The sequence below is a fragment of the Alteromonas sp. BZK5 genome (assembly GCF_014349115.1).
Lineage (GTDB): Bacteria > Pseudomonadota > Gammaproteobacteria > Enterobacterales > Alteromonadaceae > Alteromonas > Alteromonas macleodii.
On sequence record NZ_JACSOE010000030.1, the window covers coordinates 1 to 46,455 of the forward strand.

Sequence of the window (46,455 nt, forward strand, 5' to 3'; positions counted from 1 at the left end):
ACGCGAAAATGCTGTTTTACCAAGACGACGCGCGAACCTTCGAGCGTGTCATCACTTATTATCAATACGTGGCAAAAGCGCGCCAAAAAGAGATTGAGAGCTTTAGGGGAAATGTTGCTAGGCTTGAAGAAGTTAACGCAGAGCTTAGCGAAAAAGCCTTGTCACTTGCCGCTTTGAAAGATGAGCAAGAAGGTCAGCGAGCAGTACTTATAACCCGTCAGGATGATAGAAAAGCAACGCTTAAGAAAATAAACAAAACCATAGCCTCTGAAAACCAGCGTATTGCGTCGCTACAAGCTGATGAAAAAGCGCTGAAAGACGCCATTGAAGCGGCCCGGATTGCCGCAGAACGGGCTGCTCGTGAAGCCGAAGTGAGTATGGATGGACTTGCCAAATTAAAAGGTAAGCTGGCAGCGCCTGTAAAAGGCAGAATACGAAACTTATTCGGTAGTCGCCGCCAAGGGCAAGTGTCTTGGAAAGGCATTGTGATAGATGGTGCCGAGGGCGACCCTGTAAACAGCATTGCGCCTGGAAAAGTGTTGTACGCCGATTGGTTGCGCGGATTTGGTCTGGTCGCTATTGTCGATCATGGCGAAGGGTATATGAGTGTTTACGGTCACAACCAAGCGTTACTCAAGCAAGCTGGCGATGATGTCAGGCAAGGTGAACGCATAGCCCTTGTGGGCCGAAGTGGTGGTCAGGAATATCCTAACCTTTACTTTGAAATTCGTCATAAAGGCAAGGCACTAAATCCAAGCTCTTGGCTAGACTAGGCAGGTTAATTTTAGATTTTCAGAAACTAAGTTGAAACTGAATCAGTTGTTGGTATTCTAGAAAAAACACAGCATTGTGTAGTGTGCGCTTAATAATAATGATGAAAAACGGATGTGACTTAGATGCTTTTGCGTCTGCTAATGCCTTGTATAATCTTTGTTTTATGCGGGCTAACTAGCCTTCAAGTAAAAGCAAAGTCAGACATAATTATAATATTAGATGACCTGGGATACAGGCCGTCCGATGTCGCTGCTTTTTCTCTCCCTAAAGAAATTACCTTTTCTATACTTCCGCAAACGCCGCTGGCTTCTGAAATTGCGTTCCGCGCTGAGCAAGAAGGCAGGGCCGTTATGCTGCATATGCCTATGCAGGCGCAAAGTGGAAAGGACATGGGGCCCCTTGGGTTAACCACTGACATGTTCGCAGGTGCCATTACTTACAATTTGCGAAAGGCAATGAAGAGCGTGCCGAACGCGGTTGGTGTGAATAATCATATGGGAAGTGCGTTCACGGGTCAGCAAAAAGGAATGGAAGCGCTCCTACAAGAAGTGAAACGGCAAGGCTTGTTTTTTGTGGATAGCCGAACCACGGTACTCACAAAAGGTGAAGAAATTGCGCAGCGGTTAGGTGTGCCTAGCGCAAGCAGGCAGGTGTTTCTGGACCATAAGCTTGAGCCTGCATTCTTACTTAAGCAGTTCAACCACATGAAACGTATTGCTAAAAAGAATGGTCACGTTGTGGTGATTGGTCATCCCCACCCAGAAACCGTCGATTTCTTGAAAACTCATTTACCCTCACTTGAAAAAGAAGGTTTAACCCTTACCTCAGTAGCCGACTATTTTTCGCATGCGCCGAAAGTGGCAAAGCAGTTTGGCAAAGAGCGCAATCAAACGGCTTCGCTTAATAACGCCGATGTGAAGGATAGCAAGGTAAGCATGACCGAAGAAGATGCCTTACACAGCAGTGGGCTAATGCACAGCTCCGCAGGAAAAGGCGTTGCTGAGCGTTTGGACACAGCGCCAAACGAATAGCTTTTTTGCCCCATTTTATACGTAGTTAGTTCATTTTCATCTCGTTAAGATCAAAATTTAATGTGGGAACGTTTCTCATTTCTGTGAGTCTGTTATAATATAACGTCTCTGGCGAATAGTTCGCGAACTCATTTTTTCACGGTGGTAATTAGGGTAATGACTCCAATTGACGAGAATCCAACAAAACTAGACAAACTTGGCATTTGGGTGTCGAGCTTGTGTGCGTTGCATTGCCTCGCGCTACCTGTTTTGGTGCCTCTGCTGCCGCTGATCGGTTCTAGCTTTTTTGCACAAGTGTGGTTTGAAAGAACGATATTAACTTTTTCGTTAATTGTAGGTGCGGTCGCCTTGGTTAGCGGTGCAATTCGCTATCATGGCAAATACTACCCGCTGGCACTGCTGTTTACGGGTGGCGCTATCTATTGGCACAAAGATATTTTTGGGCATCACTACGAACCCTTCACCATCGCGATAGGTGCAGCGCTAATTGTGGCCGGCCACTGGGTGAATATGCGATTGTGTAGACAATGTAAGTGCTGCAAAAATACGGTGTTTTCAGACCACCTTTCAACTGAATTTAAGTAGTCAACTAAGCTGCATTTCAAGAAAAGCATTCCAAAAAAAACGAGCCAATGGCTCGTTTTTTTATAGTGTGAGTCTGTATCAGATACGCGCTCTACAGACTTTTCGCACTGAAAAAGTAGGGTTTAATGCGACAACACATTAAGCGCTACATCGGGCACGTTAGTGAATATGCCCGTCACTCCCCACTCTTTAAGCATAAGCATGTCTCTCGGCTCATCTACGGTATAAACGAATACGTCAAATCCGTCTTGCTGCGCCGTTTGCACAAACTGCTTATCAACGGCGTCTAATGCAATGTTTACGGAATAAGCGTTCAGAGCCCGGGCGCTTGCCGTACAGTCGAGTTCGTAGCTTGCAGATAAGGCGCCGATCTTCACTTCGGGCCACTTAAGCGCAATAGCTTGAAGCCAGTGATGGTTAAATGAAGAGATAAGTAGCTTGTCAGCATTAATACCGCTTTGCAGTACCGCCGCTTTAACGTCTTTAATCCAGCTGTCTACGTCGCGTAAGTGTTTTATCTCAATATTGCACCACTTGTCTTTTGGAACACAATTCAGTGTTTCGGTCAGGGTCGGTATGCGCTCTCCATCCCCAATGTCCATTTCTGTAAGGGATTGCCACGGTACGTCAAGTAAATAGCCGGATTCCCGTGCTCTGCGCGTAAGTGTTCTATCGTGAAAAACAATAATGCTGCTTTCGTGCTGATAGGTATCAAACTCAATGCCATCGGCACGTTGTTCGAAAGCCAGTTTAAATGCCTTTACTGTGTTTTCTGGGGCGGCTTTACTGGCACCTCGGTGAGCAAAAATGAGCATAGACATTTCTTCCTTAAAGATCACAACACGGCTTAATCATCTTTTGCATTATGCAACTTATGCGTGTTGAGCGTTTCATAAACTGATGCTGACGTAATAAGAATTCCACCTAACAACGCACTTAAACCAGGTTTTTCGTTAAGCAGAATAATAGCAAGGAAAACGCCATAAAGAGGCTGCATGCAGGCTATGAGCGAAAACGTTTTTGCCCTAAGGTGACGTAGGCTCGCAGCAATAAGTGCATGAGGAAGCGCAGTAAATACGGTACCTAAAAGCAATAGCATTAGCCAAGAACTAGTAGACGCTGAGGTTATTGCTGCACTGCCTACCGGCAACATTAGAATGCTGATAACCAAGGTCTGCCACGCCATGGCTTGCGCACCGCTGTAGTGCTTAAAGTGCTTACGATGAATAAGGTTTCTAAACGAATACAAGATGGCGGAAGCAATACCGATAAGAACGCCAAGGGTAATGTCATTTTCCAGTGATGTCTCTGGCACTATTAAATAAACGCCAACGACCACCGTAACGGTAGATACGATATCCTGCCAGACCAGCCTTACCCGCTCAAAGAAAGGCTCGATAAGTACCGTGATTACAGGAAAGGTAAAAAGGGCAATCATGCCAACAGACACCCCAGCATATTGCATGGCGGCAAAATAGGTGACCCAGTGCAATGCCATCAGCACGCCTAAACCGAGGGCAACGCCGTAGTCTTTTTTTGAATTCAGCTTTATTTTGTTCTTCGCCAATTTCAAAAAGGCAAACAACGCTATGCAGGCAAATACTGAACGAACAAGAGTGATATCACTGGCGCTAAGTGGTACAAGCCGAGAGAAAAGGGCTGTACCACCAAGTAAAATTACCGTGAAATGAAGTGAGATCAGGCTTTTTTTAACAGCATCCATAAATTAGCTGTCAGCGCCCTCTGACGAAGCCTCGCTCTTTTCGTCACTGGCTGATTCATCGCTAACGTGCGTATCTTTAGCCGTAGCCTGTGCGGTTGATTTAAGCGCCATAGGCTCACCAAGGCGTGTAACCATACCAGGGGCGAGGTCTTCAAAATCAATCATGTCTTTTTCGAAACACACCACAATGGTCGAACCTAGCTTAAAGCGGCCTAGCTCAGCACCTTTTTCAAGGAAAACTGCTGCTTCACTGTCTTTTTCATATGACCAGTGCTGAACATTTTTACCCGCAGGTGGCGTAACTGTGCCAGCCCAGACAGTTTCAATGCTTGCCACTATGGTAGCGCCCACAAGCACCATCGCCATTTTGCCTACAGGCGTGTCGAACAGCGCCACGACGCGTTCATTACGTGCAAACAGACCTGGAATATTTTGTGCTGTAAGAGGATTTACCGAAAAAAGTTCGCCCGGCACATACAGCATATCAGTAAGCGTGCCCTCAACAGGCATGTGAATTCTGTGATAATCACGAGGGGCAAGGTAAATGGTAGCAAACTTACCATTTTTAAATGGCGCAGCTACATCAGGCTTGCCACCTAATAATGTAGTTAGGCTAAAGTCATGGCCTTTCGCCTGAAAAATACTGTCGCTATGGATATCGCCAAACTGACTTACCGTACCGTCAACAGCATGGATAAGTACGTCATCGTTTTCGTCAATGGTGCGCGCTTCAGGTTTAAGCGGGCGGGTGAAGAACTTATTAAAGCTTCTATAATGCTCTGGTTCCTCATGCAGCGCTTCTGACATATCAACGTTGTATTGCTTAATAAACGCCTTGATGAAAAATGTCGTAACACTACCCATTTCTGCTTCTGCAAGTTTGCCTACAAGGCGTGAAAGCAGGTGCTTTGGTGTAACGTATTGTAAATTAACTTTGAGCCAATCTAACACAAAATATCTCCGTTTCTTTTATGCAAGTAATAACGCATTGCATAGATAGCGTTATTGTATCGTAAGTCGTGGTATTAAGAGCAACTTTAGGGTTATGAGTGCTTACACAAAAGCATAAGCACGTGGTTCACACCAAAAGAATAAATCGCCGACTAAGAGACAGCTATTACACGTAAGCAGTGCGTGTACTTCTTCGGTCGCTCCAACGAGTTTAGCGCTCCAGTGAGGTTGAAACCTAGTGGCAGTTGTTATGCCCCGGGAGGCTGGCTGTGACTAGGGCGCTGCTCTTCCATGGTGGTTAATATTCTATGGTAGCTGTCGAAGCGTTCTGCGCTAATTTTTCCTTCTTCTACAGCTTCTCTTAGTAAGCACCCCGGATCATTTAAGTGCTTGCAGTCTCTGAATTTGCAGCCGCCCAAATAATCTCTGAACTCAATAAAGCCCCATGTAATACGTTCGGTAGGAATGTGCCACAAGCCAAATTCACGTACTCCTGGGGAATCAATCAAATCACCGCCGGCTGGCAAGTGAAGCAATTTGGCCGCCGTCGTTGTATGTTGACCTAGTCCCGAGTTATCTGAAATATCGCCGGTTAATTCATCGGCGTCTGGCAGAACTTGGTTTATAAGGCTCGATTTACCTACGCCGGACTGCCCTACGAAAACGCTGATGTTATCGTTAAGGTATTCATTGAGTTTGCTAATGCCTTCACCGGTTTTGCAACTGGTGAAAAGCACTTCGTAGCCTAAGTTTTCGTACGTCTTAAGCTGCTCTGTAACGGTTGTGCGTTCCTCTTCACTGAGCAATTCTACTTTATTAAGGACAATCAGCGGCGTGATGCCTATGTCTTCACAGGCAACGAGATAACGGTCGATAATATTCAGTGAAAGGGTAGGTAATATGGCGCTAACCACAATAATACGGTCGATATTCGCGGCGATGGGCTTAATACCGTCGTAATAATCTGGGCGAGTCAGGACGGAGTGCCTGTCTTTTACAATTTCAATAACCCCACTTACACCTGACTCAGCGTCATCCCCTTTACTGAAAAACACCTTGTCACCACACACTACTGAGTCTACTGTGCGGCGAATGTGGCAGCGAGATACTGCGCCGTTTGCGTCTTCAACGTCGGCGTGTTTACCAAAGCGACCAATCACAGTACCGCTTTCTAGCGTGCTTTCATCAAGGTTCGCCGCGCCCTTTGACGCGTGCTTTTCACGCAAGCGCTTGCTTCTATTTGCTGCAACTTGTCGTTTCTGTCGTTGTGTAAGTTTTGGTTTTTTCGCCACGATTCTTTTCTAGTTTCACGTATACTATGTCAATAATACCGTTTGTAGGGCATGGTTGCCATGTCTGTAGCGCAAAGAGGAAAGTAATGAGTAAACACGACAGTAACCTTGTTTGGATAGACATGGAAATGACAGGGTTAGATCCTGAAACCTGTGTAGTAATGGAAATAGCGACCATTGTTACCGACGCACAGCTGAATATTTTGGCGGAAGGCCCTGTAATAGCGGTACATCAAAGTGATGACGTGTTAAACAATATGGACGAGTGGTGTACACGAGTTCACGGTGAAAGTGGATTAACTGCACGTTGCCGAGAAAGTAAAATAAGTGTTGAAGAAGCATCAGCGCAAACTATTGCCTTTTTAGAGCAATGGGTAGATGCAGGCAAGTCACCGCTATGTGGAAACACCATAGGGCAAGATAGACGCTTCATGGTTAAGTACATGCCCGAGCTTGAAGCTTACTTCCACTATAGAAATATTGATGTAAGTACAATAAAAGAACTAACGCGCCGCTGGAAGCCTGAAATTTTAGGCGGTTTCGAAAAGAAAGGCGTACACCTAGCGCTTGATGATATTCGCGAGTCTATTGAAGAAATGCGCTATTATCGTGAGAAAGTGTTTACGATTTAGGCATTCAAGCATTGAGGTGCAAAAAAAGTAGAATTAAAGGTTGCGTTACCCCAAAATTTTTGTAAAATGCGCACCACTTCAAACGAAGTACCTCTTTTGTTGCGGGAATAGCTCAGTTGGTAGAGCACGACCTTGCCAAGGTCGGGGTCGCGAGTTCGAATCTCGTTTCCCGCTCCAAACTTAAATCTGAATCTAATCAGATACTAAAAGATGCACAGCATCGACTCTATGCGGGAATAGCTCAGTTGGTAGAGCACGACCTTGCCAAGGTCGGGGTCGCGAGTTCGAATCTCGTTTCCCGCTCCAAATTTTCAAACATCACCAAAATCTAAACATTTGCAGAAGTATTGATGCGACCCCTTGATGGGCCCGCGACCGAGTGTCGGCCAGTTGGCAAATCTCGTTTCCCGCTCCAAATTTTTCAGACACCTCAAATAACTAAAACTTATCTAGTTTTTAAGTGCGACCCCTTGATGGGCCCGTGACCGAGTGTCGGCCATCGCTTCACAACGAGAACAAATCTGTTTCTCGCTCCAAATTCACTTGCATCGAACGGTGTTCCTCTTAGCTTTCCTTTTCCACAATACCCTGCACTGATTCTGGGTATAAATTCGATTTCCTACGCACCAAAGTCGTGCGACTTTAATATAGTTATGTGCCTATTTCTATAAGGCTATGATATTTCAGTTAAAAGTAATTATTTTATGAGCTCTCATAAAGTGCGGCCGCCCCAATGCGCAACGTGTTGTGGGATTATTTGCACTTTAAATGAATAAATACCCTGTTTTGCTCTGGCTTTTGACGTTTTTTATATTAGAATGCGCGCAAATTCCGGCACGTATTCTGCTGAGTCTTGGGTTCTAGGCCCTTTTCACTGAGTAGCAATGAATAATAATAAGAACGCTACAAAGAACGAGCCGGTACACATTTTTACCCAATTCACGCTAAAACGCTTAATTAGAAGGACTCTGTTTTTTCCTATGGAATGGGCTAGTGGTTTTTAGCAATGTCCATTTTAAGAGAGAGAACATGCATAGTAAGAGTGCTCCTTTCCATATTTCCGCTGTAGCAGGCGCCGTGTTAGCCGCTTGCTCAAGCCCAAGCGTATATGCCCAAACGGTTACAGTAGACGAAAAACAAATTGAAAAAGTAGAAGTAACCGCAACGCGCAGAAGCGGCACCCTACAAGAAGTGCCTATTAATATCTCAGCGCTAACCTCTGACGTTTTAGACCAACAGAATATTGAAGATCTTGACGGCGTAGCGCGTTGGGTACCTGGTCTTACGGTGACAGATCAAGGTGGACGAAACGACTCTCCAATTATCGTACGTGGTCTAAATACTAATTCATCAGGCCCTGGTTCAAATGGCGGCACGGTAGCCACCTACTTTGGTGATATCCCTCTTTTCCTGAATATGCGTCTTGTAGACGTAGATCGCGTTGAAGTTCTTATTGGTCCGCAGGGTACGCTTTACGGAGCAGGAACCTTGGGCGGTGCTATTCGTTATCTTCCTAAGAAAGTCGATTTAGAGTTTATGTCTGGGGAAGTAACGGGTGATGTGTTCAGCATTAGCGAGAGCGATTCACTAGGTGGAGAAAGCAGTATTGTCTTCAACGCACCTATTATTGATGGTGAATTAGCCGTACGCGCGTCATTGAACTATTTCAATAACCCAGGCTTCCTTGACTACAACTATGTGGTAAAAGAGGGCGGTGTGTCACTGCCAGACCCAGACTGGTCTAATGAAGAAGAGGTGAATAGCAACCTACGTCGTGTTGAAGATGCTAACGGTGAAGATACGCTAACAGGCCGTATTGCAGTACGCTGGGCGCCGAACGACTGGTTTGACAGCACATTGACTTACTTTTACCAAAAGCAGGACGTTGAAGGTCGCTCTATCACACATTACGACGCGCTTTCGGACGAAAATCCTTTAAGCGATGTTATCGGCAAGTACGAATCAGCCTATCGCTACGAAGAGCCGCGTGAAAAAGAAGACGAGCTATTAAGCTTAGAAGTAAGTGCTGACCTGGGCTTTGCAGAATTAGTATCTGCAACCGGTCTATCTAACTTTGACGCGAACGGCCAACGTGACCAAACTGATCTTTTAATTCGTTTAGACTACAGCTATGAAGAATTTCCAGCGTTCTCTGCTTACACGGAAGAAGTGGAAGAACGGGAAGTGTTCACGCAAGAACTGCGCTTAGTTTCTCAAACCAGTGGGCCTTTATCATGGATCATTGGCGGCTTTTATTACGACTTAGACAGTGAAGGCAGCAGTAAAGAATTTACACCTAACTTCGATGTTTATGCCATTGACGTGTGGGGTGTAGACGGTAACTATCGTCCAGATGCACTTGAATACTTCTCAGTTGACGAAAGCGAGGTTACTGAAAAAGCGTTATTCGGAGAACTTACTTACGAACTAACAAGCGACTGGGACGTTACATTAGGTTTACGTGCATACCAATATGATGTGCATTCACGTTCGGCTGTCGACTTACCGCTTTACAACTCAGTATTTGAAAGCAGAGCGTCTGACTCTATCGTACTAGATTATGGTGAGACAGAAGCTGACGATAGCGGCACGTTATTCAAATTCAACACTAGCTATCAGTTTACGAACAGCACAATGGGTTATTTGACCATCAGTGAAGGCTTCAGAATTGGTGGCGCGAACAGCGTTGGTGCTTGCCCAGATAATGTCGATGATCTGAATAACCAAATTGTTTGTGCTACTCCTGAAGAACAACTCTTTGAGGCGGATACCACAACTAACTATGAGCTAGGCGTTAAAACCAGTTTCTTCAGAAACAAACTTCAGCTGAATACGGCGCTATTCTACGTTGACTGGCAAGACCCTCAGGTGTCGGGTGCCACAATCAATGGTCAGCAGCCGATTATCGTTAATGCTGAAGGTGCGGAGTCGAAGGGAGCGGAATTCTCGGTTCGCGGCATTATTGGCGACAATATCACGACTTATGCAACATACGCCTACACACAAGCTGAGTTAACTGCAGACGCACCATTCTTATTTGGTGTGTTTGATGAGCAACGCACAGAGCTTCAAGACTTTTACGATGGTAAAGATGGTGACCGTTTACCGGGAACTGCAGAGCATCAGTTCTCATTCGGTATCACATACAGCCAAGAAGTATTTGACGATAAAATGTTGAATGTGAATTACGGTATCACTGCGCAAAGCGATGTGTATACCACGGTTGGCCTTCGTCAAGATGGTGAGGCGCTGCCTGGCTACGCAGTAAGTAATTTGAACGCGACAATTTCAGATGAAGATTGGTCGGTAACCCTCTACATCGACAACTTATTCGATAAGTATGCGTTTACTTCAACTCGTCGTAACGTAGGCGATATTGGTTTAGGTCAGTTTAACGACACCCTAGAGCCAAATGGCATCGAGTTGCAGCGAAACTATGGCCATTATGTGCTAACACCGCGTACTGTGGGATTGATGTTTAAGTATCAATTCGGCATGTAGTATAGTTATCGCTATAAGATACAATAAAAAGGCGCTTACGCTTAACGTGTAAGCGCCTTTTTCGTATTAAAACGGTTTTGAAAAAAGATAAAAATGAATACAAGTAACACTCGCTTAGACGACGCCGTAAGGTTTTTATCACAACGTGATTATCAGCAAGCACACCGCTGTTGTGTAGAAGTGATTCAACAATTCGGGCCGCATGCTCACGCCTATTTTTTACTTGGCATTATTCATGTTGAAATCGGACAGATAGAAAAGGCGATTGCCTTGTTAACTAAGTCTAACGAAATAGAAAACCGTTCAATTACCTTTGCCTATCTGGCCAAATGCTTTGCGTTAAAAGGCGACATGCAGCAAGCGCTAGACTGTGTGGCTCGTTCGCCAGTAAAGAGCCTTACCCGTGCTCTCGACTTAGATACGGTTGGCGTTTCATTATCGAGAGTAGGCCTACATGAGGATGCTATCGCCTATTTTGAAAAGGCCCTTGCTTTGGCGCCATCAAATCCGCAATACCACTACAACTATGCAGTCAGCTGCAAGTTTGCGGGAAAATTTGAGCTAGCCAGAAAGCATTTTGAACAAGCCATCGATAACGAGCCTAATTTCTTTCAGGCGCATTTTGCCCTGTCTGATCTCGGCGGCATTTCGCGTGAAAATAATCATTTAGCGCGACTTGAGCCCTTAGTGGAAAAAGTAAAGGCAAACCCCGATGCACGACTTCACATAGGGCATGCTCTCGCGAAAGAGTATGAAGCACTAGGTGATTACACTCGTGCTTTTGAATCCCTGCAGCACGCGAAAGCGCCCCAGAAGGCACGTAGCGAAAATACGCTGAAAGATTATCAGGCAATATTTAATACTCTTCATGCTAATTTACAACCACAGGTACGCTCGAACTCTTTTTCCACTAATGTTTCTCAAAGCGACGCCCCCATTTTTGTAGTGGGTATGCCGCGCAGTGGCACAACACTGGTTGAGCGTATTTTAAGTCATCATTCGTTAGTTGCCTCTGGAGGAGAGCTACAAGACTTTGGCGTTGCTGTTAAACAGGTAACCCAAACTAGCAGCCAACTAGTGCTTGATACGCCTACCATTGAAAGTGCATATCAGAGTGACTTGGCCAAAATTGGAGAGCTTTATCTTCAGCGTACGGCTTTCTTGCGACAAGAGGCAAAGCACTTAGTCGACAAACTGCCATTCAATTTTTTCTATATCGACCTAATTCGACAGGCACTACCTAATGCAAAAATTGTTTGTTTGCTGCGTAATCCAATGGATACCTGCGTAGGTAACTTCAGACAGTTGTTTTCTATCCACAGCCCTTACTACGCTTACGCTTACGACCTTGAGGTGATTGGACAGCTTTATCAAAGCTTCGAACAGTGGGTGAGGAAATTTGCTGATACATATCCGAATGCTACTCGCCTGCAATCATACGAGCAACTTGCTCAGAATCCGCAAGCTGAAGTCAAAGATCTATTGGCATTCTGTAACTTGCCTTGGGAAGCGCAATGTCTACAAGTTGAAAACAATACGCTCCCTGTTTCGACCGCCAGTAAAGTGCAGGTTCGAGAGCCAATTAATACAAAGTCTATTGGACGCTGGAAACGATATGAACCGCAATTGGATGTACTTAAGGCAGTGATTTCGCAATAAAGGCACTGCATACGTATTCATTTGTTCTTACATACGTATGCATATTTAACAAATTTGAAACGTCTGGCTTACTTAGTGTTCACAAAATAAGCAGGAACACACCCATGAAAATCTCTTCTACTGCTGCCGCTTTGGCACTCTCGTCTACGTTGTCAATAAGTACCAGTGCCATTGCTTCTCCCACTACTTTTGTACATTTATTTGAATGGAAATGGGAAGATATCGCTACTGAATGTGAAACATTTCTAGGACCTGAGGGTTATGCCGCGGTACAAGTGTCTCCGCCTAACGAGCACATTACGGTGTCTCAATGGTGGGCACGTTATCAACCGGTAAGTTATGAGCTTACCAGTCGCGGAGGTAACAGAGCTCAGTTTGCTGATATGGTGCAACGGTGCAAAGCGTCCGGTGTTGATGTTTACGTTGATGCGGTAATAAACCACATGGCAGCTGGAAGTGGAACGGGAACGGCGGGTAACACATTCGGAGCTAAACAATATCCTATTTACTCGCCGAACGACTTTCACCCGACATGTGCCATAAGTAACTATAACAATCGTTACGAAGTGCAGCACTGCGAGTTAGTGGGTTTAGCTGATTTAGATACTGACAGCACTTATGTACAGGACACCATCGTAAATTACTTAAACGACTTAATTAGTTTAGGTGTTGCAGGCTTTCGGTTTGATGCAAGTAAACACATGCCAAGTGGAGATATCAATAGCATTGTCGCGCGTTTGAATAACACACAACTGGTTTTTCAAGAAGTCATTGACCAAGGCGGTGAAGCAATTAGTGCCAACGAATACTTTGGAAATGGTTTGGTTACTGAGTTCAAGTATAGCGTTGAAATAGGCAACACTTTCCGTAATGGCAAGCTAGCATGGCTGAGCAACTTTGGGGAAGGTTGGGGCTTTATGCCTAGCTCGAAAGCTGTGGTTTTTATAGACAATCACGATAATCAGCGCGGCCACGGTGGTGGCGGTAACGTTATTACGTTTGAAGATGGCAGGCTGTACGATTTAGCCAACGTATTTATGCTTGCTTATCCCTATGGTTATCCAAAGGTAATGTCGAGCTACGACTTTGGCGGTGATACTGAAAGGGGGGGCCAAACGTCCCCGTTCATAACAATGGCACATTGGAGTGCTTTGGCAATAACTGGAAGTGTGAACATCGTTGGTCATACATAGCTGGTGCCATGGCGTTTAGAAACGCTACTGCATCAAATTTTTCGCTAACTAATTGGTGGTCGAATAACAACAACCAGATTGCCTTTGGCCGCGGAGATAAAGGATTTGTTGCCATTAATAAAGAAGACAGCGTGCTATACACGTCGCTCGCCTCAAGCATGCAACCCGGCACCTATTGTAATGTATTAAAAGGTAACCTCAGAGCTGATGGCAGCTCGTGCACTGGAGAAACCGTTACAGTAAATGCCGATGGTACGGTTAACGTTGACCTTGCACCATGGGATGCTCTTGCTATTCATCATGAAAACCGGGTTAATCCAACAGATAATACTGGTGCAGATTGGCAGCGCACCGTGATCTTTATTGAAGCAGAAACCCAAAGTGGACAAGATATGTTTGTTCGCGGTGGGATCGATCATGGCTATGCAGCATCAGTGTTCGGTACGACCTGCACAGATAGTAATTATTTATGTGCCATTCCTGTAAGGCACAACAACCTGCGCAATGCGACAACTTCGCCATGGAAGCAGGGCGATAACTTCCTTGATTGGTATGGTATTGAGTCTGCACAAAGTACTGAAGCAGAAGGAAGTGCAATGGATTGGACAACGAATAACTGGCCTGCGCAGTGGGGCGAGACAAAAGCCGTGGCGTCTGACGGTTTTGGACTTGAACCACTCAATGTTTGGGGACCACACCATTGGATGCTAGACGTTGAAATGGATTGTAGTAAAACAGTAAACGGCTGGTTTGAACTTAAAGCATTTATCAAAAACGGTCAGGGGTGGGAAGCTGACGTAAACCAGTCCAATACACCTTACTCATCAGGTAATCACTTTGCCCAATGTGGCAAGGTAAATCGTTTCGTTTTTGGTGATAGCGCCTATACAATGCAGAATTTTTAGTTGGTCATTTTTCTAAAAATTGGCAAGTAATTAACGCTTACTTACTTGCACTGCAGAAAAACATAGTTAAGCAGCACTGTGTGCTGCTTTTTGCGTTTACCGCTATTCAAAAGTTGCAACCCATTCACACAACGATTATGTTTATAGGTATGTAACTGGTCAAACCAGATTGGCGACACACGTAATCTACGTTGTGTAAAGGCGAACTTTTGTAAGGCTTAATTGAAGCTAGCGTGGACACTATGTCAAAGAACTATATATTAAATACCTATAATAAATTCATGAAACTTCCGTTTGGCAAGAAGCTATTTAGCTGGTACTCAGCGCGCAGGGCACCTTATTTTTCTACCGTTTCGCCACTTATCTCAGACATTAAACCAAACTACTGTGAAGTGCTTATTAGTAAACGTAAAGCGGTAGAAAATCACATTGGAACGGTTCACGTTATTGCTATTTGCAATGGTCTGGAAATGGCCATGGGGTTTATGTGTGAAGCATCCATACCTAAAAACCTCAGGTGGATCCCAAAAGGTATGGAAGTAAAGTATCCGGCGAAAGCAGACTCAGATATTCGTTGTGTAGCAGAAGTGCCAGCTGACGCATGGAAGCCAGGTGATTTACCTATTTCTGTTAAGGCGTATAACGCTGAAGGCACCGTGGTCGTCGACGGAACCATTACGGTTTGGGTAAGCGAAAAGCGCTGATATCCCGCTTATAATAAAAGGCCGCGCTTGCGGCCTTTTTTATGCTCTTTTAAAACATTCAATATTAAGTTTTCACTACAGCTACTTTTCTGTTTGACAGAAAATAAAAATCCAACTAAGAATAACCTTGAAAGCGATTAAGGCGCTATATCAGTAGTCTATTTCATTCAACAGTTGGTGTTGCAATTTTGTCTGTGTTTACAACGCAGGTATTAGCGGTGGAAGAGGTTAAGATGTCTGTAATCACAAAAGAGCAAGTCGCAAGAAAACCCTTTATAGATAAGAAAAATTACCCGTACGGCTTTGCCCGTTCAGGAGATTTTTCAATTAATGAAAGTAAGCTTCTTCAGGCTCATGGTAGTTTGTTCGCTGCACTAGTGGACGGGAAAATTACGCCAGAGAATGATGAAGAACAAGCCTATTTGGAATCGGCTCTTGGTCATCGAGACCCTGCAACACCGCAAGAGAAAGCGTGGTTGAAATACCAAGCCAGAATAAACCGTCCAAAAACAGCAAGTATTTATGGCTCTAAGCGTGCTGCTGAACAAGATGTTGACGATGACGACGATATGAGCGATAACAGTGATCTTGATATCGACCTCGATGATTAAGCTTATGCCTTTATGCATCTAAAACGTGTAAAGGCGCCTCTCTTAAAGCAATCATGTTTATTGTTTACGCTGTTAATATTGTGTAAATAAATATCCTATTTTCTGTCAAAATTGCACTTAAGTCGAAATATTTATCCTAATTATTGCGAATATTGGGATATATATCTCACTTTTGCGCAATTTGGTGTTTTATCTTCCTATTACCTTAGATATAGTCGGGGCATCGTCAACGTACGCTGACAAACCCCCCAACCCATTACAGGAGAAAGCACTGTGAAAATGATGTCGGGCGCAGCCATGGTGGTTGAAGCGCTAAAAGATGTAGGAGTGACACACGTGTTCGGTTACCCAGGTGGTGCCGTATTAGACATTTATGATGCGTTATTTGCGCAAGATGATGTCAAACACGTCCTCGTACGTCATGAACAGGCAGCCGCCCACATGGCGGATGGTTATGCACGTTCAACTGGCAAAACCGGCACAGTGCTCGTCACATCAGGTCCTGGCGCTACGAATACTATTACAGGTATTGCTACTGCATATATGGACTCTATTCCGATGGTTATTTTATCGGGACAGGTGCCGTCGAAGCATATTGGTGAAGACGCATTCCAAGAAACTGACATGGTGGGGTGCTCACGCCCTATCGTTAAGCACAGCTTTTTGGTAAAGCGCGCGGTTGATATCCCAGAAGCGATTGCTAAAGCCTATTATATTGCTAACACTGGCCGTCCTGGTCCGGTGGTTGTAGATTTACCAAAGGATATTGTTAACGTAGCGGAAGAGCACCCTTATGTGTATCCAACTGACGTTACCATGCGCTCTTATAACCCTACCGAAAAGGGCCACCCCAAGCAGGTTAAGAAAGCAGTTGAGTCGCTACTTAAAGCAGAACGTCCGGTATTATATGTAGGTGGTGGTGCAGTAGCGTGCGACGCATCAGAAAAAGTTATTGAGTTAGCTGAAAAGCTAAATGCTCCGGTAACTTGTACGCTAATGGGTCTTGGTGCTATGCCGGGAACACACAAGCAATTCATTGGTATGCTTGGTATGCACGGTACGCTTGAAGCGAACAAAACCATGCATAATGCCGACTGCATCATTGCACTAGGTGCACGTTTTGATGACCGTGTTACCAACAACGTTGATAAATTCTGCCCTCATGCAGACATTATCCATGTTGATATCGACCCAGCATCAATTTCTAAGACCGTCAATGCGCATATTCCTGTGGTAGGTTCGGTAGATAAAGTACTTGATCAAATTTTAAGTCAGGTAAATAAGAAAGATTTATCTGGGCAAAGCGAAAAGCTAGCCGATTGGTGGCAGCAGATAGAAACATGGCGTGCTCGTGAGTGTTTAAACTACACACAGGGCGAAGAGGTAATTAAGCCTCAGCGCGTTATCGAAGCCTTGTACAAACACACAGACGGTAAAGCTTACGTAAGTTCTGACGTGGGCCAGCATCAAATGTTTGCTGCGCTTTATTACCCTTATGATAAACCGCGTCAGTGGATCAACTCAGGTGGTCTTGGCACCATGGGCTTTGGTTTACCGGCTGCAATGGGTGTGCAGTTTGCGCACCCAGGTTCAACCTCTGTGGTAGTAACAGGTGACGGCAGTATTCAAATGAATATTCAAGAGCTATCTACTTGTTTGCAGTACAACCTGCCTATCAAGATTATCTCATTGAATAACCGTGCCCTAGGTATGGTTCGTCAGTGGCAGGATATGATTTATAAAGGACGTCACTCACACTCTTACATGGATTCAATGCCTGACTTTGTGAAATTGGCAGAAGCTTACGGACACGTGGGCATTAAAGTAGACAAGCTTGACGAGCTAGACGCAGCAATGGAGAAATGTTTCAGTTATACAGATCGCTTAGTGTTTATGGACATAGCAGTAGACCAAAACGAACACGTATATCCAATGCAAATTAAGTTTGGCGCAATGGATGACATGCGCTTAAGCAAGACGGAGCGAACCTGATGAAACGTATTATCTCTGTATTAATGGAAAACGCCCCTGGCGCACTATCTCGTATCGTTGGTGTATTCTCACAACGTGGTTACAACGTCGATTCACTGTGTGTGGCACCAACCGACGACGCGAGCCTTTCGCGTCTAACGATTATCACGCACGGCGACGACAAAGTCATAGAGCAAATTACTAAGCAAGTGAATAAGCTTATTGATGTGCTAAAAGTGGTAGACCTTACTGAAGGTACGCACATTGAACGCGAACTTATGCTGATTAAAGTCGCGACTCGCACAGAGTCGGTACGTGCTGAAGTGAAGCGGAACTCTGATATCTTCCGTGCGCGTATTGTGGATGTGAACGTAAACAACTACACCATTGAAATTACGGGCACCACAGACAAGCTAGATGCATTTGCCACGACTATGGGGCAGTGTGCTGAAATTATCGAATCATCGCGCACCGGTGTGTGTGGGCTTGCTCGAGGTGATAGGGCGCTTCGTCCTTAAATTTTTTCCCGAGTTTTCGCGCAAAGCGTTTTTTCGGAAGGCTGTCAGTAGACAGCCTTTTTTCATTCTAGGGAATTACCCTAAGTATCGCGCCCATAATAGGCTTCTACGCGCAGGGCTACGCCGTATGAGGTTTTGAAGTCCTCATCACGCAGCCATAATACAAAAGGCTCTACTTCAAAGAAAAGCCAATCACGCAACATGTTGTTACGCCACCTAAACCCTCCATAGACTTCTTCTACGCGAAAGTTGGGTTGGCTAAGTCCTTCCACCATAAAGTGAGGAATAACGGCGTTATGTTGATCTACCGAAAACAAATGGTGGACCTCGTGACGCCATAGCCAGTCGTTGGTATCGTCGCGGTAGTAGTAGCGATTATTTTGTCGAACCAGGTGCTTTTTATTGATTTCATATTGAAAAGCGACGCCCACCTCCGCACCCAAACGGTCACGGGTGTAATAGTAAAGTTCGGCGTCGTATAGCATGGCCCATTGTTTAGAAAAGGCAAAAGCATCTCTGTATCGGGTCATCGCATAGAGTTGGTCGCGGCGACCAGCGCCAATTCTAAATGAGTAGTGAGAGTCTTGCTCAGGACGAAAGCGAAGCGCAATGGTCGTTCGATCGCGGTTGTTATTGCCGGTATCCCTCGCGGCTCGTATTGTGTTGTTCTGTGTCTCGTCTTCGTTATCGCTTAATAGTAAATCAACGCGTTCTTTTAAAGCCGGTAGGCGAACTCTTACCCTGAAGCGCAAATCCGTATCCGAGAGCATGCCACTTCTTGGCTCCCATGCAAGTTGAACACGGCCTTCGGCTCTGGCTTCCTTCTGTCCTGAAGTACCTATATCATCTGAACTTTCAAACAAACCATCAAGCTGTTTTACGGTGAAGTCCATGGTGTCGGTGAAGCTACGCTGCCAAATATCAAACCATTGCTCATTAGGTATTGAAGGAGGCAAGGAGTGTGTACTTTCTTTTGTCGAGTTAGCGCGGTTAGAAAGCGTATTTTCTGGCCGAGCAATATCCCGATAGGTTATACCTACACTGGTCGCATTTACGGGGGAGTTCAACGTGTCAGCAGCTGAGTCAGGTGCAACAGGTAAAGCGAGCAATAAATGGCAATAGACCACGGTAAGGCATAGCATTGCTCACTAACTCCTTGTAAAAATTAGCATAGTTGAATGTTTCGACCATTCGAATTGGGGATATACAGAGCATGGATTGTCCCAACCAAAACGTCAATCTTTATTCATTGAAGTAAATATTCAGGTGAAAGCATCAGCAGGCAATGGCATACTGTGCCAATCGATGTAAGGGAGATTATTTTTATGGGTGGTATTAGTGTTTGGCAGTTGCTGATCATACTGGTTATTGTGGTGCTTTTGTTTGGTACGAAGCGCCTTAAAGGTATAGGTACTGATTTAGGCGGCGCAATCAAAGGCTTCAAAAAAGCTGTCACCGAAGAAGACAAAGACGCAGACTTTGAACAAAAGAAGCAAGTTGAAGAAAAGTCAGCAGCAGAGCCTGTTTCAACTAAGACGCAGAGCGACGTTAAAGAAAAATCCTAATGTTCGATATCGGCTTTTGGGAGCTATTGGTTATCGGTGTACTGGCGCTGCTTATTTTAGGGCCAGAAAGATTACCGGGTGCCATGCGCTCAACTATAAATACAATTCGTAGCGTGCGTAATGTAGCAACGGGCTTTAAGCAAGAAGTTGAGCATCAGTTGCGCGTGCACGAATTGCATGAAAATTTGAAAAAAGCAGAGCAGCAAGGGCTTAAAGATCTTTCACCTGAACTTGAACAAAGCGTCGATGAGCTAAAAAAAGCTGCAGAGTCGGTTCAAGAACCTTATAAAAAGCAATAGATGTCTGACGCTAATAACCTTATTTCTCATTTAATTGAATTGCGTAGCCGTATTCTCAAAGCCCTTTTGAGCGTACTTATCGTCTTCATTTGTCTTGCGGCGTTTGCGCAAGACCTTTATAAGCTATTGGCGATGCCATTGCTTGAAGCCTTACCTGAAAATGCGAGCATGATTGCAACCGACGTTGCATCACCTTTCTTTGCTCCGTTTAAACTTACACTGGTGTTATCGTTTTTTATTGCTATTCCCTATGTGCTCTATCAAGTATGGGGGTTTGTGGCTCCGGGTTTGTACAGAAATGAAAAGCGCCTGGTAGCGCCTTTACTACTTTCCAGTACGCTGCTGTTTTACGCAGGAATGGCGTTTGCCTACTTTGTGGTATTTCCAATAGCGTTCGCGTTTTTTACAAGCGTAGCACCTGAAGGTGTAACGGTAAGTACAGATATATCCAGTTATTTGAACTTCGTCTTGAAACTGTTCTTTGCATTTGGGGTCTCATTCGAGATACCGATAGCCATTATCTTAATGTGCTGGACTGGGGTAACGGATGCTAAGTCTTTACGAGCCAAGCGCCCGTACGTGGTTGTTGGTGCATTCGTGGTTGGCATGTTGCTAACACCGCCAGATGTTATCTCTCAAACATTATTAGCTATTCCAATGTGGTTGCTGTTTGAAGTAGGGGTTATTGTTGGAGGATTTTACGCGGGTAAAACACCAAAAGACGATACATCTACTGAAACAACAGACAACACATAGATGTCAAAAAAAGAAAGGAATAAAAATGAAAACCCGACTGCTATCTCTTGCCACTATTCTGTGCGCGTTTGGGGCGTTTAATGTACAAGCTGAGACAGTTGCTGATGCATTGGAGAAATGTCGCAACACGGATAATAGTTTAAAGCGACTTATGTGCTATGACAGCGTCGCGAAATCACTCAACAAGTACGAAGGTTCAGACGCTCAGATTGAGCAACTACAGGCCTACAAGAGCAACAATGGTAATCAGATGAAGCTTCGCCCAGCGCCTGTCGCTCAGGGACAAGTTCAAGCCTCAGAACCTAAGAATGACTTTGGACTTGAACATAAGCGAGATTTGTCTGACGAAGCTTCTGAGATTGCGGTCACTATCGCTTCGATCAAGAAGAATGTGCGTGATAAGCATGTTATAACTTTCAGCGATGGTTCTGTATGGCAGCAAACTGATGGAACCTATATGAAGCTTAAGGAAGGTCAGTCGGTAGCCGTAGAAAGGGGCTTATTGGGTGCATTTTTCTTAAGTGTAGAAGGGCTTAACAAGCGCATGAAAGTGAAACGCGTAAAATAAATGCCTTGGTTTGATGCTGGCGCCAACTTGCTTGATAAGCGATTTGACGCCGATGAAGTTATACAACGAGCAAAAGATGCAGGGGTAGAAAAACTCTGCATTATCACCACGCACCCCAGTGAATGGGACGCCGCAGTAGCGCTATATAATAAGTATCCAACCCAATGCTGTTACACTATCGGTGTCCATCCTCACAATGCAAAAGATGTCACGCCAAGTGATTACAAGCGGTTACGCGAACTTGCACAACAGAATGGGTGTGTTGCAATTGGTGAATGTGGTCTGGATTTTAATCGCAATTTCTCACCACAGCCCGTTCAATTGGCAGTGTTCGAAGCCCAGTTAGACATTGCGGCTGCATTAGGCTTACCCGTGTATCTACATGAAAGGGATGCGTTTGACGAACAAGTCGCGTTATTAACCGAGTATATGCCTCGTATAAAAGGTGGTATTGCCCACTGTTTTACTGGGAATGCAGAGCAGGTTCAGCACTACCTTGCGCTGGGGCTTTATATTGGTATTACTGGCTGGGTATGTGATGAGAAGCGAGGCGAAGCACTACGCGAAGCCGTGAAGTCTATACCTTTAAACCGTCTTATTCTTGAAACAGATGCGCCTTATCTGTTTCCCAAAACCCTTCGACCGAGAAAACGTAATAACGAACCTGCTTTTCTACCCCATATCGCTAAACAATTAGGCGAATATCTGCAAGTTGAGACTGATAAATTACGTATTAGCAGTTATGCTAATAGCTGTGAGTTGTTTTCTCTCAGCTAAACATAGGTTTATATGCAGACAAATCTGAAAGCGATGCGCAAGTATGATGCGGGTCTTATTCTTATCACCCTAGTGGCCGTCGTTGCATTTGTGTCTGTGTTGTTTAGTTTGTCTCCTAACACCAGTGCAACACCACGTTTCTCGCAGCTTACTTATCTCAATGTAGATAATGGCAATGCGCTCGATTTTACTACCATTACTCAAACGCCGCTTACCGACTGGACACCAATATCTTCACCCATTAACTTGGGTATGAACACAAACGTACATTGGTTTTCAATGGTCATTGCGCCAACCCAAAGCAATGAAAGTCGATTTCTATTGCACATCGACTATCCCCTTTTAGATAGTTTAGACGTTGCGATTTACAGCCAAATAGGCAGCACGCCTATTGCTACTTATTCAGGTGGCGATGGCCTGCACTTTGACAACCGGCCCGTTTCTCATATGAAGCCACTATTCCCCCTACCAGTAAGCGCTCAGTCGCAGCGGGTGATTATTCGAGTACAAACCTCTGGCAGCGTCCGCCTTCCCATTCGTATATGGGAAGAAACAGAGTTTATTGCCTATACATCAAGCCGTAACCTGGCATTGGGGATATTTTTTGGCATCTTAGTAGCAATGGGCGTGAGTAACGCATTTTTAACGGTAACGACAAGTAACGTGTCGTTCCTTTATTACTCTGGCTATGTAATGAGTTTGGCGCTTATATTGGCGACGTTACACGGCTACGGCTTCTCCTATATGTGGCCGGGAAGCACATGGTTTCAAGGTAAAGCAATTCTTGTGTTTGCTAACGCGACTATTATGTTTGCGGCGATGTTTACGCGAAGCCTACTACCTATTAGAGCCCACAGCGTAAAGCTAGATAAAATCACACAGGCAATCAGTTGGGTGTGCGGGTTAAGTATAATCCTCGGCCTTATCTTGCCTTACTCGTTCATGATAAAGGCGTTCCTGTTACTGCTTAGCCTCATCGTTATTTTTACTCTTGGGTTAGGTATTTGGCTAACGCTCAAAGGAGTGGTCGTAGCACGTTATTTTACCATCGCTTGGGGTTTTCTATTAATTAGTGGACTAAGTGCGAGCCTTGATAACGTTAATATTATTCAATTGCCTATTTCGTCAAATAACCTGCTGTTCATTGGTGGCGCGGTTGAAACGCTCATCTTGGCACTTATCTTAGCGATTAATTATAGCCACAGTCGCGATGATCTCATTGAGGCGCAGCAGTTCGCGCTAGAGCAGGAAAAACAGGCAAATACGGCCAAAGAGAATTTACTTGAAGTACAAAAGCGTTATCAAGATGACCTGGAGTATAAAGTACAAGAACGCACGTTAGAGCTAGAAATTACGTTACGCGAGTTGTCTGAAGTTAACCAAGAATTGGAAAGGTTAAATGCAATAGATCCGCTCACGGGAGCGCACAACCGTCGACATTTCGATAAGCGTCTGCGTTCTGAAGGGCGACGCAGTAGACGTGAGCAAACACCATTATCTCTCATCATTGTTGACGTGGATCACTTTAAGCAAATTAATGATCAACACGGACATGATGGTGGTGACGCGTGCTTAATTCACGTCACCAATGTCTTTCAGAAGCACATCCATCGCCCTACAGATGACTTGTGTCGCATAGGTGGTGAAGAGTTTGCCATTATATTGCCTAATACCGATCTTGAAGGCGCTTTTCACGTTGCCGAAAATATGCGAGATAGCCTTGAGTCGACCCCACTTGATTACGAAGGGGAAATCATTAAGCTAACTGCAAGCGCGGGCGTTTCTACAACCATTATTATTGATGAAGAGCACGCGCAAAATCTTTTCAAGTTCGCCGACGAATGCCTTTACGAAGCCAAGGCTGCGGGCCGCAATACAGTAATACATAAACATTTACAGGAAAAACTATGACATCTTCACCTTTCCCTCAAAGAAGAATGCGCAGACTACGCGCCAAAGATGCTTTAAGAGGGCTTGTGGCAGAGCACCGTTTAACCACTGACGATCTCATTTACCCTGTTTTTGTACTACCCGGTGAGAACGCACGAGAAGCCGTACCTTCTATGCCTGGTGTGGAAAGACTTTCTATCGATTTGCTAGTGCAAGAAACGGCGAAATGGGTAGAGCTGGGCATTAGAACGATTGCGCTTTTCCCTGTGACACCAATGTCTCTTAAAACCGAGTGTGCAAGCGAAGCGTTCAATCCTGAAGGGCTTGCTCAGCAAGCTATGAGAGCGCTTAAAAAGGCGTTTCCTGAAGTAATGCTGATGTCAGATATCGCATTAGATCCATTTACGTCTCATGGACAAGATGGCCTCTTAGACGAAACTGGTTATGTGATGAACGACGAAACAGTCGAGGTGCTCATTAAGCAAGCGTTATCGCATGCTGAAGCTGGCGCTGATATTGTTGCGCCTTCTGACATGATGGATGGGCGCATTGGCAGTATCCGAAAAGCACTTGAAGAAGCAGGTCACATCAATACGTGTATTATGGCTTATTCTGCTAAATACGCGTCTGCGTACTACGGTCCATTTCGTGATGCCGTCGGCTCCGCTGCAAATATAAAGGGCGGCAACAAGAAAACCTATCAAATGGATCCTGCCAACACCGATGAAGCACTCCACGAAATTGCGCTTGATATAGAAGAGGGCGCTGACATGGTAATGGTGAAGCCAGGTATGCCGTATTTAGATGTTGTGCGTCGTTGTAAAGACGAATTTAAAGTACCGACATTCGCCTATCAAGTAAGTGGCGAGTACGCTATGCATCAAGCTGCTTTTGCTAATGGTTGGCTAAATGAAGACGCGGTAATCCTAGAATCGTTATTAGCGTTTAAGCGCGCTGGCGCAGACGGGATTCTGACTTATTTCGCTCCGCAAGCTGCTGCGCTTTTAGCGAAGCAAAACGACAAGTAATACCAACAACCAAAGGTTTGACAACAAAAAGCCGTGCAATGCACGGCTTTTTTTATGTTTCTTTTCTATTTATCGTAATACATTTAACGCATCCTATCTGTATGTAAGTGGTTACTTACAAACGAGTTCGCAGCCAGCTTTATGCTGAAGCCAGCATTCATTTGCTAACTCTGCGTTGATCAAAGGATGCGATTTCAACCAGCCTTCAGGAAAAGTAAGTGTCCACTTACTTTCTTCGCACTGCAACGTTACCTCTGGTATATGTTTATTCTGACGACGCAGACATAACACCACTGCTATACGTAAAATTCGCAATAAGCCTTTTAGCATTGGACGGTAGTCTTCGTGGTACTTTTCAAATACGTCTGGCTTTATGTTTAACCTATGCTGAGCAACTAAATCGCGGATGGCGGCGCGCTGAAGGCGCGTGAAGCCGGGCAAATCAATGTGACTTAATATGTACTCACCATGCTCATGATGGCGCTTATATTCAATGTGAAGACCTATTTCATGAAGCTGTGCGGCTGCACCTAAAATGGTTTCGGTATCTAAATGACAAATGTTCTGTTGTGCACAAAGTTGATGGCATAAAGTAAGCGCTACGTGACTAACCGAGTTCGCGTGACTAGCATCTACATGATAACGATGTTTTGCCTGATTAAGGGTCTGCTGGCGACGATCATTCTCGGTAACGTTATCTAACATTCCGTAGATAAGTCCTTCTCGAAGCGCACCACCAGAAATATTCATGTGCTTGATATTTAGCGCTTCAAATAAGCTGATGAGGATCGCTAAACCAGACGGGAAAATAGCTTTTCTGTTATCTTCCAATCCGTCGATATCAAGGGTTTTAATGCTGCCGCATTCAATACATTGCTTTTCTAAATGATACAAATAGTCTAAGCGGATAGCATCACTAATGCCCTGTGCTACAAGAATCTCAGTAATGGCTTGCGGCGTGCCAGATGCACCTAAACAATTCTCCCAATCAAAACACAAAAACGCGCTAGACACATCGGCAATAAGCGCGTGTGCGGCTTGTTTGGCATTGTCGAAATTGTCTTCGGTGATAGTGCCGCCGGTGAAATAGCGTTCCATAAACGTTACACAGCCCATATCCAAACTCTTAAGATGGATAGGCTGCATGTCGTTACCGATAATGATTTCTGTGCTGGCGCCACCAATATCTATGACTAAGCTATTGCCTTGGTTGGCAGATGTGTAGGCTACGCCAAGATAAATTTGTCGCGCTTCTTCTTCACCGCTAATCACTTCAAGTTTGTGATTGAGAATCTCTTCTGCCTTGCGAATGAATACATGCGCATTGGTTGCCAGTCGCAATGTAGCGGTCGCTACAATTTTAATATTAGAAGGGGGGATATCCTGCAGGCGTTCCGAGAATACTTGCAGGCATTGCCAGCCGCGTTCCATGCTTACGTCATCAAGTGCTAGATCATCATCTAAACCTGCTGCTAGGCGCACTTTCTGTTTAATTTTCCCTATTATTTGCACACTGCCGTTAACAACGTGAACAATCACCATGTGAAAGCTGTTAGAGCCTAAATCTACGGCGGCGTAATACTCGCCGTAGGTTTGTGCGTCGTGCTGGAGTTCTGCCTGCATAAAACCTCGATTCTTATTGAGTACCTTTACGCCTCACTGTTGCGCTCTGTTGTTTCGGTTTTGAGGCTTTCCACGGCCTCTTCCGTTTCCACGACGTGAAGAATTGCGGTTGTTAGGCGTACGTCTTCTACGTGGTTTTGGAGGCGTTACATCATCAAGTAGGGCACTGCGGTCGTAATCGGTAACCGGTATTGCCTTTTGAATGTATTGCTCAATAGCAGGTAAGTTTAGTGCGTATTTTTCGCACGCGAAACTAATTGCAACACCACTTTGTCCTGCACGGCCAGTACGACCAATACGGTGTACATAGTCTTCGGCGTCGTCAGGTAAGTCGTAGTTAAATACGTGCGTTACCGCGTCGATATGAAGACCGCGCGCTGCAACGTCGGTTGCGACTAAAATATCAAGATTGCCTTTGGTGAAATCTTCTAAGATCCCAAGGCGTTTCTTCTGTGGTACATCGCCGCTAAGCAAGCCCACGCGATGGCCATCTGCGGTAAGCCAGTCGGTAACTTTCTCACAGCTATTTTTAGTGTTGGCAAAAACAATTGCCTTTTCTGGCCATTCTTCTTCAAGCAGCGTAAGAAGAAGCAGCATCTTGTCGTCATCAGACGGATAAAATAGCTCTTGAGAAACGCGAGTTGCAGTTGTTTGTTCTGGCGCTACCTGTACGTGGGTAGGGTTGTTCATGTGCTCGTAAGCAAGCTCTTGCACGCGGTAGCTAAGTGTAGCTGAAAATAGCATGCTCAAACGTTCGCTTGCCGGTGGCATGCGGCGGAATAAAAAGCGGATATCTTTTATAAAGCCTAAATCGAACATGCGGTCGGCTTCATCAAGTACGGCAACCTGAATATTCTTCAGTGTGAACACATTCTGTTTGTAGTAATCCAGTATGCGTCCTGTCGTACCAATTATAATATCTACCCCTTCTTCCAAAGTTTCACGTTGACTTTGGTAACCTTCGCCCCCATAAATCAAACCAAGCGACAATCCAGTATGCTCACTAAGCAGTTTGGCGTCGTTATAAATTTGAACGGCGAGCTCTCTGGTCGGCGCCATGATAATTGCGCGAGGGCCATTTGATTTGCTGTTATCTGCATTTTCTGCTTTGCTTAGCAAATAGTGAAATGTAGCTACCAAAAAGGCAATGGTTTTACCGGTTCCGGTTTGAGCCTGACCTGCAATATCGTGACCTTCCAATAAAGGAGGCAGTGCAAGTGCTTGAATTGGTGTACAATGTGAAAAATTAGCTGCCGCCAAGGCGTCAACAACCTTGCCGTTAATCGGCAGGTCAGAAAAGTGAGTATCAGTTAAGTGAGTAGGCATAGCTTATAGCTTATCAGTGCTTGCATTAAAAAACAGTTTCTATATAACACTTATGGTCAGGCTGAGACAAATCAGCGACAGACCAATAATGGAGAAAAGAATGAGCGACAAAATTATCCAGTTATCTGACGATAAATTCGAAGCAGATGTTATCAATGCTGAAGGTCCTGTACTGGTTGACTTCTGGGCTGAATGGTGTGGCCCGTGTAAAATGATCGCACCAATCTTGGAAGAAGTTGCGACCGAGTTTGATGGCAAGTTAACAGTTGGCAAGTTGAATGTCGATGAAAATAACGAAACTCCACCTAAATATGGTATTCGTGGTATTCCTACATTGCTACTTTTCAAAAACGGTAACGTTGCTGCAACTAAAGTAGGCGCGCTATCTAAAGCTCAATTAACAGAGTTTCTTAACGAAAACCTTTAATTGATTTCAAATTGAAAACCGGTGCTAACGAAGCACCGGTTTTTATTTACGCCACAGGGACTAACGTTTCATTCTAGAAGAGCAAGCCACAAATTATTTAACATTTCGGCGGTAAAACGCTGGACGTTGATTAAATATAGTGCTAACTTTTCTTCAGCGCTCATCCGAGCAGCGTTCTGCTTACGCCCACATCAGGGTGATATCAAATCTAAACTAGAACAGAGTGACTTTAAGTCCTGTAAGCGAAGTTCAAGCACAAAGACCCACCAGTATGAATTTAACTGAATTAAAGAACAAACCAATAAGCGAGTTGGTTAACCTGGCCGAGGAGATGGGCCTGGAAAACATGGCGCGCGCCAGAAAACAAGACATCATTTTCTCAATCCTAAAGACACACGCAAAAAGCGGTGAAGACATCTTTGGTGATGGGGTACTAGAAATTTTACAGGACGGTTTCGGCTTCTTACGCTCAGCTGACTCTTCGTATCTTGCAGGACCAGACGATATTTATGTATCGCCAAGCCAAATTCGACGCTTTAACTTGCGTACCGGTGATACGATTGCCGGGAAAATTCGTCCACCGAAAGACAGTGAACGATACTTCGCCCTGCTAAAAATCCGCGAAGTTAACTTCGACAAGCCTGAAAATTCACGTAATAAAATCCTTTTTGAAAACCTTACACCGCTTCACGCAGCAGATCGCTTGCGCATGGAACGTGGTAATGGCTCAACAGAAGACATTACGGCTCGTGTACTAGATTTGGCGTCGCCAATCGGTAAAGGCCAGCGTGGTCTTATCGTAGCGCCACCTAAGGCCGGTAAAACGCTTCTTCTTCAGAATATTGCTCAGTCAATTGCTGCTAACCACCCAGATTGTGAGTTAATGGTATTGCTTATTGATGAGCGTCCGGAAGAAGTAACCGAGATGCATCGTCTTGTTCAAGGTGAAGTCGTTGCTTCAACCTTCGATGAGCCAGCAAGTCGTCACGTACAAGTTGCTGAAATGGTTATCGAGAAAGCCAAGCGTCTTGTTGAACACAAAAAAGACGTGGTTATCCTGCTTGACTCGATTACTCGTCTTGCTCGCGCTTACAACACGGTTATCCCATCATCAGGTAAAGTACTTACCGGTGGTGTTGATGCGAATGCTCTTCACAAGCCTAAGCGCTTCTTTGGTGCTGCCCGTAATGTTGAAGAAGGCGGAAGCTTAACGATTATCGCAACAGCGCTTATCGATACCGGCTCTAAAATGGACGAAGTTATCTACGAAGAGTTTAAAGGTACAGGTAACATGGAATTACACCTTAATCGCAAAATCGCGGAAAAACGTGTATTCCCGGCTATCGACTTCAACCGCTCTGGTACCCGTCGTGAAGAACTGCTTACAGCGCAAGATGAACTACAGAAAATGTGGATCCTTCGCAAAATCGTTCACGAAATGTCAGAAATTGACGCAATGGACTTCCTTATCAGTAAGTTGTCGATGACCAAGACAAACGATGAGTTCTTTGACGCAATGCGTAGACAAAAGAGTTAATAGAAACTTAGTAATAAGTTGATATTTAAAGAAAAGGCGCCACTCGGCGCCTTTTTTATTCCCTGCATCGATAAAGCACTTTTCTTATACTTCCGTCTAATACCCTCAGTCTTGTGAATGGGGTATTTTCGTCTGCTTATTGATTTTTAACAGCAATCGTTAGTTCAGTGGTGTGTTCTCCCTTGAGATGATTTACTCTGTCTAAAAAACACCAAAGGAAATAATAGTTATGTACCAGAAATTGCTGTCACTTGCATTTGCAGGATTGGCCTCTGTGTCAGCTGCTAATGCCGCTCAGATCAATGTTGATGAATTAGCGAATAAAGTCGAGCCTGATGTAATTAAATGGCGTCATCACTTTCATGAATTTCCTGAATTATCGAATCGCGAGTTTAAAACCGCTAAATATGTTGCTGACTACCTTGAAAGCCTAGGTTTAGAAGTGCAGACCGGTGTGGCAAAAACGGGTGTGGTAGGTATTTTAGACTCGGGCAAGCCAGGTCCTGTGGTTGCATTACGTGCAGACATGGACGGACTTCCTGTAAAAGAGCAAAACGATTTGTCCTACCGCTCAAAGCAGATGGGCGAATACAACGGAAAAGAAGTGCCGGTTATGCACGCCTGTGGTCACGATACTCACATGGCAATGCTCATGGGCGCGGCAAAAATTCTTACCGAAATTAAAGGCGACCTGAAAGGTAAAGTGAAGTTTATCTTTCAGCCAGCAGAAGAGGGCGCACCCGCTGGAGAAAAAGGCGGTGCGGAAGTTATGGTTGCTGAAGGTGTACTTAAGAACCCTGATGTAGACGCTATTTTTGGCCTGCATATCAATGCTAACACCGATGTGGGTAAAGTGCGTTATAACGCGGGTGGCACCATGGCCGCGGTAGACCCATTTAAAATTGTTATTCACGGTAAGCAAGCCCACGGCGCTTATCCTTGGAAGAGTGTTGATCCAGTGGTTACCGCTGCGCAAATGATCATGTCAATTCAGACTATAGTAAGTCGTGAGTTGAAATTGATTGACGATGCAGCGGTGGTGTCTATTGGCTCTATTCACGGCGGTAACCGTTCAAACATCATTCCAAATGAAGTAGAAATGGTTGGCACAATTCGTACACTCAATGAAGCCGCTCGCGATCACATTTACGAGTCGCTTCCGCGCAAAGTAAAGGCTATTGCTGAAAGTATGGGCGCAGAAGCTGAACTTACGCTACCGCTAGATTACTATTACCCCATTACGTACAACGACCCAGAGCTTACAAAAGCCATGCTGCCTACTATGCAGCGTACCGCAGGCGTTGAAAACACGCTGCTTTCTAAGCCGGTCACGGGTGCGGAAGACTTTTCATTTTTCCAAGAGCAAATTCCAGGTTTATATGTTTGGGTAGGCGGTAAGCCATTAGACGTCTCTGAAGAAGATAGCCCTGCTCATCACACACCGGAATTTTATGTTGATGATGAAGGCATGAAATTAGGCGTGAAGCTTCTAACGAACTTTACCCTAGATTACATGGCTCAACACTAAATCTATTCGCCGGAGACATGCGTTGAAAATTGGCAGTATTTCATTTTCTTTTTCATGGTCTCTGGCCCTTCAAGCACTACTTGTATGTGTGTTAGGTGCGGGTCTTAATGCTCTCAACCCACCCTTTGATAGTACAGGGATAGCTACATTTGGTATAGGTGCGGCAGTCTACGCTTCACTTCGGTTTTCTCCTTTTATTTCCATTCCTATTGCACTTGTTGTCAGCCTTCCCTTATGGCTTAACGACGGGAGCATAGTTGGAAAGGAAAGCCTTACTCTACTGCCCATCGTGCTTAGCTTTTTTGGCTATAACAAGTCGCTTAAACAGGTGATAAAAGTAGGCGCAGGCTTTTGGTCTATTGTCTTTCTGCCCATTCTTGTTTTAGAGCATTCTCTTTATGATGGCGATAACGCAAATATGCTGTTTTCGGGTGTGCTGGTCACCTGGGTAAGCGGTGTATTTGGTCTTGTAACCGGACACTTTTCGTATTTGGCAGTCCACGGGCTTAAGCGACAAACATCAAGTAAGTCCGAGCGGGTTACGCTGCATTTTCTTTTTGGGTACTTCTTTTCCGGTTGCTTCTTCGTTGCTTCCATGGCAGTAATTTATTTGTCGGTAAGTCTGTTTCAAAAACAGCAAGAAAGACAAATTCACAGTTACATGTCGCAGCGGGTGAATGTGCTGGAGTTCCAACTTTCGAATTTTATTCAGCAACACCAAAGTGCCATTATTAGTGCAGCGCAAGTGTTGTCTAGCGAGGTATCAAACAGCGATTTCGATAATGCAGCGGTGACAAATTTGCGGGTGTTGGCATCGCACAATCCAGAATTTTTGACCTTCCTCATTGCAGATGACAATGGCGATCTTACCCACGCTTACCCGCCTAGCCTGTTGGATAAGGCAAGACAAAGCGGCTTGTCAAATGTGGCTTACAGGCCGTATTTCTTTGAAGTCATGCAGACAGGTAAACCATTCCTTTCAAATGTATTTCAAGGCCGAGGTTTTGGTAACGATCCAATTGTAGCCTTGTCAGCCCCTATTACAGATGCAGATGGCACTCCAAAAGGTATTGTAGAGGGCTCTTTATCGTTAAAGAGCTTTTCTGCTATTGATAACCTAAGCTTGGGTGGTTTTTTGATGCTCATTGAGGATCAAAAAGGCGAAGTTATCTATGCATCTAAAGGCCTGAAGATGAAGCCACTCACTAAAGCACCTTTTTATATTTGTGAACCTGATTGTGCTGTTGAGGTGGAGAACGGGCCTCAGGGGAAAACATGGTTGAGGTTAGCGAAAGATATGCCTTTTGCTAGCTGGAAAGTTAGCTATTACTTCGACAAACGACTGCTAATGGCATCAATGAGTAATTATTTGCTAAAAGACTTGCTGCTGCTATTGGCATTATCTGCATTTGGAACATTCACCGGGTACGTAGTTGCAAAAATGGTCGGCGCGCCTATTCGTCGCCTTGTTCGCTATATTTCCGAATTCGACCCCACACAAAAAGAAGGTGTTAAAGCACCACAAAGGGCACTGCACATTCAAGAGCTCTCGTCGCTAAGCGATGAGTTCGTGAGTTTAGAAGCCCGATTGCTCGATGCATTTGAAGAGCTAAAGGTTGCAAGAGAAGTAGAGCAAAGCCTGAATGTCGAGCTAGGGGAATTGAATCAGTCTTTGGAAAAGCGCATAGAAGAGAAAACCGAGCACCTTGCGTTAGCGCTTAAAGAAGCGGAAGCCGCGAATGTGGCGAAAACGCAGTTTCTCGCCAACATGAGTCACGAGATTAGAACGCCAATGAATGGCATTATTGGCTCATGTGAATTGATGCTCGAGAACGAGTTGCCGGAAAATGTTTCGGCTAGAGCCAAAACAATTTCACGCTCTGCTAGCAATTTACTTATCATCCTGGACAGTATCTTAGATTGGTCGAAGATTGAATCGGGTAAAATGCTTACCGATATTCAAAGCTGTGCCATTCGCGAGTTACTTGAAGCTTCTTGTGACCTCTACCGTCACGCTGCGCAAGTAAAAGGGTACGATATTGCTTTGTATATTAATCAGGGCGTACCTAACGCACTGAACATTGATGCAGGGAAGGTGAGTCAAATCATCAATAACTTACTTAGTAACGCGATTAAGTTCACCAGTGATGGTGTCGTGACGGTTAACGTCAGCTATGCCCACCAAGGACTTAAAATTTCGGTTAGCGATACGGGAATAGGCATTGCTCCCAACAAACTACGCCTTATTTTTGATAAGTTTGAGCAAGCCGATCCGTCCACCACTCGAAATTTTGGTGGCACAGGATTAGGTTTGGCCATTTCTAAAGGTTTGGTTGAGCTTCTTGGTGGAGAGCTTTATGTTGAAAGTGAACTGGGTAAAGGAACAAGCTTCACCTTCCACATTCCTGCCACAGTAAGTGAAGAAAAAGAGCATGCAGAAAATGAGGTGATTCCGTCATTACCTGATGGATTACGGGTTTTATTGGCTGAAGACAACGACATTAATGCTGAAATCGTCATGGACATGCTCAAATCGTCCAACATCAAATGTATTAGAACGAAAAACGGGCAAGATGCTGTTAAGGCCGAGAAGAGGCACGATTTCGACGTAATTTTAATGGATTGCCAAATGCCGATCATGGATGGTCATACAGCATCGAAACTTATTCGAAGTGAAGGCAGGAATAAGGACACGGTCAGGATCATCGCCTTAACCGCCAATGCGTTTATCGAAGACAAAAATGCCTGCTTAGAAGCAGGCATGAATGCGCATTTAAGTAAGCCTATTCGCAAGCAGGTTCTATTTGACTGTATTGCCCGTGAACTTGCTCGCGTTTGAGGCTACATCAGTGTTATCGCTCGGCGCTTCGCTAACGAATCGCAGTACAATATACCCTAAGCACGCCGAGACGAGAGAGCCGGTTAAAATGCCCACACGCTCGTCAAAAATTTGATTGATACCTGTCTGTGCAAAGGCCAGTCCCCCAATGAATAAGCTCATTGTAAAGCCAACGCCGCAAAGTAGCGCACAGCCATAGATATGCTTGAAGTTAAGATCCTCTGGTAACTTAGCCAGCTTTAACTTCACCATTAAGTAGCAAAAACCGAATACGCCAATTTGTTTACCCACAACCAAGCCAAGAAAGATCCCAAAGGTAACAGGATGGAAAATACCCTCCGGACTGATGTTACCAAAACTTATGCCGGCGTTAGCGAAGGCGAATAAAGGTAGGATCGCGAAACTCACCGAGCCATTCAAACCGTGCTCTAGTCGCGTTACCGGAGAATAAGATTCGTCTTTCTCATCCCGCATAGGAATAAAGCCAGCAAGTACGACACCTGCCAGTGTGGCGTGAACGCCTGACTTCAACATGGCTACCCACAGAATGATTCCCACAAAAACATAAGGCGGAATATCTACCACATTGCGTTTATTCATTTGCCACAACAGCAATAAACAACCTGCAGCAATATACAGCGCACCCGCGGTAATGTGCTCGGTGTAAAACAGGGCAATAATTACGATAGCACCGATATCGTCAATAATAGCCAGGGTGACTAAGAAAACTTTCAGGCTCGTAGGTACTCGACTACCTAGTAGCGCCAAAATACCTAACGCAAACGCGATGTCAGTAGCGGCGGGAATTGCCCACCCTGCAATGGCTACGGGGTTGTCCCAGTTGATGCCTACATATATCAAGGCGGGTAGTGCCATACCACCTACAGCACCCGCTGCGGGTAAAATAATATCTTTGGGATTGGCCAATTCACCTTCGCAGATTTCCCGCTTTAGTTCCAGACCCACGTGAAAAAAGAACACCGCCATTAACCCGTCGTTAATCCACAGCAATAATGGCTTATCGATAGCCCACGTACCGGCTGATATTTGTACCGGCATACTGATTAAATGATCGTAAAGCGTATCTAGGGGAGAATTAGCAATAATGAGCGCAAGAATCGTTGCACCCATTAACAATATGCCGGGAGCGGCTTCGCGATTTAAGAAGTCAGAGACCACGTCTTGTACTTCTTCTATCACCTCATCAAGTACGTCGGGTTCGTGTTTATCTGTCATCAATAACCTCTAACGCCCGTTCATGGTCAACGTCGCAAAATGTGGAAATAAAAGCGTTCGTTAATCCGTGTAGTCAGGCAACTTTTCTACATAAATTAATTATAGTTAATACGACTGACAGCGAAGAGATAGATCACCCTTATAAGAGAGTAGCCTCAACAACCCTTAAGCGAGTGGCGCTATAATTGACGCCATTTACGGTGGGATTTTGAACGGTTTTACGCTACAATCGCGGCCTTTCCAAGGTTGTCCACTTTACCTACCCCGAGGATCTCTAGATGGCAAAAGTCGCGATTGTAATGGGTTCAACTTCAGACTGGCCTACTATGCAGCAGGCCGCAAAAATGCTGAAGTCGTTTGGTGTTGAATTTGAAGCGAAGGTGGTGTCCGCGCACCGTACACCCAACTTGCTAGTAGAGTTTGCAGAAAGCGCTGCAGATGAAGGTTTTAGCGCAATCATTGCTGGCGCAGGCGGCGCAGCTCACTTACCGGGTATGATTGCTGCACACACGCATTTACCTGTGTTTGGCTGCCCGGTTAAATCAAAGGCGCTCAACGGATTAGACTCACTGCTTTCTATCGTTCAAATGCCGAAAGGTGTTGCGGTAGGTACACTGGCAATAGGTGAGGCTGGTGCAGCAAATGCGGGTCTTCTCGCGGCACAAGTTGTTGCGCTGCAAGACGAAAGCGTACGCAATGCCGTTATCGCTTTTAGAAAATCGCAAACTGATACGGTACTTGCTTCAAGCAATACGTTGGAGCTAGATGAATGAGAGTAGTCGTTTACGGCGCAGGCCAACTTGCTCAAATGATGTACCTTGCGGGAAGCCCGTTAGGTATTGACGTTCAAGCTGTGGACGTAAACAACGATACCGTTGTACATCCAGTTAGCAAAACCCCTCTTGAAATCTCACTTGCTCAAGCATTAGAAGGTGCAGATGCTCTTACCGTAGAATTTGAGCATGTACCTGAAAGGCTTCTTGAAGACGCGGCGAAAACAAACAAGTTGATGCCAAATATTGACAGCATTCTTGTTGGCGCCGATCGCGTACGTGAGAAAAAGCTGCTTGAAAGCATGCAGGTGGCAAATTGTGAGCACCAAATAGTTACCGACCTTGCCCAGTTAGACGATTGCGTAAAGCAGTTGGGTAGCAAACTCATTCTTAAGGCTAGCCGCGATGGCTATGACGGATATGGTCAATGGCGTTTAAGTGATGAGGCTGACTTACCTGAACTAAAAAATGCACTTCAGGGATTAGATTTGCAGACTGTGCCTTTAGTGGTTGAAAAAATGGTGGCTTTCGACAGAGAGTTGTCATTAATTGGTGTACGCAATGCTAATGGCGACGTACGCACCTATCCACTTGCTGAAAATTTGCATCACCAAGGTCAACTTCATGTGTCGGTTGCACCAGCGACTAACGTTGATGATGCACTTCAGGCCCAGGCTCACGATATTTTTGTGAAACTTGCTGAGGGTATGAACTACGTCGGTGTGCTGGCTGTGGAACTATTCCAAGTAGGCGACAAGCTACTTGTAAACGAACTTGCTCCTCGTGTACATAACTCCGGGCACTGGAGCCAGTCGGGCGCTGTAACCAGCCAGTTTGAAAATCACTTACGTGCAGTCTGTGGATTGCCTCTTGGTGACACGTCAGCCATTGGCCCAAGCGCTATGGTCAACATTATTGGTTGCAGCAGCTTCTCGCGCGATTTGCTAAGCATCGATGGTAGTCATCTTTACTGGTACGGAAAATCTGTTCGTGATAAGCGCAAGATGGGACACATCAATGTCACCACGAATAGTTATGAAAGCTTGGGTGAAAAGCTCATGGCATTGAGCAAATATTTACCACTTGAGTACTTCCCAAAATTAGTTGGTGAAGCAACGCGATTAAAAGGTTGACACCCACGCGTTTATCGCTAGAATACGCATCCGCTGTCTAGGCAGCGGTTTTTAAAGTGTGCCGACTTAGCTCAGTTGGTAGAGCAACTGACTTGTAATCAGTAGGTCGCCAGTTCGATTCCGGCAGTCGGCACCATTTTTCTTTTTTCCTATGCCAATCTTACGTACACTTGCTTACGAGTATTCATTCGGAGCAGACTGTATGTCATTTTTTTCCAAATCACTTAAACCGTTAGTTATCGTAACTGGCTTATTTTCTTTGAGCTTGTCTGGGACTATTTACGCTCATGGCAATGACCATGAAAATCATCACTTGCCGAAAGAGCAGCACAAGCACGCCAGTAAGCAATCAGATGTAATGGTTATGGATGGTTATGCCAGAGCAACATTTGCTTTGGCAAAAACCGGCGCAGTGTACTTTACTTTGCATAATCATAGTGACAGCGATAAAACACTGACGTCTGTTTCAGTATCAAGCGATGTAGCAAGTGAAGCGCAAATCCACACAACGGTGATGGAGGAAGACGTGATGAAAATGCGTGAGCTAACTGACGGCGTTATAATAAAAGCGGGCGAAATGGCCTCTTTTGAATCAGGCGGCCGTCATATCATGTTGATGGGGCTGACCAAAGGATTAGAAGAGGGCAGCGAAGTAGCACTAACCCTCACATTTAGCGATGGGAGTGAACTACCGGTTTTGCTACCTGTTAAAAAAGAAGCGGGCGAAAGCCACCATCACCACCATTAATAGAGTGGCTGAGGCAGAATGTATAAAGTCATCGATTAATGCGATGAATGCAATCAACTAAACCGTTAATCTAAATCAAAATTTCTGTAGTACTATTAACTTATATTATTTAAACCAAGATTTTTCAGCGCCGATGAATGGACTGAAGGTAAATCTAAAAAGGGTTTTAACGTTAAGGAGTGTGACATGAGCAAGATTGATATTGGTATTTCTGAGAGCGATCGTAACGCAGTAGCAGAAGGTCTTAAAAAGCTATTGGCCGACTCTTACACTTTGTACCTTCAAACGCATAATTTTCACTGGAATGTAGAAGGTCCGCAGTTCCGTGAATTGCACCTAATGTTCGAAGAGCATTACACAGAGCTTGCCGAAGCGGTAGACGAAATTGCAGAGCGTATTCGTACTCTAGGTGTAGCTGCACCGGGCACATATAAGTCGTTCGCTGAGCTTAGTTCAATTGAAGAAGTGGAAGGTGTACCTGAAGCGACGGAAATGGTGAGATTGTTAACTCACGGTCATGAGCAAGTTGTGAAAACCTGCCGTGAATCGTTAAAGCTAGCGCAAGACGCAGACGATGAGTCATCTGCAGCGTTAATTGGCGATCGTATGCGCGTTCATGAAAAAACTGCGTGGATGCTTCGTGCAACATTACCGAAGTAAGTCGCTACATAAGTGCGGTGACAGTGATTTAACATAGGCTTAATCGGCCAGTCACCTTTATCGCATAAGCAAGTAAAATTATTACAAAGGGTACAGCAGCGCTGTGCCCTTTTTTGTATACTGCCTTCCACTAAGAATAATAGAAGAAGCCTGTGTGAACGCGCACACGGCTTTTTAAAATGAGGCTCCTAGCGATGAAACCATCAACTATTTTAGCTGTACCATTCAAACCTGTGAGCGCGCTAGCGCAGTCACTTACTTGTGTATTGGCGCTTACGATCAGCCACTCCGCTTTAGCTCACGGAGATCATAAACATGGCGAAGCGCATGAAATCACCGACAGCGATATTACCGTAACCACGCTCGCTGAAGGGCTTGTTCATCCTTGGGGAATGGTATTTTTGCCAAATGGCGATCTGCTAGTTACGGAACGTGAAGGTGGCATTCAGCGTTTATCAAAAGACGGTAAGTTGTCAGGACGTCTAGGTAATGTGCCTAAGGTGGTTGCGCAAAACCAAGGTGGTATGTTGGACATCGCTATCGACCCGGATTTTGCCAGCAACAACACTATCTACTTCTGTTACAGCAAAGCGAGTGAGGTTGAGGGCAAGCTGGGCAGCAGTAGCAGTGTTGCAAAGGCTAAGCTTACCGACTCAGGCCTTGAAAATGTTGACGTTATCTTTAGTGCCGACTCAATTGTGGATAACGGCTTTCACTTTGGCTGTCGTTTAGCGTTCGATGCTAAAAACCACTTGTACATCACCATGGGCGACCGCTACAAGTACATGAAAGAAGCGCAGAACACCGATAACCACTTCGGTAAAATTGTACGCATAAACCGTGACGGCAGCGCAGTAGAAGATAACCCATTCACAGACGGCAAAGCCCCTGAAATATTCAGCTATGGTCACCGCAACGTGCAAGGCGTTACTATTCATCCTGAAACTGGTGCGGTATGGGCGATGGAGCATGGCCCGAAAGGTGGTGATGAAATCAATATCCTTGAACGCGGTGCAAACTACGGTTGGCCTGTGATTACCTATGGTGTTGACTATAGTGGCGACATTATCAGCGACAAAACCCATATGGATGGCATGAAGCAGCCTTGGGTGTATTGGGACCCATCAATTGCGCCAAGCGGCCTAACGTTCTACCAAGGTGAAATGTTCAAAGAATGGAACGGGGATGTACTGGTGGGGTCGTTGAAGTTTACTCACCTTCGTCGCATAAAAGTAGAAGATGGAAAGCCCGCAGAGCAGTTTGAATATGTTCGTGACAATCACGCCCGTATTCGCGACGTTGAAGTTGGCCCAGAAGGTGCCATTTACTTACTGACCGATGCACCGAACGGCAAAGTATTAAAGCTAACCAAATAGCATAGTACCAGTCCGCATAGATAAGTGCTCACTCAGAAGGCACTGGCAAGCTTCATAGCGAAGCGTGGGAATGCAGGAATGGCTGTTCCCTTTCAAATTCTGGTATAAGACGCAGAATGAGAAAAGGCGCCACTTCATTGTTATTGTAAAATGAAGTAAGCGCCTTTTTTATTTATAAGGACATCGGGTCTCGTATTGACTTATTCGCCGTCGTTATTCTTCTTGTAGCGTTCAAACCACGCCACAATATTTCCTACTTTCTGTATCAAGCGAGAAGGGCGGCTTGCAATGCCGTGTGAAGCCCCTGGAATTCGTACCATTGCAGCATCGACACCTTGTAACTTCAACGCTTGATAATACTGCTCTGTCTCGCTAATTGGCGTACGGTGATCGGCTTCACCGGTTAGCAGCATAGTGGGTGTTACTACGTTGCCCACTAAGCTCAAAGGGCTACGCTGCCATAACTTATCCGCGATAGTCCATGGCATATCTGCCATCCAGTAGTTGCTAAAGTACGGGTACGCGTCGGCAGTCAATGAAAAGCTCATCCAGTTAATAACCGGCTTCGCCACAACAGCTGCACTAAAGCGGTCAGTTTTACCAATGGACCATGCGGTAAGGGTTCCGCCGCCTGAGCCGCCAGTAATAAACAGATTCTCTGAATCTATATAGCCTTGCTTAACAACCGCGTCTACCACATCCATTAGGTCGTTATAATCTTCTGATGGGTAGTTATGGTGGATCAAATTACCAAAGTCTTCACCGTAAGAGCTACTGCCCCTTGGGTTGGACCATACAACCACATAACCTTGCGCGGCCATTAGCTGAATTTCCATGGCAAAGTGAGGGCCGTAGGCTGCATGTGGGCCGCCATGAATTTCTAAAATTAGCGGGTATTTTTTGCTGCTATCAAATCCTGGTGGCAAAGCAATCCATGCGTCGATAGGTAGCTCGTCCACACTTGATACTACGGAAAGGTCTTGTACTTCTGCCAGCGTTTTATGACCAAGTGCATCGCTGTTTAAATCGGTAAGTTGTGTATCGTCTTTGCCTTTTTTATAAAGCGCCAGGTCGCCAGGCACAGAGCGGCTTGCCGTGGTGTAAACAATATCGCCTTTATCACTAACTGCGAAGTCGCCCGACGTGTAAGGGCGTCCAAACGCTTGTCCACCTATGCTAACGTCGATAGGTTTCACATCGCCTTTCAGGTTCACTGCAGCAAGTTTCGTTTCGCCGTGATCAAGGTAAGAAAAGATTAATCCTCGGCTGTCTTTGCGCCACTCAAATTTGCCTAAGCTTCTATCTAGTGACGTAGTTAAGCGGCTGATGTCACCACTTTCAAGCTCAAGTACCACAAGGTCGCCATTCTGATAAGAAAGCTTTCTGTCGTTGAGCTGAGTAAATGCAAGGTATTTTCCGTCGGGACTCAAGGTTGGTCTACCTTCAGGCCCTTCGATATCGGTAACTTGTTCAACTGCCGCTGTATTCACATTCACTTTATAGATGTCGCTAAACAAAGGGTGCAGCGCGTAGTCTTCTCGTTGTGGTGTGGCGAAATAAATCCAGTCATTCTCTTTAGAGAAAGAAAGGGTGCCGCCGCTAGGGAATTTTCCAGTTGTTAACTGACGCGGCGTACCGCCTTCAACAGGCAGAACAAATATCTGGTCAAAGCCTTCACGCAAGTAGCCTCTTCCGTCACCTCTATACTGCACCGCATCAATATAGGTGCCTTGGTCAGCCCACTTTGCTCCTTTAGGCTTGCTCGGCATGCCGGTAAACAATGGCTTTTGCTTTTCTTCGGTAAACTGGGTGAAGGCTAAGGTTTTGCTGTCATGAGACCAGGTTAACTGACGAGGTGCTTCGCTGGTGTTGGTCAAGCGCACAGACTGCATGGTATCTAAGTAATAGAGATGGATTTGTGCGCGGCCGTTGACCGATTTTGTATATGCCACCATTTTACCGTTGGGCGATAAGGTAGCCTGTGACAAGTTTTCATCTACACCAATAAACGGGCGATGCTCACCGGATTTAATATTTACTTGCCAAAGTCGGCTTTGTCTTCCGTCAGTCATGACATCCATGCTCTGACGAGAATAAATTACCGTATCCTTATTAAGAAACTGTGGGTTGGCCACAAATTCTAAGTTAAAGGTGTCATCGTATGTCAGCGCATTTAAGCTAGTCGAATCAGAGGCAGATTCCTGCAATGCATTGGCCTGACTTATACCTAAAACCAATAGTGATAATGCAGTCGAGGTAACACATAAGCCTTTTCGTACTGGTCGAAGGGCGAAACGAGACGCAAACATAGTTGTTCCTTTTGTTATTGTTTTTTGCGCTGAGCGCGATAGGTAGAATGTTCGCTGTCGTGTGCTTAGCGTAAATCCTAACGCAAATGTAGCAACCTGCGAACGTTGTCTCTAACCATATCGCTTTCGTTTCTTTTATGTAAAGCGCGTGCGGTGAAGAGGCTGGATTGTCCGTTAAAATTACATATCCAACATTAAGCGCAACGTTTAACAACGCAGGGCGCTAGCAATGGCAGTTGTCATTATTAATAGAGGGCTGGCCGTCCTTTAAGTCATTTGAGCTTTATTCGCCTTTAAGGCTAATTTTGCCCACAAGAATATCTTTAAACATGACCCAGTCGCCCATTAGGCTGTAAAGCGGGTGTTTAAATGTCGCAGGGCGATTTTTCTCAAAGAAGAAATGACCTACCCAAGCGAAACCGTAACCTACTAGCGGAATAAACCACAGTAGCGACCAGCTAGCCATAAATACTGCTAGTGCTATAACGCCGAGAACCAGCCACGAGCCGATAAAATGAAGCGTGCGGCATTTACTATCTCTATGTTCATTTAAATAAAACGGGTAAAACTCTTTGAATGAAGCAAAATGCGTGTCAGCGCTTGTTTGTGTAGACATAAAACCCTCTCGGCCATAAGCATGTATTTTATAGAAGTAGAGTGACTTAGTAGCAGTAGTTTACACTACGTTAACATTCTATTCTGAAATAGATTGTCGTGAATACGACAAAAAGAGAATGAGTTTTTGCAAACATGCGTGCTCACTGGCGCAGATCAACAAAGTGGCGAATTAAGAAGCGCTTCCTAGTGCAAGGCGCGGTGACCAAAGATAGCCTACCTTAACCTTGTAATTTCAGGACGTCTGCCCCATATTCCTCTCAATACAAGAAATTAAAGGCCTGCGTTATGGAAAATCTCGTTGCGAATAGCCAAGCAACCATCGTAGATATTACGGTAGAAAACTTTCAACAAATCATCATTGAAGCGTCGCAAGATAAGCTGGTGCTAATTGATTTTTGGGCAGATTGGTGCGAGCCCTGTAAAGACCTTATGCCTATTTTGGAAAAGCTGGCGGGTGAATACAGCCAGCACTTGATCCTTGCTAAAGTAGACTGCGAAGCCCAGCAAGAAGTCGCTGCACAGTTTGGTATTAGAAGTCTACCAACGGTGATGGTGGTGCAAAATGGTCAGCCTGTTGACGGCTTTGCGGGTGTGCAACCTGAGCAGCAAATTCGCGAAATGCTCGCTAAATATTTGCCTAATCCTGAAGACGATCTACTTGCCACTGCTGGCAAAGCGATTCAGCAAGGTGATTATGCAGAGGCACTGCCCGCAGCTAAAGAAGCCCTAGCGCTTAACCCAGATAACGTAAACGCTAAATATATGCTTATTGATTGCTATATCGAGACCGGATCTATCGATACAGCCAAAGCGTTATTGGAAGAAATTAAGTTGGTTGATCAAGACTCTCGCTATAAGAGCTTAGCGGGAAAAATTGAATTGGCAGAACAAGCCGCCGACACTCCTGAAATTCGTCAGCTTCAAGCAGCGGTAGAAGCGAACCCAGACGACTTGCAGCTTAAAGTTGATTTAGCGGTACAGTTGCAGCAAGCGAACAAAGCACAAGATGCACTAGAGCTTCTTTATAGTGTGTTAAAGAAAGAACTTGGGTTTGGCGACGCCAGAAAGCTAGTGATGGATATGGTGAATGCGCTTGCCGACGGCGACCCGTTGAAGTCGGAATACCGCCGAAAAGTTTACAGCTTATTGTACTAACAACGTCAGCATTTTAGCGGCTGTCGTAGGGGACAATGAGTCGAGTCTGACTTTGATAAATTGACTGTACGAGGTTCGTGCTGGTGCTTGCAGGTGAACGAGAACACATGCTGACGAGTGTCACCGTGTGTATTTCTACTTCGATTGCTGTATTTATTTAGGCGAGAGAATAGGGGAGAACCCCTCTTTGTGCAGCCAATTAAGTGCTTCGAAATACTTTTGAAAATAATCGCGCTCGTAGTTAGCTGATTCAGCGTCACGGTGCTTAGATGGGTGGGTTCGTTCTAATTGGGCCCGCCTAACCATTCCGGTATCCAGCACGTAAGCTGAGCGTGTGAGCCCTCGCGAAATGTTCACCTTTATTGCTTCTGCTAAACGGGTTTGGCATTCAGGCGTAGAAAGCACCCAGCGGCGTCCGTCCATTAGGGCAGCCCAAGGCTTATTGTCGAACTTAGCGATAAGTTCATGCATTTCTTCTATAAAAAACTCTGTCGTTTTCAGGTTCCACGCCCCGGTTGCAAACACCTCAAGTACGTTACCTGAGACATCCAATGAATAATTTCCGTATTTAGGAAAACGCATAAAATACCTTTAATGTTTGTCTGCGTGGAACAGACGGAGCTTGCTAACTCGGCTAACAAAAACATCTTGCCTCTATAGGGTATAGCAGAGTTCTAAAAATTTGCTGTAGTTGTGTTTATATAAGAAATATCACTAAGCACGTCGATTTGGGCAAAACAATTTACACTTAATTTGTAAATAAATGTTTTGTTGCAGGCGCAGATTCATGCGAAAAAGGTAGAAATTTGATAGGGTTTACGCAGTTTTTATATTGGGTAATAGAGCATGGCATATCAGCATTTTTATACGGGTTTTCTTAATGCGAACAAAGGTAAACAGCACTATGCATGTCACAGCCACTACTTTTGGCCCGACTGCACGCGTGATGCAATGCTCAACTACTGGGATGACAGCGCTAAGTATGTTGACGAAAAATGGGGATATTTCTTCCAAACTTTGGTGCCAGAGCTACAGCAGCGCATTAGCAACATACTGAACACTGGAGCACCACAGCAAATCGTTTTTGCGCCCAATACCCATGAGTTGCTTTATCGCGTAATGAGCTGCATCGATAGTACTGCGCCTTATAAAGTAGTGTCGACAGACAGCGAGTTTCACAGTTTTCAGCGCCAAGCGAGTAGGATGCAAGAGCAGGGTGCGATAGTACTTATTACCGTCCCTACTAAACCCTACGATACGTTTGCGTCGCGCTTTAAGGCCGCCATTGCCGAACACGCTCCCGAGCTGGTTTTCTTTAGTCAGGTGTTTTTTAATTCCGGATACGTGGTGAACGATGTCACAGATATCGTAAATAGCGTAACTAACGACAATACCCTTATTGTGGTTGATGGCTATCACGGGTTTATGGCAAAGCCTACCGATATAGCGAACATTGCCCACCGAGCCTTTTATCTTGCCGGTAGTTACAAATATGCTCAGGCAGGAGAGGGCGCATGTTTTGCGCACGTACCCGTGGGCTGTGAGCTAAGACCCGCATATACAGGCTGGTTTGCAGAGTTTGGCGAGCTAGATAAGCCTCGCAAGGTTGGCGGCAAAGACAGCGTTCAATATAGCCTAGATGGAATGCGTTTTGCCGGTGCGACCATGGATTTTACCGCGCTCTACAGATTAAGAGCCGTGCTTCGTATGTTCGACGACAATGGCATTGATGTAGCCACAGTTAACGAATATATAATGGGTATGCAGCGCACATTTCTAGAGAAACTTGCTACCTGCAACCATCCCTTGCTAAACGAAAAACATCTAGCAGTAAGTGATGAAGCAAACCGAGGGCATTTCCTTACCTTTGAATTAGATAGTGCCGATGAAACAAAAGCCCTCGCTTCAGCGCTTAAAGAGCACCATATCCTTACCGATTTTAGAGGAAACCGCTTACGGTTTGGTTTTGGTCTGTACCACACCCCTGAGTACATTGATTTAACCGCACTGAATCAGAAAGCGTAAGTCGTTGCTTTAAACATACGTAAATATTAACGTCACACTTATTTAAGGATAGTTTTATGGAGTGGCTACTACCCGCTTTAGCGTTGGTACTTATTATAGAAGGAATAGGGCTGAGGTGGTTTAATTGAGTTGACCAGTCCAGTTAAGGATATAATTGAACTTTAGCTGGAGAAAGTAAATGGCCGGAAGAAAGCGGTATACGAAAGAAT

General features: G+C 45.1%; 39 protein-coding genes, 3 tRNA genes and 1 pseudogene. 32 read left to right on the forward strand and 11 right to left on the reverse strand.

What is annotated here, in order from left to right; translation table 11 throughout:
- The 3 genes from BIZ39_RS10590 to BIZ39_RS10600 form a co-directional block, all read left to right on the forward strand.
- Nucleotides 1-773: murein hydrolase activator EnvC family protein (locus tag BIZ39_RS10590; protein ID WP_187446939.1), on the forward strand; the 773-nt coding region annotated here is incomplete at its 5' end.
- A 123-nt stretch (nt 774-896) separates the two neighbouring features.
- Nucleotides 897-1,805 carry a divergent polysaccharide deacetylase family protein gene (locus BIZ39_RS10595; RefSeq protein ID WP_187446940.1) on the forward strand — a complete coding sequence of 303 codons (909 nt, stop codon included), beginning with the start codon at nt 897-899 and terminating at the stop codon, nt 1,803-1,805.
- Between the two features lie 156 nt (nt 1,806-1,961).
- A complete protein-coding gene (locus tag BIZ39_RS10600) occupies nt 1,962-2,390 on the forward strand; it encodes a MerC domain-containing protein (RefSeq protein WP_014948073.1) in 429 nt (142 codons plus the stop codon).
- Nucleotides 2,391-2,512: 122 nt separating this feature from the next.
- Here BIZ39_RS10600 and BIZ39_RS10605 read toward each other — a convergent pair whose 3' ends face one another.
- The 4 genes from BIZ39_RS10605 to rsgA form a co-directional block, all read right to left on the reverse strand.
- Nucleotides 2,513-3,205, reverse strand: coding sequence for a glycerophosphodiester phosphodiesterase (locus tag BIZ39_RS10605; protein WP_187446941.1), 693 nt, complete (start codon nt 3,203-3,205; stop codon nt 2,513-2,515).
- A gap of 32 nt (nt 3,206-3,237) precedes the next feature.
- On the reverse strand, nt 3,238-4,113 hold the full coding sequence (locus BIZ39_RS10610) for a DMT family transporter (RefSeq protein WP_014948075.1): 876 nt from the start codon (nt 4,111-4,113) through the stop codon (nt 3,238-3,240).
- Between the two features lie 3 nt (nt 4,114-4,116).
- A complete protein-coding gene (gene asd, locus BIZ39_RS10615) occupies nt 4,117-5,064 on the reverse strand; it encodes an archaetidylserine decarboxylase (RefSeq protein ID WP_014948076.1) in 948 nt (315 codons plus the stop codon).
- A gap of 248 nt (nt 5,065-5,312) precedes the next feature.
- Entirely contained in the window at nt 5,313-6,356 is a 1,044-nt protein-coding gene (rsgA, locus tag BIZ39_RS10620) for a small ribosomal subunit biogenesis GTPase RsgA (protein ID WP_014975509.1), read from the reverse strand.
- Nucleotides 6,357-6,442: 86 nt separating this feature from the next.
- Between rsgA and orn the strand changes: the two genes are divergently transcribed.
- The 10 genes and pseudogenes from orn (at nt 6,443) to ilvN (ending at nt 18,050) form a co-directional block, all read left to right on the forward strand.
- Nucleotides 6,443-6,988: an oligoribonuclease gene (orn, locus tag BIZ39_RS10625; RefSeq protein ID WP_014975510.1), complete on the forward strand. Its 546-nt coding sequence runs from the start codon at nt 6,443-6,445 to the stop codon at nt 6,986-6,988.
- Between the two features lie 101 nt (nt 6,989-7,089).
- A tRNA-Gly gene (locus BIZ39_RS10630) sits at nt 7,090-7,165 on the forward strand.
- Between the two features lie 53 nt (nt 7,166-7,218).
- A tRNA-Gly gene (locus tag BIZ39_RS10635) sits at nt 7,219-7,294 on the forward strand.
- 723 nt (nt 7,295-8,017) lie between these two features.
- The gene (locus BIZ39_RS10640; RefSeq protein ID WP_187446942.1) at nt 8,018-10,489 is read left to right on the forward strand and encodes a TonB-dependent receptor; all 2,472 of its coding nucleotides are present in this window, start codon (nt 8,018-8,020) and stop codon (nt 10,487-10,489) included.
- Between the two features lie 93 nt (nt 10,490-10,582).
- Nucleotides 10,583-12,148: a tetratricopeptide repeat-containing sulfotransferase family protein gene (locus BIZ39_RS10645; protein WP_187446943.1), complete on the forward strand. Its 1,566-nt coding sequence runs from the start codon at nt 10,583-10,585 to the stop codon at nt 12,146-12,148.
- A gap of 104 nt (nt 12,149-12,252) precedes the next feature.
- Nucleotides 12,253-14,246 (forward strand): annotated as a pseudogene (locus tag BIZ39_RS10650) (alpha-amylase).
- 242 nt (nt 14,247-14,488) lie between these two features.
- Nucleotides 14,489-14,950, forward strand: a complete 462-nt coding sequence (locus BIZ39_RS10655; protein WP_187446944.1) for a hotdog fold domain-containing protein — start codon at nt 14,489-14,491, stop codon at nt 14,948-14,950.
- 233 nt (nt 14,951-15,183) lie between these two features.
- On the forward strand, nt 15,184-15,561 hold the full coding sequence (maoP, locus tag BIZ39_RS10660) for a DUF413 domain-containing protein (RefSeq protein ID WP_039225146.1): 378 nt from the start codon (nt 15,184-15,186) through the stop codon (nt 15,559-15,561).
- Nucleotides 15,562-15,834: 273 nt separating this feature from the next.
- Nucleotides 15,835-17,553 (forward strand): acetolactate synthase 3 large subunit, encoded by a 1,719-nt coding sequence (locus tag BIZ39_RS10665; RefSeq protein ID WP_187446945.1) that lies wholly within the window; start codon nt 15,835-15,837, stop codon nt 17,551-17,553.
- Complete coding sequence (gene ilvN, locus BIZ39_RS10670) at nt 17,553-18,050, forward strand: acetolactate synthase small subunit (protein ID WP_014975513.1); 498 nt, start codon at nt 17,553-17,555, stop codon at nt 18,048-18,050. The genes BIZ39_RS10665 and ilvN overlap by 1 nt, the downstream gene beginning before the upstream one ends.
- A gap of 80 nt (nt 18,051-18,130) precedes the next feature.
- Here the strand turns inward: ilvN and BIZ39_RS10675 are convergent, their stop codons facing one another.
- Nucleotides 18,131-19,192, reverse strand: coding sequence for a hypothetical protein (locus BIZ39_RS10675; protein WP_187446946.1), 1,062 nt, complete (start codon nt 19,190-19,192; stop codon nt 18,131-18,133).
- Between the two features lie 177 nt (nt 19,193-19,369).
- On the opposite strand from BIZ39_RS10675, the gene tatA reads away from it, so the two are divergent.
- From tatA to hemB, 7 genes are read left to right on the forward strand one after another with little or no spacing between them, the layout of a single operon-like run.
- The gene (gene tatA / locus BIZ39_RS10680) at nt 19,370-19,615 is read left to right on the forward strand and encodes a Sec-independent protein translocase subunit TatA (protein ID WP_230633705.1); all 246 of its coding nucleotides are present in this window, start codon (nt 19,370-19,372) and stop codon (nt 19,613-19,615) included.
- Nucleotides 19,615-19,914, forward strand: coding sequence for a Sec-independent protein translocase protein TatB (tatB, locus tag BIZ39_RS10685; RefSeq protein WP_014948087.1), 300 nt, complete (start codon nt 19,615-19,617; stop codon nt 19,912-19,914). The genes tatA and tatB overlap by 1 nt, the downstream gene beginning before the upstream one ends.
- Complete coding sequence (gene tatC, locus BIZ39_RS10690) at nt 19,915-20,670, forward strand: twin-arginine translocase subunit TatC (RefSeq protein ID WP_014948088.1); 756 nt, start codon at nt 19,915-19,917, stop codon at nt 20,668-20,670. It begins immediately after the preceding gene.
- 25 nt (nt 20,671-20,695) lie between these two features.
- Complete coding sequence (locus BIZ39_RS10695; protein WP_168533630.1) at nt 20,696-21,238, forward strand: hypothetical protein; 543 nt, start codon at nt 20,696-20,698, stop codon at nt 21,236-21,238.
- Nucleotides 21,239-22,015, forward strand: a complete 777-nt coding sequence (locus tag BIZ39_RS10700) for a TatD family hydrolase (protein WP_168533628.1) — start codon at nt 21,239-21,241, stop codon at nt 22,013-22,015.
- Between the two features lie 12 nt (nt 22,016-22,027).
- A complete protein-coding gene (locus tag BIZ39_RS10705; RefSeq protein WP_187446947.1) occupies nt 22,028-23,926 on the forward strand; it encodes a diguanylate cyclase in 1,899 nt (632 codons plus the stop codon).
- A complete protein-coding gene (gene hemB / locus BIZ39_RS10710; protein ID WP_039225046.1) occupies nt 23,923-24,933 on the forward strand; it encodes a porphobilinogen synthase in 1,011 nt (336 codons plus the stop codon). Before BIZ39_RS10705 ends, hemB begins: the two co-directional genes overlap by 4 nt.
- 111 nt (nt 24,934-25,044) lie before the next feature.
- Here hemB and BIZ39_RS10715 read toward each other — a convergent pair whose 3' ends face one another.
- Nucleotides 25,045-26,556 carry a guanosine-5'-triphosphate,3'-diphosphate pyrophosphatase gene (locus BIZ39_RS10715; protein ID WP_168463717.1) on the reverse strand — a complete coding sequence of 504 codons (1,512 nt, stop codon included), beginning with the start codon at nt 26,554-26,556 and terminating at the stop codon, nt 25,045-25,047.
- Nucleotides 26,557-26,589: 33 nt separating this feature from the next.
- The gene (gene rhlB, locus BIZ39_RS10720) at nt 26,590-27,882 is read right to left on the reverse strand and encodes an ATP-dependent RNA helicase RhlB (protein WP_014975523.1); all 1,293 of its coding nucleotides are present in this window, start codon (nt 27,880-27,882) and stop codon (nt 26,590-26,592) included.
- 100 nt (nt 27,883-27,982) lie between these two features.
- On the opposite strand from rhlB, the gene trxA (BIZ39_RS10725) reads away from it, so the two are divergent.
- From trxA (BIZ39_RS10725) to BIZ39_RS10740, 4 genes are all read left to right on the forward strand, one after another.
- Entirely contained in the window at nt 27,983-28,309 is a 327-nt protein-coding gene (trxA, locus tag BIZ39_RS10725) for a thioredoxin TrxA (RefSeq protein ID WP_012517074.1), read from the forward strand.
- A gap of 271 nt (nt 28,310-28,580) precedes the next feature.
- Nucleotides 28,581-29,846, forward strand: coding sequence for a transcription termination factor Rho (rho, locus tag BIZ39_RS10730; protein WP_014948094.1), 1,266 nt, complete (start codon nt 28,581-28,583; stop codon nt 29,844-29,846).
- Nucleotides 29,847-30,075: 229 nt separating this feature from the next.
- Entirely contained in the window at nt 30,076-31,374 is a 1,299-nt protein-coding gene (locus BIZ39_RS10735; RefSeq protein ID WP_187446948.1) for an amidohydrolase, read from the forward strand.
- Nucleotides 31,375-31,396: 22 nt separating this feature from the next.
- Nucleotides 31,397-34,213, forward strand: a complete 2,817-nt coding sequence (locus BIZ39_RS10740; protein ID WP_187446949.1) for an ATP-binding protein — start codon at nt 31,397-31,399, stop codon at nt 34,211-34,213.
- Here BIZ39_RS10740 and nhaA read toward each other — a convergent pair.
- Nucleotides 34,175-35,449 carry a Na+/H+ antiporter NhaA gene (gene nhaA / locus BIZ39_RS10745; protein WP_014948097.1) on the reverse strand — a complete coding sequence of 425 codons (1,275 nt, stop codon included), beginning with the start codon at nt 35,447-35,449 and terminating at the stop codon, nt 34,175-34,177. The two genes, BIZ39_RS10740 and nhaA, sit on opposite strands and share 39 nt — an antisense overlap.
- A gap of 278 nt (nt 35,450-35,727) precedes the next feature.
- On the opposite strand from nhaA, the gene purE reads away from it, so the two are divergent.
- The 6 genes from purE (at nt 35,728) to BIZ39_RS10775 (ending at nt 40,139) form a co-directional block, all read left to right on the forward strand.
- Entirely contained in the window at nt 35,728-36,222 is a 495-nt protein-coding gene (purE, locus tag BIZ39_RS10750; RefSeq protein ID WP_014948098.1) for a 5-(carboxyamino)imidazole ribonucleotide mutase, read from the forward strand.
- Entirely contained in the window at nt 36,219-37,355 is a 1,137-nt protein-coding gene (locus BIZ39_RS10755; protein WP_187446950.1) for a 5-(carboxyamino)imidazole ribonucleotide synthase, read from the forward strand. The genes purE and BIZ39_RS10755 overlap by 4 nt, the downstream gene beginning before the upstream one ends.
- A 60-nt stretch (nt 37,356-37,415) precedes the next feature.
- Nucleotides 37,416-37,491 (forward strand) — tRNA-Thr (locus BIZ39_RS10760).
- A 66-nt stretch (nt 37,492-37,557) separates the two neighbouring features.
- On the forward strand, nt 37,558-38,103 hold the full coding sequence (locus tag BIZ39_RS10765; protein WP_187446951.1) for a copper chaperone PCu(A)C: 546 nt from the start codon (nt 37,558-37,560) through the stop codon (nt 38,101-38,103).
- Nucleotides 38,104-38,289: 186 nt separating this feature from the next.
- Nucleotides 38,290-38,763 carry a Dps family protein gene (locus BIZ39_RS10770; RefSeq protein WP_014948101.1) on the forward strand — a complete coding sequence of 158 codons (474 nt, stop codon included), beginning with the start codon at nt 38,290-38,292 and terminating at the stop codon, nt 38,761-38,763.
- 194 nt (nt 38,764-38,957) lie between these two features.
- Nucleotides 38,958-40,139, forward strand: a complete 1,182-nt coding sequence (locus BIZ39_RS10775; protein WP_187446952.1) for a PQQ-dependent sugar dehydrogenase — start codon at nt 38,958-38,960, stop codon at nt 40,137-40,139.
- A 200-nt stretch (nt 40,140-40,339) separates the two neighbouring features.
- On the opposite strand, the gene BIZ39_RS10780 is transcribed toward BIZ39_RS10775, so the two are convergent.
- Both BIZ39_RS10780 and BIZ39_RS10785 read right to left on the reverse strand, forming a co-directional pair.
- The gene (locus BIZ39_RS10780) at nt 40,340-42,448 is read right to left on the reverse strand and encodes an alpha/beta hydrolase family protein (protein ID WP_187446953.1); all 2,109 of its coding nucleotides are present in this window, start codon (nt 42,446-42,448) and stop codon (nt 40,340-40,342) included.
- 283 nt (nt 42,449-42,731) lie between these two features.
- Entirely contained in the window at nt 42,732-43,064 is a 333-nt protein-coding gene (locus BIZ39_RS10785; RefSeq protein WP_187446954.1) for a DUF962 domain-containing protein, read from the reverse strand.
- A 287-nt stretch (nt 43,065-43,351) separates the two neighbouring features.
- Here BIZ39_RS10785 and trxA (BIZ39_RS10790) point away from each other — a divergent pair, with 287 nt between their 5' ends.
- Nucleotides 43,352-44,221 (forward strand): thioredoxin, encoded by an 870-nt coding sequence (trxA, locus tag BIZ39_RS10790; RefSeq protein WP_187446955.1) that lies wholly within the window; start codon nt 43,352-43,354, stop codon nt 44,219-44,221.
- 153 nt (nt 44,222-44,374) lie between these two features.
- Here trxA (BIZ39_RS10790) and BIZ39_RS10795 read toward each other — a convergent pair whose 3' ends face one another.
- Nucleotides 44,375-44,803, reverse strand: a complete 429-nt coding sequence (locus tag BIZ39_RS10795) for a hypothetical protein (RefSeq protein ID WP_014948106.1) — start codon at nt 44,801-44,803, stop codon at nt 44,375-44,377.
- Nucleotides 44,804-45,067: 264 nt separating this feature from the next.
- Between BIZ39_RS10795 and BIZ39_RS10800 the strand changes: the two genes are divergently transcribed.
- Nucleotides 45,068-46,246, forward strand: coding sequence for an aminotransferase class V-fold PLP-dependent enzyme (locus tag BIZ39_RS10800; RefSeq protein ID WP_187446956.1), 1,179 nt, complete (start codon nt 45,068-45,070; stop codon nt 46,244-46,246).
- The last annotated feature ends 209 nt before the right edge of the window (nt 46,247-46,455 follow it).

What these genes read in the sequence shown, in the direction of transcription:
- BIZ39_RS10595 (WP_187446940.1), top strand. Translation starts at nt 897, where the DNA reads ATGCTTTTGCGTCTGCTAATGCCTTGTATAATCTTTGTTTTATGCGGG.
- BIZ39_RS10600 (WP_014948073.1), top strand. Translation starts at nt 1,962, where the DNA reads ATGACTCCAATTGACGAGAATCCAACAAAACTAGACAAACTTGGCATT.
- BIZ39_RS10605 (WP_187446941.1), bottom strand. Translation starts at nt 3,205, where the DNA reads ATGCTCATTTTTGCTCACCGAGGTGCCAGTAAAGCCGCCCCAGAAAAC.
- BIZ39_RS10610 (WP_014948075.1), bottom strand. Translation starts at nt 4,113, where the DNA reads ATGGATGCTGTTAAAAAAAGCCTGATCTCACTTCATTTCACGGTAATT.
- orn (WP_014975510.1), top strand. Translation starts at nt 6,443, where the DNA reads ATGAGTAAACACGACAGTAACCTTGTTTGGATAGACATGGAAATGACA.
- BIZ39_RS10640 (WP_187446942.1), top strand. Translation starts at nt 8,018, where the DNA reads ATGCATAGTAAGAGTGCTCCTTTCCATATTTCCGCTGTAGCAGGCGCC.
- BIZ39_RS10645 (WP_187446943.1), top strand. Translation starts at nt 10,583, where the DNA reads ATGAATACAAGTAACACTCGCTTAGACGACGCCGTAAGGTTTTTATCA.
- BIZ39_RS10655 (WP_187446944.1), top strand. Translation starts at nt 14,489, where the DNA reads ATGTCAAAGAACTATATATTAAATACCTATAATAAATTCATGAAACTT.
- maoP (WP_039225146.1), top strand. Translation starts at nt 15,184, where the DNA reads ATGTCTGTAATCACAAAAGAGCAAGTCGCAAGAAAACCCTTTATAGAT.
- ilvN (WP_014975513.1), top strand. Translation starts at nt 17,553, where the DNA reads ATGAAACGTATTATCTCTGTATTAATGGAAAACGCCCCTGGCGCACTA.
- BIZ39_RS10675 (WP_187446946.1), bottom strand. Translation starts at nt 19,192, where the DNA reads ATGCTATGCCTTACCGTGGTCTATTGCCATTTATTGCTCGCTTTACCT.
- tatB (WP_014948087.1), top strand. Translation starts at nt 19,615, where the DNA reads ATGTTCGATATCGGCTTTTGGGAGCTATTGGTTATCGGTGTACTGGCG.
- tatC (WP_014948088.1), top strand. Translation starts at nt 19,915, where the DNA reads ATGTCTGACGCTAATAACCTTATTTCTCATTTAATTGAATTGCGTAGC.
- BIZ39_RS10695 (WP_168533630.1), top strand. Translation starts at nt 20,696, where the DNA reads ATGAAAACCCGACTGCTATCTCTTGCCACTATTCTGTGCGCGTTTGGG.
- BIZ39_RS10700 (WP_168533628.1), top strand. Translation starts at nt 21,239, where the DNA reads ATGCCTTGGTTTGATGCTGGCGCCAACTTGCTTGATAAGCGATTTGAC.
- BIZ39_RS10705 (WP_187446947.1), top strand. Translation starts at nt 22,028, where the DNA reads ATGCAGACAAATCTGAAAGCGATGCGCAAGTATGATGCGGGTCTTATT.
- hemB (WP_039225046.1), top strand. Translation starts at nt 23,923, where the DNA reads ATGACATCTTCACCTTTCCCTCAAAGAAGAATGCGCAGACTACGCGCC.
- BIZ39_RS10715 (WP_168463717.1), bottom strand. Translation starts at nt 26,556, where the DNA reads ATGCAGGCAGAACTCCAGCACGACGCACAAACCTACGGCGAGTATTAC.
- rhlB (WP_014975523.1), bottom strand. Translation starts at nt 27,882, where the DNA reads ATGCCTACTCACTTAACTGATACTCACTTTTCTGACCTGCCGATTAAC.
- trxA (WP_012517074.1), top strand. Translation starts at nt 27,983, where the DNA reads ATGAGCGACAAAATTATCCAGTTATCTGACGATAAATTCGAAGCAGAT.
- rho (WP_014948094.1), top strand. Translation starts at nt 28,581, where the DNA reads ATGAATTTAACTGAATTAAAGAACAAACCAATAAGCGAGTTGGTTAAC.
- BIZ39_RS10735 (WP_187446948.1), top strand. Translation starts at nt 30,076, where the DNA reads ATGTACCAGAAATTGCTGTCACTTGCATTTGCAGGATTGGCCTCTGTG.
- nhaA (WP_014948097.1), bottom strand. Translation starts at nt 35,449, where the DNA reads ATGACAGATAAACACGAACCCGACGTACTTGATGAGGTGATAGAAGAA.
- purE (WP_014948098.1), top strand. Translation starts at nt 35,728, where the DNA reads ATGGCAAAAGTCGCGATTGTAATGGGTTCAACTTCAGACTGGCCTACT.
- BIZ39_RS10755 (WP_187446950.1), top strand. Translation starts at nt 36,219, where the DNA reads ATGAGAGTAGTCGTTTACGGCGCAGGCCAACTTGCTCAAATGATGTAC.
- BIZ39_RS10765 (WP_187446951.1), top strand. Translation starts at nt 37,558, where the DNA reads ATGTCATTTTTTTCCAAATCACTTAAACCGTTAGTTATCGTAACTGGC.
- BIZ39_RS10770 (WP_014948101.1), top strand. Translation starts at nt 38,290, where the DNA reads ATGAGCAAGATTGATATTGGTATTTCTGAGAGCGATCGTAACGCAGTA.
- BIZ39_RS10775 (WP_187446952.1), top strand. Translation starts at nt 38,958, where the DNA reads ATGAAACCATCAACTATTTTAGCTGTACCATTCAAACCTGTGAGCGCG.
- BIZ39_RS10780 (WP_187446953.1), bottom strand. Translation starts at nt 42,448, where the DNA reads ATGTTTGCGTCTCGTTTCGCCCTTCGACCAGTACGAAAAGGCTTATGT.
- BIZ39_RS10785 (WP_187446954.1), bottom strand. Translation starts at nt 43,064, where the DNA reads ATGTCTACACAAACAAGCGCTGACACGCATTTTGCTTCATTCAAAGAG.
- trxA (WP_187446955.1), top strand. Translation starts at nt 43,352, where the DNA reads ATGGAAAATCTCGTTGCGAATAGCCAAGCAACCATCGTAGATATTACG.
- BIZ39_RS10795 (WP_014948106.1), bottom strand. Translation starts at nt 44,803, where the DNA reads ATGCGTTTTCCTAAATACGGAAATTATTCATTGGATGTCTCAGGTAAC.
- BIZ39_RS10800 (WP_187446956.1), top strand. Translation starts at nt 45,068, where the DNA reads ATGGCATATCAGCATTTTTATACGGGTTTTCTTAATGCGAACAAAGGT.